This window comes from Streptomyces sp. NPDC002537, from assembly GCF_053594975.1.
On record NZ_JBSFWT010000001.1, the window covers coordinates 173,015 to 225,306 of the forward strand.

The window sequence follows — 52,292 nt, forward strand, 5'->3', positions numbered from 1 at the left end:
GTCAAGCTGGGCGCGATGGTGGGCACCACGAGCCTCGACATCGTCGACGACACCATCCGGCCCGACCAGCGGCCCGCCGTCTTCCAGAAGAACGACTACGCCAAGACGGCGCTGAAGAACGGCCAGGTGGACGCGATCGTGGTCGACCTGCCCACGGCCTTCTACATGACCTCGGCGGAGGTCCAGGACGCGAGGATCGTCGGACAGTTCGCGTCCGGAGGCGGCCGGACCGAGCAGTTCGGGCTCGTCCTCGACAAGGGCAGCGGGCTCACGGGCTGCGTGAGCCGGGCGATCGACTCGCTGCGCGAGGACGGCACGCTCGCCCGCCTGGAGAAGACCTGGCTCTCCGAGGCCGCCGACGCACCGGTGCTCACATGACGGCCGACGACACGGCGGTGGCCGCGCCCCGTGGCCCCGTACCGGAAGAGGCGGTCCCGCAGGACGCCTATGTCCCGTCGGCACGGCGTCTGGAACGCGAGCGCGCCAAGCGCGCCCGTACCCGCCGGGCCACCACGGTGGCCGCCGTCAGCACCCTGGTCACCGGCACCGTGCTGTTCCTCGCCGTCGTCAACTCCCCCGGCTGGCCACGCACTCGGGAGACGTTCTTCAGCGTCCACTATGCGCGCGAGGCGCTGCCGAAGGTGCTCGACGGGCTGCTGCTCAACCTCCAGCTGCTGGCCGTCTGCGGAGCCGCGATCCTCGTGTTCGGACTGCTGCTGGCGATCGCCCGTACGCTGCGCGGCCCCGTCTTCTTCCCGCTGCGCGCCCTGGCCACCGCCTACACCGACGTCTTCCGCGGCCTGCCGCTCGTGATCTGCCTCCTGCTGGTCGTCTTCGGCGTGCCCGCGCTGCGGCTGCGGGGCGTGACGACCGACCCGGTGCTGCTGGGCGGTACGGCGCTGGTGCTCACGTACTCGGCCTATGTCGCCGAGGTGTTCCGCGCGGGCATCGAGTCCGTGCATCCCAGCCAGTGGGCCGCCGCCCGCTCGCTGGGGCTCTCCAACCGGCAGACGCTGCGCCACGTCGTCCTGCCGCAGGCCGTACGCCGCGTGGTCCCGCCGCTCCTGAACGACCTGGTCTCGCTCCAGAAGGACACCGGGCTCGTCTCGATCGCGGGGGCGGTCGACGCGGTCTACGCGGCACAGATCCTCGCGGGAAAGAGCTTCAACTACACGCCCTACGTGGTGGCCGGGATCGTCTTCGTGGCCCTCACCATCCCCATGACGCGGTTCACCGACTGGATCACCGCGCGCATGGACCGTCGCCGGGCGCAGGGAGGGATCGTATGAACACCACGGAACCGTCCGCCACCGTGCTGCGGCTGGAGGCCGTGCGCAAGACCTTCGGCCGGTCGGTCGTGCTGCGCGACGTCGACCTGGAAGTCGCCCCGCACACCGTGACCGCGCTCATCGGCGCGTCCGGTTCGGGCAAGTCGACGCTGCTGAGATGCGCCAATCTCCTGGAGGAGATCGACGACGGGGCGATCTTCCTGGACGGGGAGGACATCACCGACCCGGGCGTGGACCCGGACGCGGTGCGCCGCCGGATCGGCGTGGTCTTCCAGGCGTACAACCTGTTCCCGCACATGACCGTGCTGGAGAACATCACGCTCGCCCCGCGCCGGGTGCACGGCATGCCGCGCGCCGAGGCCGAGGAGCGGGCCCGGGAGCTGCTCGAGCGGCTCGGCCTGGGCGGCAAGGCGGACGAGTACCCGGACCGGCTGAGCGGCGGCCAGCAGCAGCGTGTGGCGATTGTCCGGGCCCTGGCGGTACGGCCTCGGCTGCTGCTGCTCGACGAGATCACCGCGGCCCTCGACCCGGAGCTGGTGGGCGAGGTGCTGGGAGTCGTCCGCGAGCTCAAGGAGGAGGGCATGACCATGGTCCTCGCCACGCACGAGATGGGGTTCGCCCGGGACGTCGCCGACCAGGTGTGCTTCCTCGACGGCGGGGTGGTGCTGGAGCGCGGCACACCTGCCGAGGTCTTCGGCGAGCCCCGCGAGGAACGCACGCGGCGTTTCCTCCGGCGCCTGGTCGAGGCGGGCCGGCTGTAAGGCGTCCGCGGTGATCCGAGGTAAGGGGTAAGAAGGGGTAAGGGGCGCCGTCCTGGGAGAGCGCCCCTTACCCCTTGTCACCTCTTGGCCTCCGTCACCGTCAGACGAGTTCCTTGACCAGCAGCTCGAACTCCAGGTCGTCGCGCTGCGGGACACCGAAGCGCTCGTCGCCGTACGGGAAAGGCGACATCTGCCCGGTGCGACGGTAACCGCGGCGCTCGTACCAGGCGATCAGGTCGTCGCGCTGCCGGATGACGGTCATGTGCATCTCACGGACACCCCACTCGGCGCGGACGAGCCGCTCGGCCTCGGCTATGACCACCTTGCCGAGCCCCGCGCCCTGCAGTGCCGGACGGACCGCGAACATCCCGAAGTAGGCGTGCGCGCCACGGTGTTCGAGCTGGCAGCAGGCGACGGGTTCACCGTCGCACTCCACGACGAGCAGTCGGCTGTTCTCGTCCGTCACCACGGCCTCGACGCCGTCGGGGTCGGTCCGCTGGCCGTCCAGCAGGTCGGCCTCGGTCGTCCATCCGGCACGGCTGGCGTCACCGCGGTAGGCCGATTCGACGAGGGCGACGAGGGCGGGCACATCGGCGACGGTGGCCTCCCGGAAGGTCGGCTCCGCGGCCCGGCTGCTGGCTGTCTCCATGGTCTCCGTGTGATCCTCTCCGTACGCCTTGGCTGCATACGAACACTAACCCGATCAGCTCTGCGTACAGTCGCGGTCATGGTGCATGTACTGAGCAGCAGAGTGCTACTTCGGCCCACCGACCCGGAACGGTCCCGGGACTTCTACGGCCGCGCCCTGGGCCTGGCGGTCTACCGGGAATTCGGGACCGGACCGGAGCGGGGCACCGTCTACTTCCTGGGCGGTGGCTTCCTGGAGGTCTCGGGCCGTGCCGACGCGCCACCGGGCCCCGGCCTCGAGCTGTGGTTCCAGGTCGCGGACGCGGCCGCGGCCCACGAGGAGTTCCTCCGCCAGGGCGTCGAGGTGCTGGACCCTCCCGAGACCAAGCCGTGGGGACTGGTCGAGATGTGGATCGCCGACCCGGACGGCGTGCGGATCGCGGTGGTGGAAGTGCCCGAGAATCACCCGATCCGATACCGCCCGAGCGTTTAACGGCCCTCTGGGGTGCGCCCCCCATGCCACCGCGCATGCGCGGGCGCACTCCACGCCCCGAAACGCTCCCCTTCTGCGCCCGTGCGCTCCCGTGTGATGCAACTGGAACGGGAATCCTCCGGGGGTAGATCTGCGCGTCCGGGGAGGTGTGCCGTGCACGGACCACCGCTCGTCGACTGGCTGTTGGTGGCACTGTGCGCCGCCACCGGCGCGTACTGCCTCGTGCGGATACGGGCGAGCGGCACGGCGGACACCCCGGCCACGGGCGGCGACGCTCTGATGGGGCTGGGCATGGCGGTGATGGCGCTGCCGACCGCCGTCCTGGACACGCGACCCTGGGGCGCCCCACTGTTCGCGGTCGTCTTCGGGGCGGCGGGGCTGCGCTCGCTGCTGGTGGCGCGCGGACGGGCGGAAGGGCCACATCTGCACCACGCGGTCGGCGCGTTCGCCATGGTCTACATGGCGCTGGCCATGGCGGGCTCCTCTGTGAACAGCCATGCCGGGCACACCGGAACGGGGCACACGGGCGGTGAGCACGTTCCCGCGGGGACGCCCCTGCTGACGGGCTTGCTGCTGCTGTACTTCGCGGTGTACGTCGTGCGGACAGTGGCCGCGCTCGTTCCGGCGGTCGCCGTCACGGCCGGTGAGGCCGCCTGGCCGGGGCGGCCCAACCTCACCAACGCCTGTCGGCTGTCGATGGGCATCGGCATGCTGGCGATGCTGCTCACTCTCTGAGGCCGACTCTCCGAGGCCTGCTCTCCGAGGCCTGCTCTCCGAGGCCGACCGGGATCTTCCCGGCGGCCGTCGAACCGGCTGTGGGCATGACCGTGGGATGCGTCACTTCGCACGCGGGACCGTACCCGCGCACCGTCCCGCGCTCATAGGCTGCGGCCATGATGGTCCCGCTCGCGCTGCTGGTCCTCGGCGGACTGGTCGCTGCAATGGCGCCGCGTGTGCTGACCCGTGCCGACTGGCCCGACCGCGAGCCCGTCGTGGCCCTGTGGGTGTGGCAGTGCGCGGTGGGAGCCGTGTTGCTGTGCTGTGTCCTCGCCATGTCCCTCAGCGCGGCGGCGGCCTGGGAGGCCGTGCGCGGCCATGTCTTCGCGCCGGCGCCGAGCGGGGTGATGGAGGCCTACGCCCTCGCCTCGTACCGGCCGTGGGCCGCTCCGCTGGCCGTGGCGCTGGCCTTCGGCGCGGTGTGGACCGCGGCCATGCTGACGCGCGAGGTCCGTGTCGCACGCGCCCGCCGCCAGCAGCACCGTGCCGATCTCCTCGTCCGCGCCCCGCAGTTGCCCGGCGAGGCCCCGGGCACGGACCGGCTGGTGGTGCTGGAGGGCGAGCGGCCGGACGCCTGGTGGCTGCGCGGTGGCACGGCGGCTCAGCTGGTCATCACCACGGGCGCGCTGCGCCGGCTCTCGGACTCCCAGTTGGACGCGGTGCTCGCCCATGAACAGGGGCACGCCCGGGCGCGGCACGACTGGCTGCTGCACTGCTCGTCCGCGCTGGCGACCGGTTTCCCCCAAGTGCCGGTGTTCGCGGCGTTCCGCGATCAGGTGCACCATCTGGTCGAGCTGGCGGCGGACGACGCGGCCTCCCGGCGGTTCGGCCGGCTGACGACCGCGCTGGCCCTGGTCGAACTGAACGAGGACCGAGGCGTCTTCGGCCCCTGTCCGGCGCAGCTTTCCCAGGTTCCGGGCCGAGTGCACCGGCTGCTGGCGCCCGCGCCCCGTCTGACGGCGGCGCGACGGCTACGGCTGACGGCCGTCGCCGCTCTGGTTCCGGCGGTGCCGCTGCTGGTGGCGTTCGTCCCCGGGCTGAGCGCGCTGGGATAGCGCGGTATCGGCCCTTGCCATGCGGGAGGCCGGGAGGCCGGTGTCACGGGGCATACGGGGTGGCGCTGCGGGGAGGTCGTCCGCAAGGATCCGGCCATGCACGTTCCGACGCGCCCCGACGCGCCCGCCGTTCCGCCCCGCCTCGAGCGCTCCGTCCGGATGGGTGCGGGGGTCGCTCTCGGCGTCCTGTTCATCGCGCTCCTGATCCTGGTCGCCTGTTCGTGGGGGCCGCTGATATCGCTCGACCATCGTGTCGCCGACGGGCTGCATCCGACGGCGGTCGGGCACCGGGGCTGGACGCGGTTCGTCCGCTGGCTGTCCGGCCGGTTGTGGGATCCGTGGACCATGCGCGCGGCCCTCGCCGTGGCCGCCGTCTGGCTCCTGCGCCGCCGGGAGTGGGTGCTCGTGGCCTGGATCGCGGGGGTGTCCGTGCTGGGCACGGCCCTGCAGCAGGGCATCAAGGCGGCTGTCGGGCGGGACCGCCCGACCTGGCCCGACCCGGTGGCCACCGCGTCCTACCAGGCGTTCCCCTCGGGCCACGCCCTGACCGCCACCGTCACGTGCGGGCTGCTGGTGTGGCTGCTGTGGCTGCACCGCGTACGGGCAGGCGTGGTCCGTGCCGCGCTGGCGGTGAGCGCGGTGTCCGTGGTCGGGGTGGGCTTCACCCGGCTGTACCTCGGTGTGCACTGGCTGTCCGACGTGGTGGCCGGCTGGCTGCTGGGCGGGGCGCTGGTGGCCGGATCGGCGTGGGTGTACGACAAGGTGGTGCGGGAGCGCGCCCGCTGAAGACGTGCTGGACTCATGCTCGACGCTTGCGTCCAGGCGGCCCAGTCGGTTATCCACAGGCCTGCCGCGTGACGGCGGCGGGTGGCACAGTGCTCTCATGAGCAATCTCGATCTCCGGCCCGCACCCGCCGTATGCGGTGGCCGTACCGATGTCATGGCACAGCCGGTGCGGGAGCTGCTGCCCTCGAAGACGGTCCCCCTCGGCGAGAGCACCGTCGTTCGACGCCTGCTGCCCAGCCTCGGGAGACGCATGGTGGGCGCTTGGTGCTTTGTCGACCACTACGGGCCGGACGACATCGCCGACGAGCCGGGGATGCAGGTGCCCCCGCACCCGCACATGGGCCTGCAGACCGTCAGCTGGCTCCATGACGGCGAGGTGCTGCACCGGGACAGCCTCGGCAGCCTCCAGACGCTGCGGCCGGGGCAGTTGGGGCTGATGACGTCGGGGCGCGCCATCGCGCACTCGGAGGAGTCACCCCTTGAGCACGCGCCCCTGCTGCACGGTGCCCAGCTGTGGGTGGCGCTGCCGGACGCCCACCGGCACACCGCCCCGGCGTGGGAGCATCACGCCGAGCTGCCGCTGGTGACGGGCGGCGGCCTGCGTGCCACCGTCATCATGGGCGAGCTGGACGGCGCGTCCTCCCCCGCCACCGCGTTCAGCCCGCTCATGGGCGCGGACATCTCCCTGGCCGCAGGGGCCTCCGCGCGCCTCCCCGTCCGGCCCGATTTCGAGTACGCGGCACTGACCATGTCCGGCGAAGCGGAGGTGGACGGGGTGCGCCTCGCACCGGGTTCCCTGCTCTACCTGGGCTGCGGCCGCTCCGAACTCCCGCTTCGCGCCGACGTGGACAGCGCCTTCATGCTGCTCGGCGGCGAGCCGTTCGAGGAGCGCATTGTCATGTGGTGGAATTTCGTGGGTCGTTCGGGCGAGGAGATCGCCGAGGCACGTGAGGAGTGGATGACCGGCTCCCGCTTCGGCGAGGTCCACGGCTACGACGGCCCCCGGCTGTCCGCTCCCGAATTGCCGCCGGTACCGCTGAAACCCCGGGGAAGGGCGCGCTGACCTGGGCGAACACTCTGCCGACTTTACTGATGGTGCATCAGCACTTGTCCCACACCGGACCCGACGATCGAATCCGGCAACAGGGCAGGGGCCCGGCCGCCGGGGGGAGGCGGCCGGGCCGGTATGGGGGGCGGCGGGTCAGCTGACGGCAGAGGCGCAGGTGGTGGGGGTCGCGTGCGCCGGGTCGAGCGTGTTGGCCACCTCGTGGAAGGCGATCGTGTCGATCGTGCCGATCGCGGCGTGCTCGGAGATGTCCCACTTGCACAGGTCCTGGAGGACGACGTTACGGACGTCCGGGCCGGACAGGAACTGGGTCTTGTACGGGGTGACCACCTCGTCGTACTTGGTCGCGAGGACCGTGTACTTCACTCCGGGCACGGTGTCGCCGCCGGCGTTGAGCTTCTTCATGAACTCCGACCCCACCAACTGGTCCTCCACGCCCGGCATCGCGAGGGAGACGACCTTGCGGGCGCCCGGGACGATGTCGATGAGGCGGGACAGTCCCGAGGCGGTGGTGCCGTGGTTGGACGGGGCGATGCCCACGAGCTTGTCGACCTTGGCGGCGCCGCCAAGGAACTTGAGGTAGTAGCGCGGCAGGGCGCCGCCGCCCTGGGAGTGGCCGACCAGGTCCACCTTCTCCGCGCCGGTCGACTGCCGGACCTTGTCCACGAACGCCGACAGTTGTCCGGCCGACTCGGTGATCGGTCCGAGGCCGTTGACGAGCGGCACCCCGGCCTTCTGCCCGTAGTCGAGCGAGTAGACGCAGTAGCCGCGCTTGACCAGGTACGGGGCCAGCACGAGCCAGTTGTCCCAGGAGTTGGCGAAGGTGCCGTGTGCCAGGACGACGGGGTTGGGGTGGGCGGCGGACGGCTTGCAGGACCAGTTGTTCCAGCCGCTGGTGACGGTCTTCTCCGCCGTCGTGCCGGCCGTGGCCGCCGATGCGGAGGGCGATCCGAAGGACAGGGCCAGAGCCAGCGCCGAGACGGCACCGGCGAGGACGCGGAGCGTTCTTCTGGGTACGGACATGGAGCTACCTCGCAAGTGGGGAGTGACAGAACCTACTTCGTGCCGGCCGACGGGTCAGCTGACGGCGGACTTGCAGGTGGTGGGGGTCGCGTGCGCCGGGTCGAGCGCGTTCTTCACCTCGTGGAAGGCGATGCGGTCGACCAGGCCCAGCGCGATGTGCTCGGAGAAGTCGAGCTTGCACAGGTCCTGGACCACGACGTTGCGCACGTTCGGGCCCGAGAGCTGCTGCGACTTGTAGGGCGTGGCTATCTCGTCGTACTTGGTCGAGATGACCGTGTATTTCACCCCCGGCACGGTGTCGGGCCTGGAGTTCAGCTTCTTCATGAACTCGGAGCCGACGATCTGGTCCTCCAGGCCGGGGAGGGAGAGGGACAGCACCTTGCTCACGCCGGGAACCTTGCGCGCGAGGGTGCCCAGCCCGGAGGCGGTCGCGCCGTGGTTGTCCGGGGCCAGGCCGATGAGCTTGTCGACCTTGGAGGCGCCGTTCATGAACTCCATGTAGTAGCGGGGCAGGGGGCCGCCGCCCTGGGAGTGGCCGACGATGTCCACCTTCTTCGTGCCCGTGGACTTGAGGACCTTGTCCACGAAGGCGGACACCTCTCCGGCCGACTTGACCAGCGGCCCCTGGCCGTTGAGCCCCGGCATGTAGGGCAGCTTGCCGTAGTCGAGGGAGTAGACGCAATAGCCCTTGGCGGCCAGTTCCGGAGCCAGGACGAACCAGGTGTCCAACTGGTTGGCCCAGGTGCCGTGGAGGAGGACGACGGGGTTGGGGTGGGCGGCGGACGGCTTGCAGGACCAGTTGTTCCAGCCGCTGGTGACGGTCTTGCCGGCCGGTCCGGTCTTCGCGACGGCCGGGGCGGCGGACGCAGAGGCGGCGACTGCCGTGATGGCCAGGGCCAGCGCCGAGGCGGCGCAGGCGAGGGCGGGGACGGATCTCTTGTGCGGGGACATGGGAGTGCCTCACAGGGTGGGGGTGGGCAGGGGTGGGGAGTTACTTGACCAGGGACTTCCAGTCCGGGGACTGCGCCGGGTCCAATTGGCGCATCTTCGCCAGGACGCGGGGATCCTGGACGTCCAGCCAGTCGGCGAGCTGTTTGAAGGTCACGCAGCGCACGCCGTCACGTGTGCACACCGACTTCACCACGTCCTCGACGGCCTTCATGTAGATGCCGCCGTTCCAGTCCTCGAAGTGGTTGCCGATGAACAGCGGCGCGCGACTGCCGTTGTAGGCGCGCTCGAAGCCGTTGAGATAGCTGTCCCTGGTCAGCTTGCGCCACTGCTCGTACTTGGCCGGGTCGCCCCGGGTACTGTCACCGGACTGGTTGTAGAGGAAGTTGAAGTCCATGGAGAGGACCTGCTGTTCGGTCCCGGGGTAAGGGACGAGCTGCAGTGGGAAGTTCCAGATGCCGTCGTGTTTTGACGGCCAGATCTGGAAGTCGCCCGGTGAACTGGCGTCGTAGCGCCAGCCGAGTGACTTGGCGGCCTTCAGCAGGTTCTTCTGGCCCTCCAGGCAGGGAGCCCGGCCGCCGGCCAGCTCCTTGCGGTAGTCGAAGGGCAGCGGGGGCAGGTCCGTGTATCCGGTGTTGGTCTTCCAGTTCTCGACGAAGGAGTAGGACTGCTCGATCTCGCTCTTCCACTCGGCGACGCTCCAGTCGCCGCCGCCTTTGGCACCGCAGAAGTGCCCGTTGAAGTGCGTGCCTATCTCATTGCCCTCCAGCCAGGCGCCGCGCAGTTGTTCCAGGGTGTCCCTGATGTGCTGGTCGGTCGCGTACGAGATCGCCATGTCGCCGCGTTTGTGCTGCGGCGGCCGGTACATCGACGCCTTCGACTTGGGCAGCAGATAGGTCCCGGTGAGGAAGAACGTCATCTGCGCGTTGTTCTCCCTGGCGACCTCGCGGAAGTGCGAGAACTGCTCGTCGTCGCCCTGGAGGGCGCCGTCCCAGGAGAACACCACGAACTGCGGTGGTTTCTCGCCCGGTTTGAGCTTCACCGGCTTGGGCCGGAGCGGCTGCGGGCCGGTGTAGGAGGTCGAACCGTCTCCCAGAATCCGTACCTTTCCGTCCCACTTCTCCTCCGGTTTCGTCGTCTCCGACGCGGACGGGGTGGGGGGCGGCGGGGCGGACGAGGAACGGGCGGAGGGAGAGGGCACTGCCTTCTCCCCGGCTTCGTGCCCACCGGAGCCGCAGCCCGACAGCAGCCCGAGCATGAGGGCGGTCCCGGTCACCAGGACCACCGCACCGCGCGCCGTACGCATCAGGTCCGGTAGGCGTACCACTTGGTGAGCGGCAGCATCACCGAGAGGCTCAGCATCGACCGCCGGTAGGTGTCGAAGGAGTGGTACGTCAGATAGGGAGTGCCAAGGCGGTCGCGGTAAGTCACCAGCATGGTGTGGTCCTTGGACCCGTCGCGGTCGAAGTCCGCCTGGAGGACGTCCCCGACCTCCATCTGGTAGGCATACTTCAGCGGCTTCACCCGCTTCGAGTTCTGCGCGAACCAGGACCACTCGTTGACGCCGGTCCAGGAATCCGACTGGGTGTCGGACCCGTACCACCACTTCGTGTAGTCACCGGCCTTGCCAGGAGCGTGCTTCCAGCCGCCCGCCTTCAGCGCCTGGCTGACGAAGTTCGTACAGTCGCCGCCGGTCCCCAGCGGATACGCCCGGTAGGCCGGGTTGTAGTTCTTCCAGTACTTCTCGGCGTATTCAGCCATCGCCTTGTAGTCGAGGCCGGTCGTCGTGTCCTTCGGCAGCCGCTTGGGGAAGGGCCAGACACTCGCCTCGGGCGCGTTCGGTGTGTCACCCGCACCCGCTGCGGCGGCCTTCGCCTTGGGCGCCACCGGTGCGGGTGCGTTGATCTGCGGCATCTCGTCCAGAGCCCTGATGCCGGTCAACTCCCATGCCCCGTTCCCGGCGACGGCGAAGCTCAGCTCGTGGTGGGCCTGGAAGCCGGTGTCGTCCGGCTCGTCACCGCGGATCTTCCGGTAGGTCAGCCGCGTGGTCTCGGTCACCCGCATCGTGGCCTTCTTGCCGTCGACGCCGGTCCGGTCCACCGCGACCCGGGTGTCGCCGGCGGAGTACGCCTCGCCCAGGGCCTTGAGCTTCTTCTTGCGTTCATGCAGCGAGGCCACGACGGACTTCTCCGAACGCGCCATCGCGGAGGAAAGGTGCACCTTCTTCGTGGGCGGCGGGGTGGTGTGCCCCTGCGCCTTCCCGTCGACGATCGCCGCCGTACGGTCGGTGAGCACGACACCCGCGATACGGCCGAAGGATTCGGCCGTCGCCCTGTCCATGCCCCCGGGCCGGGCCGCGGCCCCCGCGGGGGATGTCGGCACCAACGCGGCCGACACCGCCATGGAGGCGACCACCCCGGCGGCGGTTCTCAGCGTCAATGATTTCACAGGACTCCATTCTCCATCCGGCCCTTTCGAGCCGGGTAGCAGGAATCCTCGCACACGGATTCAGAATGACAACCCCGTGGCGAGGGAAATTTTCCGCACGGAATTCAGCTCCGGTCCCGCGAGTCGCCAACAGCCAATGTTTCCAATGGAGTTGAACCCGCCGCCGCAATTGGTACGGACTATTTCTGCGGTAATTCCGCACCCGCTGCGGGCTTCCCGCAATTCCCTTGCGGGAAGCCCGCAACCGGTATCGGTCCGACCATTGATGTGATGCACACCATTCACGGGACAATACTGAACGGGGTATTCCCTTCGCGCCCCGCCGTGCAATGATCCAGCCAGGCCCACCGGGGAAGTCGGGCCGCGTTTCCGACGGCCTTCGAGGTCGCGCGCCTCTTGTCCCGTCCCACCTCACCGACACCGATCGCGGTATTCCTCCGGCCTCGGATGCCCGAGGCCCCCGCGCATTCCCGGTGCTTCCGAACGACCCTCTTGCCTCCCGGAGTTCCCGTGTCCACAGAAACAATCCTGGGCGTCAGCCCGTTCGGCGAACCCGATCCGCGCCTGGTGGCGGCGGTCTGCCGCGCCGGCGGTCTGGGCGTGCTCGACCTCGGAAGGGGCCGGCGCCGCGCGGCCCGCGAGGCCCTCCAGCTGGTGCGGCAATGGGTGCCGGGCCCCTTCGGGGTGCGCGTCGGGGCGGGGTGCCCGCTCGGGCCGGACGACCTGGTGGCCGGCGGGGGCGTGCACACCGTACTGCTCGGCGCGGACGCCGGGTTGACCCCGGGCGACCTCGCCGCCGGCCGGCACCGCGTCCTGGTCGAGGTCACCGGCCATGAGGAGGCCCTGGCGGCCGCGCGCGCCGGGGCGCACGGTCTCGTCGCCCGGGGGAACGAGGCCGGCGGACGGGTCGGCGAGCTGAGCACCTTCGTCCTCCTCCAGCAGCTGGTGGCGGACCCGGAACTCGGCCTGCCGGTCTGGGCCTGCGGGGGCATCGGGCCGCGCACCGCCGCGGCCGCCGTCGTCGGCGGTGCGGCAGGGGTCGTCCTGGACACCCAGCTGGCGCTGCTCGACGAGTCCGGCGTCCCGGAGGAGGTGGCGGCTGCCGTCCGGGCCATGGACGGCTCGGAGACCGTGGTGGCCGCCGGCCACCGGGTGCTGCGCCGCCGTGGACCGGACGCACCGCCCCTGCCGGACGAGCCCGGCGAAGTCGCCCGGCTGCTGGGCGCGGACGATCCCCGGGCCCGGCTGCTCCCCGTGGGCCAGGACGGCTTCCTGGCCTCCTCGTTCGCGCGGCGCTGGGGCGATGTGGGCACGGCCGTCCGCGGTGTCACCGCCGCCGTCCGGGAGGCCGTGCGCGACGACGACGCCGCGGACGCGCTGCTCCGCGGCTCCCCGATGAGCCGCGCGCTGGGCACTGCGCTGCCCGTCGCCCAAGGGCCCATGACCAGGGTCAGCGACCGGGCCGGGTTCGCCGCCGCCGTCGCCGGCCACGGCGGGCTGCCGTTCCTCGCGCTGGCTCTCGCCGGGCCGGTGGAGACCCGGACCCTGCTGGAGCAGACCCGCGACGAACTGGGCGGACGCCCCTGGGGCGTGGGCATCCTCGGCTTCGCACCGGTGCAGATCAAGACGGCGCAGCTGGAGCTCGTCCGGGAGATCCGGCCCTCCTGCGCCGTCATCGCGGGCGGCCGGCCCGCGCAGGCGGCCGAGCTGGAGGCGGCAGGCATAGACGCCTTCCTTCACGTGCCCTCGCCCGGACTGCTCCGGCAGTTCCTGGACGCGGGCGCGCGCAAGTTCGTCTTCGAGGGCTCGGAGTGCGGCGGCCACGTCGGACCGCGGAGCAGCTTCGCGCTGTGGGAGGCGCAGGCCGATGTACTGGAGGAGTTCCTGGACACCGCCGAGGGCGCGGACCCCGCGGAGCTGCGGGTGTTCTTCGCCGGCGGCGTGCACGACAAGCGGTCGGCCGCGATGGTGGCCGCGCTCGCCGCGCCGCTGACCGCCCGCGGGGTGGCCGTCGGACTGCTCATGGGCACCGCGTATCTGTTCACCGAGGAGGCGGTGGACCGGGGTGCCGTACGGCCGTCGTTCCAGCGGCAGGTCCTGGAGGCGCGGCGGACCGAGCTGCTGGAGACCGCACCCGGACACGCCACGCGCTGCGTGAGCAGCCCGTTCACGGATGAATTCCGCGGCACCAAGGAGGAGTTGCGGGAGCGGGGCGTCCCGGAGCGGCGGGCTTGGGAGCGGCTGGAACAGCTCAACGTCGGGCGGCTGAGGATCGCCAGCAAGGGTGTGGAGCGGACCGGCGAGTCGCTCACGGAGGTGGACGAGCCCCGGCAGCTGACCGAGGGCATGTTCATGGCCGGTCAGGTGGCCGTGCTGCGGTCCGCGGTCACCACCGTCCCCGAACTGCACGCCGCTGTCAGTGCGGAGGCCGCCGGCTTCTTCGCCGCGCGTGCCCGGCGGCTGCGCGAGGGGTTCCGGCAGGACGCCCCGGAGCGCGTCCCGGCCCCGCTCGACATCGCCGTGGTCGGCATGGCCTGCATGTTCCCCGGCGCGCCGGACCTGGCCGCCTACTGGGCGAACGTGGTCGCGGGCACCGACGCGGTCGGCGAAGTGCCACCGGAACGCTGGGACCCGGAGCTGCACTACGCGCCCGATGCGGACGGCGCCCGCACGGAGTCGAAGTGGGGCGGCTTCCTGCCGGACATCCCCTTCGACCCGCTGCGCTACGGCATCCCGCCGTCCTCGCTCGGCAGCATCGAGCCGGTGCAACTGCTCGCGCTGGAGGCCGCGCGGCGGGCGCTGCGCGACGCCGGCTACGAGGAGCGCCCCTTCGACCGCTCCAGGGCCTCGGTCGTGTTCGGGGCCGAGGCGGGCAGCGACCTGTCGAACGCCACCACCGTGCGCACGGTGCTCCCCGCCTACATGGGGGAACTGCCGCCCGGACTGGACGAGCAACTCCCGCGGCTGACCGAGGACTCGTTCCCGGGCATGCTGGCCAACGTCATCGCCGGGCGGATCGCCAACCGGCTCGACCTCGGCGGCGCGAACTTCACCGTGGACGCGGCCTGCGCCTCCTCGCTGGCCGCGGTGGACGTGGCGTGCAAGGAACTGTCCGCCGGCACCAGCGACCTCGTCCTGTGCGGGGGCGCGGACCTGCACAACGGGATCAACGATTATCTGCTGTTCTCCTCGGTGCACGCGCTGTCCCCGACCGGCCGCTCCCGCACCTTCGACAGCGCGGCGGACGGTATCGCGCTCGGCGAGGGCGTCGCCTGCGTCGTCCTCAAGCGGCTGGCGGACGCGGAGCGGGACGGCGACCGCGTCTACGCGGTCGTCAAGGGCGTCGGCAGTTCGAGCGACGGCAGGTCCCTGGGACTGACGGCACCCCGCCCGGAGGGTCAGCGGGCGGCGCTGGAACGGGCCTACCGCCACGCCGGGATCTCGCCGGCCGAGGTGGGCCTGATGGAGGCGCACGGCACCGGGACGGTGGTCGGCGACCGCACCGAACTCACCACGCTCACCGAGGTGTTCACCGAGGCCGGGGCGGCGCCGGGCGGATGCGCGCTCGGCTCGGTGAAGTCCCAGATCGGGCACACCAAATGCGCGGCCGGACTGGCCGGCCTGATCAAGACGGCCCTGGCCCTGCACACCGGGGTCAGGCCGCCCACGGCACAGCTGACCCGGCCCAATGAGGCCTGGGAGGCCGAGAGCAGCCCGTTCGCCTTCCACACCGTCGCCCGCCCGTGGGCGGCCGCGCCCGGTGAACGGGTCGCCGGGGTCAGCGCGTTCGGCTTCGGCGGCACCAATTTCCACGTGGTGCTGCGCGGGCACGAGGCGGGGCCTCCGCCCCGGCACGGGCTCGACGCCTGGCCGGCGGAGCTGTTCGTCTTCCACGGCACCGACCGGGCGGAGGCCGCCCGGGAGATCGGCCGGCTGCTGGAGCTGGTCGCGGAGAACGACCGGCAGGGCCGTTCCTGGCGGCTGCGCGACCTGGCGCTGAGCGCCGCCCGGCGCGCGGACGCGTCCGGGAAACCGGCCTGGACGGCGGTCGTGGCCCGTGACCTGGACGAGCTGCCCGGACTGCTGGGACGGGCCCGGGAGGGCGAGCATGACCCCCGGGCGGGGATCTTCGGCGCGACGGCGGAGGGGCCGGACGGATCGGACGGGCCGGGCGGCGAGGTGGCGTTCCTCTTCCCCGGCCAGGGCAGTCAACGGCCGGACATGCTCGCCGAGTTGTTCATCGCCTTCCCGGAGGTCCAGCGGTATCTGCGGACCGGCCACGAGTGGGTGGACGTCATCTTCCCGCCGACCGCCTTCGACCCCGCCGCCGAGGAGGCACGGCGCGCCCGGGTCACCGACACCAGGACCGCCCAGCCCGCGCTGGGCATCATGGGGCTGGCCGTGTCCGAGCTGCTGGGCCGGGCCGGCGTCCGGCCCGCGACGGTGGCCGGGCACAGCTACGGCGAACTGGTCGCGCTGTGCGCGGCCGGGGCGTTCGACCCGGAGACGCTGCTGGAGCTGAGCGCGGCGCGCGCGGAGGCGATCCTGGCCGCCGCCGGCGCGGAACCGGGGACCATGGCCGCCGTGGCGGCCGGGCACCAGGACGTCGCCGAGGAACTGCGGGCGGCCGGGCTGGCCGACCGGGTGGTGGTCGCGAACCACAACGCGCCGCGGCAGACCGTGATTTCCGGTCCCGTCGAGGAGGTCGGGGCGGCGGTGCGCCGACTGCGCGAGCGGGGCCTGGGCGCCAAGACCGTGCCGGTGGCGTGCGCCTTCCACAGCCCCCTGGTGGCCCCGGCCGGCGAGCGGTTCGCCGAGGTTCTCGCCGCCCGGCACGTGGCCGCACCGGAGATACCGGTGTGGGCGAACCGGACGGCCGCCGTCCATCCCGGCCAACCGGACGGGATACGAGCCGAGTTGGCGGCCCAGATCGGTTCCCCCGTGCGCTTCGTGCAGCAGATCGAGCGGATGTACGAGGCCGGCGTCCGGGTCTTCGTGGAGGCCGGGCCGGGTTCGGTGCTGACGGGCCTGGTGGGCCGGATCCTCGGCGACCGTCCGCACACCGCGGCGGGGTGCGAGGGGCCCGAAGGCCCCGGACTGCGCGGCTTCCTGAGCCTGCTCGCCCGGCTCGCCGTCGCCGGCGTCCCCGTCCGTACCGGCTGGACGCACCACGGGCGCGACAGCGTCGAAGCCGTCCCCGGGACCTGCCCCGCGGCACCCGGCTGGACCGTCAACGGGCAGCTGACACGCACCCGGGACGGCGGCCTGCTGCCCGGCTCGCTCGTACCCGCCCGACGCATACCGATGGAGGAGATGACAGTGATCCGGGCCCAGGACGGCGACACGGCGGACGACCGTGACCGGATGGTCCATGAATTCCTGCGCACCAGCCGGGAATTGGTCGCGGCACAGCGCGACGTGCTGCTGACGTATCTCGGCGGGACGGCGGGAGCGGGTGTGCCGCCGGTCGCGCCGGTGCCTGCGCCGGTGCTGGCTGCGCTCCCACCAGGCGCGCTCCGGCCGGGCGTGCTCCCGCCGGCCGTGCCGGAGCCCGCTCCCGCTGCCGTTCCCGTGCTGTCCCCGGCGGCGGCACCCACGGCACCGGCGGACGTGCTGGCGACTGTCCTGGACATCATCAGCGAACGCACCGGCTATCCCCTTGACATGATCGAGCCCGGTCTCGACCTGGAGGCCGACCTGAGCATCGACTCGATCAAGCGGGTCGAGATCGTCGGCGAGCTGGCCGCACGGCTGGGCTTCGGCACCGGCGGGACCGAGCTGCCCCGGCTCGACGACACGGAGCTGGAAGCGGTCTCGAAGGCCCGTACAGCGTCCGGTATCGCCGAACTGCTGGAGGAGCGGCTGCCCGGTGGGGGAACGGTTCCCGCGCAGCAGACCCCCGCCCCTGCGGAGGACCCCGGTCCGGCCGTCACCGGCGAGGCGCCCGACAGGCTGGTGCTGCGCAGCGTCCGCCTCCCTTCCCCCGACGGGGACTTCGCGGTACTGGAGGGGACACGGTTCGCCCTGCTGGGCGGTGCCGGGCCGGTGCCGGACGCGCTGGCCGCCCTGCTGGGCGCCCGCGGCGCGGAGGCGGTCACCCTGCCGTCGGACCACGTGCTCACGGACGCGGACGGCCCGCTGGACGGGGTGTTCCACCTGGAGGCGCTGTCGCAGGACGGCGGCGGGCCGCTGCTGCCCGAGTCCTTCCCGGTGTTCCAGGCCGCACTGCGGTGCGGGCCGCGCTGGCTGCTCGCGGCCGCGCCCGCCGCCGGCGCGGACATCCACGCCGGGACGGGCGGACGGGCGGACGGGCTGCGGGGCATGTTCCGGACCGTCGCACGGGAGTACCCGGACACCCTCGCCCGGTTCGTCGAGCTGGCCTCACAGCTGACAGCCGCCGAGATGGCGGCCGCGCTGGTGGGCGAGTTGACGGCCGAGGAGCCGGCCCCAGTGGTGCTGCGGTCGCCGGACGGCGTCCGGTACGGCCTCGAAACCGCGGCCGCCGGCCTCGGCGCCCTGGGCGACCGCGGCGCGGGCCCGGCCGGGGACGGTACGGCCGAGGCGGCCGCCATCGGCCTGCACCGGGACTCGGTGGTGCTGCTGATCGGCGGGGCCCGGGGCATCTCCGCCCAGGTCGCCGCGACGCTGGCGGCGGCCTCCCGCTGCCGGATCGAACTGGCCGGCCGGACCGAACTGCCGGACAACGCCCCCGAGGACCTCGAAGACGCGCCGGACCGGGCCGCACTGCGGGCCGCCTTGGCCGACCGGGGAGAACGCTCCCCGGCCGACATCGAACGGGCCGTCTCGAAGATCCTCGCCCGGCGGGAGGTCCGCAACACCCTCAACTCGCTGCGGGATCTGGGCAGTCCGGTGCGCTACCACACGGTGGACGTCCGGGACCCCGAGGCGGTGCGACGCCTGGTGGCGGACGTCCACGCCGAACACGGCCGGCTGGACGGCGTGGTGTACGCGGCCGGGATCATCGAGGACCGGGTCCTGGCCGACAAGGACCCGGAGTCCTTCCGCCGGGTCTACGACACCAAGGTCGACGGCGCGCGCACCCTGCTGGCGGCGCTGGACGAGCTGCCGCGAACTTCCCGGTTCGTCGTGTTCTTCGGCAGCGTCGCGGCCGTTCTCGGCAACCGCGGCCAGGCGGACTACGCGGCCGCCAACGACGCCCTGCAGTCCATCGGCAGCCGGTGGGCGGAGAAGTCCACGTCCCGCACGCTGACGGTGCATTGGGGGCCCTGGGCGCCGGACGGGGAGCACGCGGGCATGGTGACCCCCGAGCTCGCCCGGGAGTACGCGCGGCGCGGCGTCGGACTCATCGACCCCGAGGAGGGGGCGCTGTGCCTGCTGCGCGAGCTCGCCTGGGGCGGGGAGTCGGCCGACGCCGTGGTCTACACCGCAACGGGCCGGTGAGCATGAGCACGCATCACACGCCGTCCGGCCGGCCCGCCGTCGCCATCGTCGGCATGGCGGTCCTCTTTCCCGGCGCGCCGGACCTCGCGGCGTACTGGCGCAATCTGACGGCCGGGACCGACGCGATCACCGAGGTCCCGTCCGGGCGCTGGGACCCCTCCTTCTACGACCCGGCGGCCGCCCGCGACCGCTCGGACCGGGTGTACTGCCGCCGCGGCGGATTCGTCGACGAGCTGGCCGAGGTGGAGGCGACCCGATTCGGGATCATGCCCAACTCGGTGCCCGGCACCGAGCCGGAACAGCTCATCGCGCTGCACGTGGCCGCCGGGGCGATCGCCGACGCGGGCGGCGAGGCGCGACTGCCGGACCGGGACCGGATCGGGGTGATCCTGGGCCGGGGCGGCTATCTGTCCCCAGGGATGGCGCGGGGCACCCAGTCCGTCCAGACGTCCAACCAACTGGTCCGCACGCTGGCGGAGTTGCTGCCCGAGCTGGACGCCGGCCTGCTGGAGTCGGTCCGGCGGGCGTACACGCGGCAGCTGGGACCGGACGAGCCCGAGCAGGCGATCAACCTGGTGCCCAACCTGACCGCCTCCCGGGTGGCCAACCGGCTCGATCTGCGCGGCCCGGCGTACACGGTGGACGCCGCCTGCGCGTCCTCGCTGGTCGCGGTCGACCAGGCGGTCGGCGAACTGGCCTCGGGCCGCTGCGATCTGGTGCTGGCGGGCGGGGTCCATCACTGTCACGACATCACGCTGTGGTCCCTGTTCTCCCGGCTGCGCGCGATGTCGCCGAGCCAGCGGATCCGCCCGTTCCACCGGGACGCGGACGGCCTGCTGATCGGCGAGGGCACCGGCGTGGTAGCGCTCAAGCGCCTCTCCGATGCGCTGCGCGACGACGACCGTGTCTACGCCGTCGTCCGCGGCACCGGGGTGGCCAGCGACGGCCGCAGCGGCAGCCTCGTCAATCCCGACCCCTCGGGCCAGGTGAAGGCGGTACGGGCGGCCTGGCGCGAGGCGGGGCTGGATCCCGCCGCACCGGGGTCGGTCGGACTCCTGGAGGCGCACGGGACCGCCACCCCCTCGGGTGACGCGGCCGAACTGGCCACCCTGGCCGAGGTGTTCGGCCCGGCCGACGGCAAGGACCGGCCGGTGCTCGGGTCGGTGAAGTCGATGATCGGGCACACCATGCCGGCCGCCGGCGTGGCCGGTCTCGTCAAGGCCGCGCTCGCGGTGCACCACGGCGTACTGCCGCCGACCCTCCACTGCGAGGAGCCGCACCCGGCTCTGGCCCGTACCCGCTTCCGGACGATCGCCGCGGCGCGGGGCTGGGAGACCGGCGACGGGCGGACCCGGCGGGCGGGCGTCAACGCCTTCGGCTTCGGCGGCATCAACGCCCATGTGGTGCTCGAGGCCGCCCCCGGCCCGGACCGCCCGGCGGTGGAGGTCCGCGAACCGGAACAGGTGCTGCGGCTGGCCGCCGGCACCCCGGAGGAGCTCGCCGCGCTGCTGGACGCCGACGACGCCGCCGTCCGCGCACGACGGTCCCCGCACGACGGACGCACCCGGCTGGGCGTCGTCGCCCCGAACGCCGAGCGCCTCGCCCTGGCCCGGAAAGCGGTGGCCAAGGGCGCCCCCTGGCGCGGGCGCGGCGACATGTGGTTCTCCCCGGAACCGCTGCTCGGCGGCTCCACGGGCGGGCGGCTGGCCTTCGTCTTCCCCGGCCTGGAGGCCGAGTTCAGACCCCGGATCGACGACGTCGTCGAGCGGTTCGGACTCTCGGCGCTGCTGCCCGCGGGGTTCGGCGGGTCCGGGGCCGATGTGGCGGACGTCGGACGGCACGGGGCCGGAGTCATCGCCGTGGGGCGGGTGCTGGACGCCGCGCTGCGCCGGATGGGCATCGTGCCCGACGCCGTCGCGGGCCACAGCATCGGCGAGTGGACGGCCATGGCCACCGCCGGGCTGTACGCCGGGGACGCGGTCGACGAGTTCACCCGCTCCTTCGACCCGGACCAGGTGCGGGTGGCAGGGCTGTCCTTCGCCGCGCTGGGTGCACCGGCCGAGCAGGTCACCGCCGTGCTCGCCGACCGTCCCGATGTGGTGCTGTCGCACGACAACGCTCCGGAGCAGTCGATGGTCTGCGGCCCGCCCGGCCAAGTGAAGGATCTGGTGAAGCACTTCCGGAAACGCGGCGTCATCGGACAGGTCCTGCCGTTCCGCTCGGGCTTCCACACCCCGATGCTGGCCCCCTACCTCGACCGGATCCGGCACTACGCGGGCCTGTTCGAGCTGCGTCGGCCGACCCTGCCCGTCTGGTCGGCGACCACCGCCGCGGAGTACCCCGGCACCGAGGACGAGGTACGGGAGCTCTTCGTACGCCACCTGCTGGAGCCCGTCCGCTTCCGCCCGCTGATCGAGGCCATGTACGCGGCCGGCTTCCGGGTCTTCGTCCAGGCCGGTACGGGCCAGGTGGGCTCGCTCGTCGAGAACACCCTGCGCGGCCTCCCCCACCTGGTGGTGCCGGCCAACTCCCCGCACCGGGACGGGACCGCGCAGTTGCTCCGGGTCGCCACGGCGCTGTGGACGGCCGGCGGCGACCCGTCCACCGGGGTCCTGGTGGACGGTGGCGGCCACGCCCGCCGGATGCCGCCCTCGCGGCTGGACCTGGGCGGGAAGCTGGTGTCCCTGGACCGGGAGACGGTGGCCGCGGTGCGCTCGGCGCTCGCCGTCCGGAACGTGCCGGATGTCGTGGATGCCCCGGACGGCTCCCCGCTGGCCGCCGAGCTTCGGGCCCTGCTGAAGGACACCGCCGACACGGCCGTCGCGGTGTCCCGCGCCGCGGCGGCGTCCACGGTCCGCACCGTGCTGCGGGTGTCCACGGGCACCATGCCGTACCTGCGCGACCACTGCTTCTTCGCACAGCGCCCCAACTGGCCGGACGAAGCAGACCGGTGGCCGGTCGTCCCGGCCACGACCGTGGTGCACCACATGATGGAGCACGCCGAACGGGCCCGGCCCGGGACGACCGCGGTGGCGGTGCACGAGGTGCGGCTGAACCGCTGGGTGGCCGCGGCCCCCGCCGTCGACGTGCCCGTGACCGTCGAGGCGCGCGGGACCGGCCGGGCCGGTGTGACGTTCGGCGCGTACGCGCAGGGCGAGGTGGAACTCGCGGACCGGTACCCCGGTGGCGCGCCCCGGCCCTGGCGGTGGGCACCCGAGGAGGAACGGGCCCCCGGGATCACGGCCGGGCAACTGTACGAGGACCGCTGGATGTTCCACGGCCCGGCGTTCCAGGGCGTCACCGAGCTGACGGCGGTCGGCGACGCGCATGTGCGCGGCGTGCTCACCGCCCCGTCCGCGCCGGGTGCCCTGCTCGACAACGTGGGGCAGCTGCTCGGCTACTGGATCCTCACCACCCTGGCCGAGCGGACCCTGGTGTTCCCCGTCCGCGTGCGGCACATCCGGTTCTTCGGCCCGCACCCGTCGCCCGGCACCCGGGTCGAGTGCCTCATCAGGATCGTCTCGGTCACCGACGCCACGGTGGAGGCGGACGTACAGCTGCTCCTGGACGGTCGCGTCTGGGCGGAAATCCACGGCTGGCAGGACCACCGGTTCGACAGCCGCACGGACACCAAGGCGCAGGAACGGTTCCCCGGGCAGCACACCCTCTCCGCGGTGCAACCGGGCGGCTGGGTGATCCTGTTCGACGGGTGCCACGATCTCGCGTCCCGCGACCTCGTGATGCGGCGGCACCTCGGCACCGCCGAGCGCGAGGACCATGAGCGGCGCCCGCCGTCCGGCCGCCGCCAGTGGCTGCTCGGCCGCATCGCGGCCAAGGACGCGGTCCGCCGGTGGCTGTGGCAGCACGGCGAAGGGCCGGTCTTCCCCGCCGAGATCCGGGTGGACAACGACGCGTCCGGCCGGCCGCGGGTGACCGGTGCGCACGGCCGGGTTCTCCCCGCCCTCGACGTCTCGCTGGCGCACCGGGCCGAGGCCGCGGTCGCCCTGGTCCGGCCGCGCGGCACGGACGGGCGCCCGGCGCCGGTCGGCATCGACGTCGAGGAGGTCGCCCAACGGCCACCGGGGACCCTGGCCGCCGCCCTCGGCCCCGCCGAGCGCGAGCTCCTCGTCGCGCTGTGCTTCCGGACCGGTGAACCGCAGCCGCTGTGGTTCACCCGGTTCTGGGCGGCGAAGGAGGCGGTGGCCAAGGCCGAGGGCACCGGGCTGCGGGGACGGCCGAAGGACTTCGCCGTGACCGAGGCACGGGCGGACGCCCTGGTGGTGGTCGTGGGCGGCCGCCGGTACCCGGTGCGCTGCCGCACCGTCACCAACCCGCAAGGCCTGCCGGAGAGGCAGTACGTGGTCGCGTGGACCACGGGTCCGGCCCCCGGGGACGCCCGGCCGGAAGACGAACGACAGGAGAGCCGGCAGTGCTGCGTTTCCCCGGGGGCCACCCCCCGGACCCCCGGCCGGAACCACAGGTCCACGGAGTGCGCTGGACCGGCAACGCGAGGAGAGTCCGAGTGAACAGCAGCCAGACGGCGCCCACCGCCGCGGCCCGGCAGGCCGTGTTCGAGGAGATCACCGGCATGCTCCACACCGTCCTCGGCGAGTACGGGGGCGTGGTGGACGCCGGGATCACCATGGACACCCGGTTCCACGACGACCTGGACCTGGAGAGCATCGACCTGGTCACCCTCGGCGGCCACCTCCAGGCGCGGTACGGGGAGCTGGTGAACTTCGCCGAGTACCTGGCCGGGCTCGGGCTGGAGGAGATCATCGGCCTGACGGTCGGACAGCTCGTCGAGCACATCACCGGCTGCCTGCGGGCCCCCGGGGAGCGGTGACCCATGGCCATGATCGACGTCAACGGCCTTGCCCTGCACGTGGAACGGATACCCGCGCGGACGACGACCGGCACCGTCCCGCCGCCCACCGTGGTGCTCGTCCACGGGATGCTCATCGACAGCCTCATCAGCTACTACTTCACCCTGGCGCCCCGGTTCGCCGCCGCCGGACTCGACGTGATCATGTACGACCTGCGGGGGCAGGGCCTCAGTGAACGGCCGTCGGCCGGCTACCGGCTGGAGGACCACCTCGACGACCTGGAGGCCCTGCTCGACCGGCTGGACCCGGTGGGCCCCGTGCACCTGGTGGGCAACTCCTACGGCGGCACCATCGCGTTCGGCCACGCGGCGCGGCACCCCGGCCGGGTGGCCAGCGTCTCGATGATCGAGTCGGAGCCGGCCACCGCCGCCTGGTCCCGCAAGATGGCGGCCAACCTCGCGCGCGGGGCGGAGGAGCTCGCCCGCGACGGCCTCTTCGAGGAACTCACCGAGAAGCACGGCAAGCACGTGACCAAACGCGTCCGGTCGGCCGCCCGGCTGCTGCACTCCACCACCACGGTGCGGGACGTCCCCGCCAGCCAGGTGCTCGACGAGGACGGGATCCGGTCGATGGGCATCCCCGTGCTCGCCCTCTACGGCGCCGAGTCCGAACTCGCCGCCCAGGAGGGCTGGTTGCGGTCCCTCCTCCCCGTCTGCCGCACCGTCGTGCTGCCGGACCAGGAACACTGGGTCCTCGTCGGCGCCACGGAACCGGCCGGCGACCTGATCCTCGAGTGGATACGGGCGCACACGCCCGTACCGGCGGCCGGGGACGTGGTCCGGTGAGCCGCTTCCTGTTCGTGGTGCCACCCCTGGCCGGGCACGTCAACCCCACGGTCGGCGTCGCCGCCGAACTGGTCCGGCGCGGGCATCAGGTGGCCTGGGCCGGTCTGCCGGAGGTCGTGGGACCGCTGGTGGGCGGCGGCGCGACCGTGTTCCGGTGTTCCTCCCCGGACCTGGCCGACCCCGCCCTGCTGCGGCCGCCCTCGCTCCGCGGCCCGGCGGCGCTGAAGTTCCTGTGGGAGCGGTTCCTCGGGCCGCTCGCCGAGCACATGGCGCCCGGAGTGCGGGCGGCCGTCGGCGAGTTCCTGCCGGACGTCCTGGTGGCCGACCAACAGGCCGTCGCCGGCGGCCTTGTGGCCGAGCGGCTGGGGCTGGTCTGGGCCACCTCGGCGACCACCACGGCGGGCTTCACCTCGCTGTCAGGCCTGCCGAAGGTCGACTCCTGGATCGCCGGGCTGATCGGGGAGCTGCGGCAGCGGATCGGCGACCCCCGGAGCACCGCGGACCCCCGGCTGTCCGACCGGCTGGTGCTGGCCTTCAGCACCGAGGCCCTGGCCGGGCCGGTCCCGTCCGCGGGCGAACAGGTCCGGTTCGTCGGACCGTCGCTCGCCGCCCGCCCGCCCGCGGACGACTTCCCCTGGCACCGGCTCGACCCCGGGACGCCCACCGTGCTGATCACCCTCGGCACGGCCAATGCCGAGGCGGCACCCCGCTTCCTCGCCGCATGCGCCGAGGCGGTGCACGGACGGCCGGACCGGGCGCAGGCGGTGATCGTCGACCCGACGGGCACGGTGCCGGAGTTCACCGACCGGGTGCTGGTCATGCCGCACGTTCCCCAACTTGCCCTGCTGGAACGGTGCGACGCGGTGATCTGCCACGGCGGGCACAACACCGTGTGCGAGGCGCTGTGGTACGGCCTCCCTCTGATCGTCGCACCCATCCGGGACGACCAGCCCGCCGTCGCCGCCCAGGTGACGGACGCCGGGGCGGGCGTACGGGTCCGGTTCAACCGGGCGACCGCCGAAGTGCTGGGCGCGGCGCTGGACACCGTCCTCCGCGAGCCCGACTTCCGCGAGGCGGCCGGGAGGGTGCGCGCGTCGTTCCGCGCCGCGGGGGGTGCCACGGCCGCGGCCGTGCACCTCGAAGCCCTCGCGGCGAGGGCGAAGTGACCCGCCGGCCTGCAGGTCCTGCCGAATGAGAGGGGTGCCACCCATGCCCTGACACGGCATGTTCCCGCCATCCCTCTTGCGGGGAATACAGCCCCCTCGCACCGATCCCCCTCACACCAATCCACAAGGATCCACTATGCGCAACCCTCACAGAAGAGCGGCACTGGCACCAGTGCTGCTCACCTCCCTCGCCCTTGCCCTCGCCGCCTGCTCGCCGTTTGACAGCGGCCCCACCTTGGGTGAGGCGGAGAGCAGCAGCGCGGCCGGCGCCCCTCAGGGCGACGTCAGCCTCCGCGTGCCCTCCCCCCGGGGAACCGACCCCAGCGCGGTGACCATTCCGGCGGGCGGCGGCGTCAAGGCGCAGAAGTCGCCGGTGAAGGTCGACTCCATCGACCGGGACACCGGGCGCGCCGTCATCTCCCAGACCGTCGCGCAGGCCACCCCGAGCCCGTCCGGTACACCGAGCCCGTCCGGTACACCGAGCCCGTCCGGTACACCGGGGCCGTCGGCGACGCCTGCGGCAAAGCCCGTCGCCGTGGGCGACATCGTCGCCAGCAAGCCCGTGCCCGGCGCGCCCCAGGGCGTCCTGGCCAAGGTCACGAAGGTGGGGAAGAAGACCTCGAAGGGCACCGAGGTCCGTACCGCCCCGGTCGATCTCTCCACGGTGCTGGGCGACGCCAAGGTCAAGAACAAGCTGCCCGTCGACCCGTCCGGCTTCAAGGCCGATTCGCTCGTCCCGGGGGTGAAGTTCTCCTGGGCCAAGCGCGGCGACGTCCACGCCGGACCCGAGGGTCTCAAGCTGCCCTTCGGCAGCCTGCGCGTCGATGTCGACACCACGGTCGACACGGAGAAGGACGCGAAGGGGGAAGGGGTGGAAAGCCCCACCAAGGCGTCGTTCAAGGGCTTCGTCCAGCTCGCGCCCGAGGTCGACTTCAACTACTACGGCCGCGGTTCCGGCGACGGTCCGTCGGGGGCCGGCCTGCGGCTGAGCGGTGACTGGTCCTCGGGATTCCACTTCAAGGGGCGGACGGCCCCCACGGCCAACGGCAAGCCGGTGCGGATACCGTTCGTCGTCCTGCACGCCAACCCGACCTTCTACATCGGTGAACTTCCGGTCACCGTCAACATCGACCTCACCTGCTACGTCCTGATCGACGCCGACGGCAAGGCGAGCCTGGACGTCCAGCAGGATCCGGTGAAGGGCGACTTCACCCTCGGCTCCGCGTTCGGTCTGAAGGAGGGCTGGCAGCCGGAGGCCAAGGCGAACTTCACGCCCGCGACACTGAAGGCGAGTGCCTCGGCCGCGGTCAACGCGAAGGTCCGGTTCGGCACCGAGGCGAACCTCGGTCTCTACGGCAGCGTGGGCGTGAAGGGCGACGTCGCCGCGCCGTACGTGCGCACCGAGGTCAAGGGCGGCGTCAGCGGGTCGACCGAGGGCAAGGCCGCGGCCGGCGCCGACTGGAAGCTGTTCGCGGGAGTCGACCTGGAGGGCTGGGTCATGCCGTATCTGAATATCGGCGGAGTGCAGGCGTTCGCGATACGCCTGCCGATGCCCAAGGTGCAGCACGAGGTGCAACTCGCACACGGCAAGGGAGCCATACAGATCCCCCAGCCGCGCACTCCGCAGGACGACACGAAACCGGGTGACAAGGACCAGTCCGGCGGCAGCAAGCCCCGGCACAACTGACACACCGACGCTCAGCCCACCGGCAACGCAGAGGAGGTGAAACCCCGTCGCCGTGTGGGTAGCCGGTGCGAGCGTGGGGCCCGCTTTTCAGTCCTGGCGGGCCACCATCGGGCCGACGCATTCCGATTGCGCGCGCCCCAATGCCCTTCATTCATTGCGGGTTTACCGCAACATCGCAGGTGACACCGCATCTATTCGCCTTCCACGCCGCGCAGTTGCATGCCGAATGTGACATGCGCAATCCATATGACGTAAAGTCTCGGCAAGTTGTCGCTCAAGGTACTGCCGTTTACCAGTGATTGACGATCGCGGCAGTGTCCACCCCCCACGGTTCGAATCGGCGTGCACCGGAGCCGTCGTGCACGCCACAGAAAGGCATGCCCATGTTCCGCATACGAATACCGAGACCCGCGGCGCTGGTCGCAGCGGGCGGCATAGGTGTCTGCATCGCCACCGTCGCCGTACCGTCCGCCTACGCGGTCACCGCCACCCCGGCGGACAGCTGCACCGTCCGCCCCGCGGACAAGAACTCCGAGGCGCCGCCGAGCTGTCTCGGCGTCACCGCCTCCCTCGAGCACCTTCCCGCCATCGGCGAGCGGACCACCCTCACCGTGGCCGTCACGGCGCAGACCGACGTCAAGCGCGCCGGCCTCTCCCTCCAACTGCCGCCCGCCCTCCGGATCGTCGACCGGAACCCGGCCCTCGCCGCGCCCACGACGGACCCCTTCGGCCAACGCACGAGCCGGACGCTGGCCCTCACCCCGGGCACCCGCACCATCAGGCTCAAGGTCGAGGCCGTCGCCGCGGGCCCCGCCCAGATCCAGGCGGACATCAGTGACATCGACCGCCCCGACCCGCGCCGCGCCGGTCACGCCTCGGTGGAACTGACCATCGGCAAGGCCAAGGGCTCCACCGCCAAGGGCATGTCCGTCACCAAGGCCGACGCGACTCCGGCCGACGGGCCCACGGCACACGACCGCCCGGCACGCCCGGGTGCCGCCGCCCCGGCCGCACCGAGCACTCCCCCACAGGCCGCCGCCCCCGGCAAGCCCTTCGCCCCGGTCTGCGTCAGCGGCACTCTGCGCAACCGCTTCCAGTCCTCCGAGGGCGGTAGCTGGAACCGCAAGGCCGACCGGGACCTGCCGGTCAGCAACGCCAATGTCACCCTCTGGGGCAAGGCGACCGCAGGCGGCGGTACACAGAAGCTCGCCACGGGTCTGACCGGCAACGGGGACGGCACGTTCAAGCTCTGCTACACGCCGACCACGTCCGTCACCTCCCAGGTCTGGGCGGAGTTCCAGACCCAGGCCGGCGGCATGTGGTCGGTCGTCGACGGATCCAACCGCCGCTACTCGACCACCTCGAACGCCCTCGGCAACGTCTCGGGCAACAAGAGCCTGGGCACCGTCTACGCCAACAGCGGCCAGAGCCGCGCCTGGCACGCCTTCGACACCCTCAACAAGCTCTGGTGGGACCGGGGTTCGACCAGCACCTGCTGGACGAGCAACCAGAGGGACGGCCGCTGCACCCCGATCACCGTCCAGTGGTACCCGGGCTCCCAGGACGGTACGTACTGGACGAACCGCGACGACAAGGTCCACCTCGCGGACAGCGACCCCGACTCCGGCCACACCACCGTCCACGAGGCCGGGCACTCCCTCATGGGCAAGCTCTACAACGGATGGTGGCCGAACGTCACCAACTGCTCACCCCACTACGTCAACCGCACCTCCTCCACCACCTGTGGCTGGACCGAGGGCTTCGCCGACGCCGTGGCGTTCCGCGCCTTCAAGGACACCGTCATGACGTGGGGCAACGGCAGCTCCACGAACCTCGCCAACGACCGCACCACACGCGGCATCGACTGGGGCGACGCCTGCGAGGCCCGGGTCGCCACCGCGCTGGTCGACCTGTGGTCCCAGGTCGACGGCGGCTGGACGAAGAGCAACACCATGATGTCCCGCGAGCGCCAGTCCACCTTCCGTGAGTACTTCCTCACCGACCGGCCCGCGTACGGCCTGGACAGCGGAGCGAAGGCCCGCAACATCCTCTACAACCACACCATCCAGTACTGATCCGCCCGATCGGTACCCGAAGAGCGTTCTTCACCGGATACGGCCTCACCGCCTTCTGGCTGCGGCGAGGCCGTATCCGCCCTCACCGATCAGCAAGAGAAGAATCCCCCATGCACAGATTCCGTAGATCAACCCGCATATCGACGCACGCACACACTGCCCCTACGTCAAGGCGCAAAAAGGTACTTCTGGCCACGACGGGCGCCACCGTCCTGTCCGGCGCACTCCTGCTGGGCATCTCCCCCCAGGCCCAGGCCAGCGTCACCGGCACGGTCACCGGCGGGCGAGGCAACTTCAGCACCGTCAACCAGCGGTCCCAGCCGTCGCTTTCGGCCGACATCACCGGAAAGTCGCGGGTCGGCGACCAGATCCCGATGACCTGCCGTACCACCGGCGACGTCGTCGAGGACAACTCCCGCTGGATCCGGTCCGGCAACTACTACATCGCCGACGCGTTCATCCGGGAGAACACCGGGAAGCTGCCGGTCTGCACCTCCACTCGGCCCACCGACAAGCCCACCGGCGATCCCACCGGCCGGAAGGCCCTCGACATCAGCATGCAGAAGCAGGTCAAGGACCAGTGGTGCTGGGACGCCACCGGCCTGACCATAGCCAACTTCTGGGGCTACACCCGCTACAACCAGTACGACTTCTGCCGCCTGGCCGCCCAGAACAACCGGCTGGACTGCAACAACCGCCCCGCCACCCTCGGCGACATGGCCAACGCCCTCCGCAACATGGGCTTCCGCAGCAGCGGCAACGACCTCTACCGCAACGCTTCCTTCGGCGAGACCCGGACCGAGATCGCGAACGGGCGTCCGTTCGCCGTCCGTATCGGCTGGAACTCCGGCGGCGGCCACATGAACGTCGTCTACGGCTACGACAGCACCAGCAACATGATCGCGGTCGGCGACCCCTGGCCCACCACGAAGACCTACACCTGGTGGAACTACTCCGCCTACTCCGGAAACAACTCCTTCCGGTGGACCCACACGCGTACCGGCATCCAGGGCTGAGGAGACCACCGACCATGCACCGTACGACCAGACGCGCCGCCACCCTGTGCGCGGCCACTGCCGTCGCCGCCCTCTGCGGAATAGGTTCCGCGCAGGCCGCCGACGGACCCACCGCCCCTGCGGAGACCGACTTCACCGCCGCTCAGAAGGTGCTGCGCTCCGGCCAACTCCACGACACCGTCGCCCGCTTCCTGACGGCCGCGGCCGAGCGCAGCGCACCGGACGGCGCACAGGACGGCGGCACGGCCGGCGCCCCCCGCAGCCTCGCGCAGTCGCCCGCCGCCGCACCCGGCTTCGACCTCAAGAAGCCGGTCCCCTTCTACGAGCTGTCGCCCGAGTTCGTCGCCGGCAAGACCGAGGCCACCGCCGGCGCGGCTCTGCGGCTGTCCTACCTCGCCTCCCGCGTCTCGGCCGCCAACGGCCGTCAGGCCGCCGTCCTGCTCGCCCCGGAGCAAGGCGGCCGTGCCTGGCAACTGGCCGGCATCCGCGACGGCGACGCGGACATCAGCGCCGCCGAACGTGGCACGGACCAGGCGCAGACCTTCATGGAGCCGCAGATCCACGGTTGGTACCGGCTGACCGGCAACGGCTCCGTCGAGCCACTCAACAAGGAAGCCCGGACAGCCCTGCAAGGCAAGTCCCGCGTCCCGCTCGCGGCGTACCAGCAACTCGTGGCCAAGCGCTACGGCGACAAGCTCCCCGGCTCGGCCTACGACCGCAAGGGCCTCGCGGGCGGCTACGCCCTCGCCGAGGAGCAGGCCGCCACCGCCCCTTCCCGCTCCTGGCTCCCGGCCGCCTCCGGCGCGGCAGTCCTGGCGGTGTCGGGCGCGGCGGTCCTTCATCTGCGCCGCCGACGCCGCTCGGCCTGATCCCGCCCGCAGCCGGGCGCCTGACCCACGAGGCCAGGGGGCTCGTTCCCGCCCGTCCAGGAGCCCGGCGATCCTGCCCCTGGCCGGCCTGTGCCGGCCAGGGGCAGTCTGGTGCCGACGCGGTCGGCCGGCTAGGACGCCCGGGTTTTCCGGCAGTTGCGCAGGGGGAACACGGCCCGGACGACCGTGCCGGTGGCGTCGGCGGTTCTGGCGCTGAATGTGCCGCCGTATGCTTCGCAGCGCCAGCGCATGCCCTGCATGCCGTACCCCTCGGTGGCTCTCGGCGGGTTCGGGCCGAGGCCGCGTCCGTCGTCGGTGACGGTGAGGCTGATGCCCTCGTCGCGACATGTGAGGGCAAGGGTGATGCGCCGGGCGTCGGCGTGCTTGACCACGTTGGTGAGCGCTTCCTGGGCGACCCGGTAGACGGCAAGATTCACGCCGTTCTCCCCTGTACACGCATGAGGCCGGTCGCCCTGGACGTCCACGTCCACCACGAGCCCGTTCTCGGCGGCGACCTGTCCGGCGAGGGAGGTGACCGACTCGGCGAGCCCCAGCCCTTGGACGGCTGCCGGGCTCACGGTGGCGATGATGCGGCGCAGCGTACCGGCCTGTTCGTCGAGGGTGCGGGACGCGTCCTCCATCGCCGCGCGCAGCGCACCGGGGTCGTCCAGTGCGCGGGCCGCGTCGAGCCGCCGCCGGGTCAGTGCCAGCAGTTGGAGGACTTCGTCGTGCAACTCGCCCGCGAGCAGGCCCGCATGGTGCTCCTGCCGCTCCACCATGGCGCTGGCGCGCCCCCGGCTGAGGACCACTTTCATCTCGGGCCAGGCCGGGACGGCGTACACGGATGCCGCCAGCAGGAACGCGATGGCCGCGTGGTCCGTCGCTGTGGAGTGCGCCAGCCGGTCCACGCTCAGGACCGTGAATCCGCAGCAGATCATGATCAGCAGCCGCCGGGCCCGCCGCAGCCCGCAGGTCAGCAGCGCGAGGACGCCGGTGGCCAGGGCGATGCTCGGGGTCGAGACCGACCTGGGCGGCAAGTTGTCGTCGGTGAGGAGGTTGGCCGTGTAGGCCACGGCGCTGACCAGGCTCACCGCGATGCACAAGCCGCCGAGTGTGCCCAGGGCGAGCGGCTGTTGCACGGTGGCCGGCCGAGCGGTTCCGCTACACATCGGCGGAGCGGTTCTGCCGGGCGTACGCGACGAGGTCGGCCCTCGTGACCAGGCCCAGCCGGGCGCGCAGAGCGGCCCTGACGCTCTCCACCGTGCGGACACTGACCGTCAGCCGCGCGGCCACCTCACGGTTGGTGTACCCCTCGGCGAGCAGGCCCAGGACCTGCCGCTCCCGCAGGGGCAGTTCCGGCTCCCGGCCCTGGTCACGGGCCAGCCCGGCACCGAGCGAGGGCTGTACGTACCGTCCTCCGGACGCCACTGTCCGTACCGCCAGGACCAGCTCGGACACGGGGCTGCTCTTCAGCAGATAGCCCGCGGCACCCGCGGCCAGAGCCCCGCAGATGATGGCACGGTCCTCGTAGCAGCTCTGCACGAGAATTCCCATCTCCGGTGCGGCGGCGTGGAATTGGGGAATGGCCTTGAGCGCCAGCCCCGACTCCAGCCTCATGTCCAGCATCAGCACATCGGGCTGCCGCTCGGAAACGATCTCCAACGCCTCGCGTTCGCAGGCGGCCTCCCCGACCACGATGAAGCCCTCAGGCTCCAGGAGCGCCCGAGTTCCAGCTCGCACGGTCGGATGATCCTCGGCCAGGACCACTCGCACGGGACCCCCCACCTTCTGCATAGCCTTTCGGGCACGGGGAAACATGGCTGCTATGTCGCCCCATTGGATGCATTCACCTTCCGATGTAGTGACCATTCTTGTCAACCGACGGAATTCCTGGAACGGACAGTCAAAAGTTCAATTTCCTGCGGCCGACCCGCAGAAATCTTGCGGACTTCTACGGATTTCCCGCAGCGGGCGGGTGGGGGACGGTCGTTTCGCCCGAATCGCCCACAGGACACCCGGCGGTCACGGGAAAGAAAGAGTTCCGAGATGCCCTCCAGCGGTTTCGGCGCCAGGACACCATGGCCTTTCGGGGCGATTGCACCGTCTGCACCCAAGAGTCCGAATATCCCGTCTTGACGGGAAAAATATGCCACCGATGAAGAAAGAAGGTCGACGCGGATGACTCCGTTCGACTTCACAGTGAACGCCTTCACTTAAGTGATCAAGCGGACCTTCGGTCGAGATCTAACTATTCCGGACGCGAACGTCTTTCGCTGGAAGAGAGCACACCGACCCTCGCTCTCTCCCGCCCCCTCAGGCCCACGTAACGCACAGCATATGACTCCCCATCAAAAGTGCATCCCGGTAACGCGGTCCGGAGGAATTCCGGGCTATTCCTCATCGGTGTCCGGACGTCACAGGGCCTGGCAACCGGCCACGAGCACAAGGACACGACCCACCACCGCATGCCCCGCCGGAGCAAGCCGACGGTGGGTGCTCACCTCTCACGCCCCTGCTGGGTCCCCAATGTCCAGTCCGGGTACTGCACCACCTTCAACCTGACCGGCAACGGTGGCGAGCGCGCGGCGATCTGGGTCACCGGCCTTACACCTACACCCAGCAGTAGCCCCGATCCGCCAAACGCCGGTGGGCGGCCCTGCGCCGTTCCCGCTCACCGCCGCGCGGTGCCCGTCATGATCGAACGCGGCGCCGGCGCGGTGATCGACATCGGTCCGGTCAGCGGCGTCCCCGGTAAGGAGGGCACCGCGCGATCCGCACCCAGGGGCACCGTCGCAGCCGGGGCCGGGCGCCATCTGCCACCGCTCGCTCCCGCGCACGGCCGGCACGCGGCGGCACTCTCTGCCAAGACCTTACGGGGCCCTATCGGGGACGGCATGGGCCGCCCCGCCCGGCGACCGCCACGGCAGCCGGAGCCCGGTACGGCTCAACCAACGCGGCTGCCGTGAAGTCTCTTCTGTACGAAGGGCGTTGACGCTACGCCCCGTAAGGGCAAGGACCCGTAAGGAGCGAAGCATGGCAGCTCGTCGGATGGCGCGCGGCGCAGGGGTGGCGCTGGCTGCCGGAGCCCTCGTCGTCGGCGCGTTCACCGCCCCTGCCGGGGCGGCGTCGTCGGGTGGCACGGCGCGGAGTGAGGGGCATCAGGCCACCCAGCGGGTCATGGACGCGGTGGTGCGGGCCGGGGTTCCCGGGATCACGGCGCAGGCGAAGGACCGTAGGGGGGTCTGGCGGAGTACGTCGGGGGTCGGCGACCGCGCGACGGGGCGGCCGCGCAGCGTCGACGACCGCTTCCGTGTCGCCAGTATCACCAAGACGTTTGTGGCGACCGTGCTGTTGCAGCAGGAGGCGGAGGGGAGGGTCGGTCTCGACGACGCGGTGGAGCGGTGGCTGCCGGGTGTGGTGCGGGGCAACGGCAACGACGGGCGGAGGATCTCCGTACGGCAGTTGCTCAACCACACCAGCGGGATCTATGACTACACCGATGACCCCGGCTATCTGAAGAAGTACATCGAGGCCCCGGGCTTTCTCAGGCACCGCTATGACACGGTGACACCTGATCTGGCCGTACGGACCGCCCTGTCGCACCGGCCGGGCTTCGCGCCCGGCGCCCGGTACGGCTACTCCAACACCAACTACGTCCTGGCCGCCCTGATCATGGAGAAGGTCGGCGGCCGCAGTTACGAGGACGAGGTCCGCACGCGCATCATCGAGCCGCTCGGGCTGCACGGCACCGTCCTGCCCGGCCACTCCGTGGACGTGCCCAGGCCGAGCAGCCGGGCCTACTCCACCCTGAGCGCCGACCCCGGCGCGACGAAGATCTACGACGTCACCCGGCAGAACGCCTCCCAATCCTGGGGCGACGGCGACATCATCTCCACCGCCGCGGACCTGAACCGCTTCTTCAGCGCCCTGATCCGCGGTGAACTGCTGCCCGCCGAGCAGCTCGCCGAGATGAAGACGACCGTCCCGCACCCGAAGAACCCCGCGTACCGCTACGGTCTGGGCATCGCCACGTTCAAGGCCGCCTGCGGGGTGTGGCTCTGGGGCAACGACGGCGGCTGGCTCGGCTCGTTCTCCCAGGCCGTCACCACCGAGGACGGCCGGCACACCCTCGCCCTCAATCTCAACGGCGACTGGGGCGTCCCCGACAGCGCCGGCGCCGACATCTTGAAGGCGGAATTCTGTTGACCGGCCCGTGCCTCCGGGAGCGGACCCACTGCCCGGCAGGCTCGATCAGTGGCCCCGGCGGCGCGCGGCGGGCAGCGTCCCGACCCCGACGACCTCGCTGACGGTACCGACCGGCTGGTGCTGGCCCGCGCACAGCGCCACCCCGTCCGCCCACCGCCGCGGCGACCGACGTCAGCCCCGCCCCCATCCGCGCCATCACGAGGTCCACCGTCCCGTCGCCCGCCTGGGCATGCACGGCCTCGGGCAGTTCGGCGACTCCCACCGAGCCGACACCGGTTCCGGGCTCCGTGAAAGCGAGGCGCGCCGCGGCCAGAGCACTCGGCAGCACCAGGGCGCGGCACCGCGTCGTAGTAGTGCTCAAGTCGGCGGACTTGAGACGGGTGTGGCTCACGGTCCCGCGCGGGATGATCTCGCATCACTCAAGGCCGACAAGCTGCCGTTCCACGCCTTTGGGGTCACGGCGCCATGCTTCCCCGATCTGCTCGGCGAAGGGGTCGGGGAAGATGTCCTCCGCGCCCGCCTCGATGCCGTCGACGACGGCGCGGGCCACGTCGGCCGGTGTTGCCCGGGGCATGTCGCCCAGGGCGGGGAGGGCGGGCGTGCTCAGCCGCAGCATGTCGGTGTCGACCGGGCCCGGGTAGACCGCGTGCACGGTGATGCCGCGTGGGGCGAGGTCCGGCCGGACGGCCTGGGTCAGTGAGTTGAGTGCCGCCTTCGAGGCGGGGTAGCCGCCCATGGAGGGGGTCCCGCCGAAGGCGCCGACGCTGACGACGTTGACGACGGCTCCGCCGCCGTTGCGCTCGATGACCGGCACGAAGGCGCGCAGGGCGCGCAGTGTGCCCAGCCAGTTGGTGTTCATCACCGTCTCGACGGCGCCGAGATCCATCTCCAGCAGGTGCCCCATCAGGGCCACGCCCGCGTTGTTGACCAGGAGCGTCACGTCGGGCGCGGCGAGGGCGGCGGCTGCGACGGAGTCGGGGTCGGTGACGTCCAGGGCGAGCGGCAGGACCCGCTCGGGGTCCTGCGCGGTCACCGCCGCCAGTGTTTCGGGGTTCCGCGCTGTGGCGTGGACACGCGCCGCACCGCGTTCGAGGAACGCGGTGACGAGGGCGCTGCCGATGCCACGGTTGGCACCGGTGACGAGGACGACGGCGTCATGGATCTGCATGGGGGGCTCCTGGGGTCGGTGGTGCAGTGGTACCCCTCTGCCGGAGCCGGGTCACGTCATTCGCCCGGTTGCCGCCGCGCGGCCCGTCGGACGGGGCGTTCGCGGCTTACCGGGATCCGCTCCCCCATGGTCCACCGGGTGCCACCGCCCGGACCGTCGCCACGAGCGCGAAGCCGAGCGCTTCCCGGCCCTCGCCGAAATCGCCACGGCATCCCGACGTGGCCCGAGCACTTCGCCCTGCGTCGCAGGTCTGGATTCGCCCACGCCATGCTGGAACCTCAGCCGGAAGACCTACGGATTCGGCAGGACGCCGACGCCGCGGGCCATGTTGCCCGTCGTGGCAGCAGCGGTCCGCTCCGGCCCTCTGCCTCATTCGGGGGAATGTCATACGTCGGCTCTTCGGGGCGAAGGTTCTCCGGTAACAACTGTGGTGCGTCCACACCCCGGCCGCCCGAGAAGAGGAGCTTCCGTGCCCGTACCCTCCGCGCTCGACCACAAGGCCCGTGCCTACAGCCTGGCCCACGCGTACTGGCTGGCGCAGGCGTCCGACCTCGCCTACAAGGACCCGGCCACCATCGAGGAACAAGCGCGCGATTGGGGATTCGACCGGGTGCGGCACCACGAGACGCGGTTCACGCCGCCGTTCCCGCTGGAGGACACCCAGGCGTACACCATGGCCAGCGACGACATGATCATCACCGCCTTCCGGGGCACGGAACCGTCGGAGATCCGCGACTGGCTCTCCGACGCCGGCACTCCGCCGTGGCCGGGTCCGGCGCAGACCGGATACGTCCACTACGGCTTCGGCCAGGCCCTCGAATCGATCTACCCCGACGTCAGGAACACCCTCCAGGAGTTCCGCACGAACGGCCAGACGGTGTGGCTCACCGGCCACAGTCTGGGCGGCGCCCTGGCCATGCTCGCCGGTGCGCGGCTCTACCTGGAGGAGCCGAGGCTACTGGCCGACGGCGTCTACACCTACGGCCAGCCCCGCACCTGCGACCGGCTGCTGGCCGCCGCGTACGACAAGGGTTTCAAGCAGCGCATGTTCCGGTTCGTCAACAACAACGACATCGTGCCGCAGCTGCCGCCCGAGCCCGCGTACACGCATGTCGAGGCACTGCGGTACATCGATTCCAACGGCAAGGTCCGTGACACGGTCTCGTTCCTCGACGGCCTCGGCGACAGGGCCAAGGGTCTGACGGCCGACGCGTTCGCTCCGGCGAGCGCGGGGGTACGGGACCACTTCATGCGCAACTACATCGCCGCGTTGGAGAAGAACCTGGTCTGACCCGGTGGGTCCGGATGCCGTCCACCGTCAGGACGCGGCTATGCGTCCGGCGTGGCCGAGTCCATGTCCGGGAGCGTGTAGGCAACTTCGTGGCGGGGTTCGTACAACCGGAGGTCACCGCCGCCCGGCAGGCGCAGCGTGGTCAGCAGCCCCCAGCCCTCCTCGCTGACCGGCTGGGTGAACTCCACTCCCTTAGCCGCCAGTTCGGCGACGGTGGCCCGGACGTCGTCGCACATCAGGAACAGTTCGTGGCCGCCCGGTTCCCCGGAAGGGTGTACGGCGACCTCCGACGGAGGAAGTTTGAAGATCAGCCATCCGCCGCCCGCGTCGACGTGCGGATACCTCAGTACGTCCCGGAAGAAAGCACGGTCCGCCTCGGCGTCCCGGCTGAAGACGACGACGTGAGCACCTTTGATCATGCCCTTGCCCTCCGTGCCGAGGTTCTTCGGGGCCGCTCGCCTGTGAGCCTGCCCTCCAGGCATCATCACACGGCCCGCGGTCCGGCGCCGATCAGCATGCGCGGTGGGGGCGCGGTCCGGACCATGGGGGTGTGGACGGGAACGCGGTGTACGGCGGGGCCGAGCCGGTGGACGTGCTCGAGGTGGCGCCGACGGCCCGGACAGCGGTGGCGTGGCTGCCGCCGCAGGAGCTCTGGCCGACGATTCAGGACATCCGCTGGGAGCACGATCCGCAAGTACGCCGGTGGCCACCGCATGTGAATCTGCTGTTCGGCTTCGTACCGGAAGAGGAATTCGCGCAGGCCGTGCCGCTGCTCTCCGCCGGGGCGGTGGAGAGCGCGGCGTTCACGGCGCGGCTGGCCGGTGTGCGGTACTTCCGGCACCGGCACGACGCGACGGTGTGGCTCGATCCGGCCGCGGCGGACCTGGCTCCGTGGGCCCGGCTCCACCGGGCGCTGGGGCGGCGGTTCCCGCTCTGCCGCGGGCGCGGCGGCCGCTTCACCCCGCATCTGTCTCTCGGCCGCACCCGGGACCCGCGGTGTCTGGCCGCCGAGTGTGCCGTACGGCTGGGCGCGTTGTCGGCCGTGGTCGAGGAGGTGGTCCTCCTCTCCCGGCGCGGCGAGGGGCCCATGCGGCCCCGGGTCGGGATCGCACTGGGCACGGGCGAGGTCCGTCTCCTGCCGGAGCTCTGGTGTCCCGGGCCGGAGACCCGTCGGCAGTGAAGCGGGTGGCGAGGGATCCGGCTCAGGCCGCCGGGGTGTCGCGAGCGGCGGGGCGCGGCCCGGTACGGCTCACGCCAGGCCGCCGAGTGTGTACCGGTCGAAGGCGTCGTACAGATCTTCCTCGTCGGGGAAGGCGGCGTCGATCGAGGGCCCGGCGGCCGTGGCGAGGAGGGAGGTGAGGCGCGCGAGCGCGGGGAAGCGTGCTTCGGCGTCGGGGTGTACGGCCTCGGCGTCGGCGAGGAAGGGGGCCGACGCCGCGTCGCCGACAGGGTGCCCGCCGGTGACGTACACGGTGTGCGGCTGTGCGGCGATCTCGGCGAAGGGGCCGCCGGTGGCGAGGCTGCGCAGGCAGTCGGCCAGGGGGGAGGCGGACCGCGCGGGTGCGCGGTCGTGCTCGGTGTGGTCCACCGCGTGGTGCGGCACCGTGCGCACCCGGGTGACGACCTCCCGCCGTACGGACGGGTCCAGGTCGGGCCACGCCGTGTCGGGTGCGAGGCCGGCGAGCGCGGCTGCCGCGCGCTCCTCGGCTTCCCCGAGGCGTCCGGTTCCCACGGCGAGCGCGGTGAGGGCGAAGGCCGGATCGGGTCGGCCGGTCCGGTCGACGACCGCGAGGAAGATGGTGTACCCGTTCATGCTGTTCGCCTCGGCGCTGGAGGAATGTGGCCGGCAGGCACCATGGCCGGACCGGCCACGGCGCGCGCCTACTTATTGATGCAGATCTTGCCCTGGCTCTGGTTCTCCAGGTTGACGGTGTGCGTCTTCCCCTCGGCCTTGATCATGAAGGTCGCCTTGGCCGAGTAGGAGTGACACTCGCCCTTCGGAGGAGGCCAGTTGGCTACGACACGCGCTTTGAACTTGTTCTTGCCCGAGCCGCTGTCGTGCGCGACCTGGATGCCTTCTTTGTAGAGGGTGACGGAGATCGAGTACTCCGGCATCTTCTGCTTGCAGTTCTTGAGGTCGGCGTGGACATTGATGACGTCCGGATTGGTGTGCGACTCGTGCGGCGAGTCGAGCGCGGCCTCGCACTTGTCCCACACCACGGCCGACGGCTGCAGGGCCGGGGCCGACGGGGACATGGCGTGGGCCTGGAACGGTACGGCCAGGCAGGCGGCGGCGATCGCGCCCGTGAGGATGTGCCTTCTCATGGTGCACCTCCGTAAAATCAGCAATACCGGACGAACCTATGGCCCGGCAGCGGTCATCACCATGACGTATCAGGCCAGTTGGGGTCGTCCGCCCCCTGAAGCGCCGCACCGCTCGCGGTCCCGCACCCGCCGTGAAGCGCCCCGGCCGACCGCCGGCCAGGGCGCTCGTCCCGTCGGATACGCCCTCGGCTGAGCAGGCTCGGCGAAGTCCGGTGCGGTGCGCAGCGTCCCGAAGGGGCGCGGGGAAGCGTCGGTCTGCGGCTCCGCCGCGTGGACGCGATCAGCCACGACGCACCCGCAGACGACGTACCGGACTTCCGGCGGAGCGCTTAGGCGTCGCCGCCCTTGGGTCCGGCCTGCTGCACGACCTCGAAGGTCCACAGGGTCGAGCCGGCGGCCGCGGGCTTCTGCTTGGGGGCGCCGTCGGCACCGCCCTGGTGCGCGGCCTTCATCGGGCCTTCCATCCACGCCTGGAAGTCCTCCTCGCTGCGCCAGCGGGTGTAGACCAGGTACGTGTCGGTTCCCTCGACGGGCCGAAGCAGTTCGAACCACTCGAAGCCGTCGGAGTTCTCCACGGCGCCGGCGCGAGAGGCGAAGCGCTGTTCGAGGACCTCGCGCTGCTCGGCCGGGACGGTCAGGACGTTGATTTTGACAACACTCATGGCCCCATCCTGCCGCACTCGCGCGGGGAGACCGGCGAGGGGTTCGCCGACCGCCCGTCCGGCGCATCCGGGGCGCATCCGGGTGGTGAAGGCGTGACCGTCAGTGACGGCGCCGGGGCCGCGGACTCTTCAACGGCACCCGACACAGCCGCCGCGGTGGATCCCCTGGGCGGGTCGGCGACACGCCGGCACACCAACACCCGATCAACGTCCGATCAATGACCAAAAATCGCTCCATCGGCGACCCGTCCAGCGGTGGCTGTAACGCGAACAACATCCAGCACACCGGAAACACCACCCACACGCTTACGATCCGTGAGATTCGGGGAACCCGGGACGTGCAATTTCAGCCAGAGGACCTCGCACGCGAAGTGAACGCCTCCTGTCGATCGAGACGCCATCTACCAGCGGAATTGAAATTTCCGTCAATCGTCGATCAAGGTGACCGTATTCGTCCGAACTTGGTTGCTATGTTTACGCCCCATGACCCAGATATGGTCGGGCACTGGGGGGAAAATGGATGTGTTGCACAGTCCGCAACTCGCCGAACGTGACGCAGAGTTGGCTGTCCTCGACGCGTTACTCAGTGAAGCCGGGGCAGGTCACGGGAGTGTCGCGCTCATCAGTGGGCCGGCGGGCAGCGGGAAAACACACATGCTGCGAACGTTCTGCAAACGAGCGGAAAACCCCGACGGTTTCCTGCTCACCGCCGTGGCATCGCGGGACGAATCCGAGCTGCCGCTGGGCTTGATGGACCAGCTCTTCAGATGCGCGAAGCTCCCCTTGGAGTTCCGCCGACGGGTGAACGCGCTCCTGGCCGATGAGCTCTCCGCCGGCCGCGGGACGAGCGCCGGCCCCGTCACGATGAACCAGATGAACCAGCCGAGCCTCAAGGTGGCCAACGGGCTGCGGTCGCTCCTGCTGGAGTTGAGCGAGCACGGCCCCGTGGTGGTGAGCATCGACGACCTGCACTACGCCGACGGACCGTCACTCCAGATGCTGCTGTTCCTGCAACGCCGGATGAAGACGTCACGCATACTGCTCCTGCTCGCGGAACAGTCCACGGTGCGCTCGCCCCATCCGGTCTTCCACGCGGAGCTGTTCCGCCAGCCGAACTGCCGCAAGATACGGCTCGGCATGCTGACCCGTTCCGGCGTCCGCAGCATGATCGAGGCCAGACTCGGCCCGGCAAGAGCACGGGAACTCACCGGTCCGTACCACGAGGCCTCGGGCGGAAGCCCGCTCTTCCTGTCCGCGCTGCTGGACGACTACGAGGCGCTCCACCGCCTCGGCCTGCGCCACGACAGCGAACCCGCCCTCTCCCAGGCGGCCTTCCGCAACGCGCTGACCGACTGCCTGTACCTCGCGGAACCGGTGGCCCTCGACGTCGCGCGGGCGGTGGCCGCACTGGGCACGGCCGGTTCGTCCGTGCTGATCGGCCGCATACTCGCCATGAACACCTCCACCGTGGATCACGCGATCGCCTCGCTCACCGCCACGGGCCTGCTCGATTCGGAGGACTTCCGGCATCCCGCGGCGCGGACGGCCGTTCTCGAGGAGATGCCGCCCGACACCCGGCACGAACTGCATCTGCGAGTGGCGAACGCACTCCACTACCAGGGCACGCCGGCGCTTCCCGTGGCCGAGCAACTCGTCGCGGCGGGCCGGGCGCCCGAGGCGTGGATGATCCACGTTCTGAGGGACGCGGCGCGTTGCGCGCTTGCCGCCGGCCGGACCGCGGTGGCCTGTGAGTACCTCGATCTCGCTCTCAAGGATTGTCTCGACAACCGGCAGCTGGCCGAGCTCACGGCGGACCGTATGCGGATCGAGTGGCAGAAGTCCCCTCTCAAGGCCATGCGGCACGTGGAGCCCCTGCAGAACGCGCTGCGCGCCGGGCACCTGGCCGGGCACGACGCCGGGTTGCTGGCCCGCAGCCTGCTCTGGCACGGCCGGTACCGCGAGGCCCGCGAGGCCCTCACGCTCTGGAAGGCGGACGACACCGCGTCCGACCGCGCGGAATCGGAGGAACTGACGGCCCTCACCGCCTGGATGGCACACACCTATCCCTCGCTGGTGGCAGCGCCCGGCGGCCCGGCCACCGTCCCCGAAGCGGAGACCGGCCCGGACGCGGCACGTCCGTTCGGCCGCCATGCTGTCAACGTGCTCACCCGGCTGCTGGCGGACGGAGCCGACGACACGGCGGTGGCCCGCGCCGAAGCCATCCTGCACAGCGTCGTCCTGAGCAGCGCCACCCTTGAGTCGCTGTACGCCGCACTGCTCACCCTGCTCTGCGCCGACCGCCCGGACAAGGCCGCCTCCTGGTGCGAGGAGTTGCTCAAGGAGGCGGAGCAGCAGGAGATGCCGACCTGGCAGGCGGTGTTCGCGGCGGTGCGCGCGGACGCGGCCTTCCGGCAGGGCGACATGGCCACCGCCGTGCAGCAGGGCGAGGCCGCGCTCTCCCGGATTCCGGCGTCCGCCTGGGGTGTCACCATCGGCAGCCCGCTGGCGAGCCTGATCCTCGCCACAGCCATGATGGGACAGCACGACAAGGCGGTGGAGTACGTCAGGCTGCCGGTGCCGGACGCGATGTTCGAGACACGGTACGGCCTCCTCTACCTCAACGCGCGCGGGCACTTCCATCTGTCGACGGACCGGCCCGCGGCGGCGCTCACCGATTTCGAGAGCTGCGGCCGGCTGATGACCGCCTGGGGGCTCGACCTGCCGTCCTTGGTCCCCTGGCGCAGCGGCGCCGCGGAGGCCGCGCTGGCGCTCGGGTACAGGAGCAGGGCCCAGGCCCTCGTCGAGGAGCAACTGACCCGCCCTGGAACGCAGCAGCCCCGCACGCGAGGGGCCTCGCTGCGGCTGCTGGCCGCGACCAGGGACCTCGAAGAGCGCCCGGCGCTCCTGCGGCAGGCCGTGGACCTGTTGCGGCCGGACACCGGCCGGTTCGAACTCGCCCGTGCGCTGACCGATCTCCGGGACGCCTACGAGGCGCTGGGGGATCACCAACGGTCCGGGGAGGCGGCGCACAGAGCCGCGGAAATGATGAAGTCGTGCCACATACCCACGGAGTGGGCACAGCCGACGCCCGTCGTACGGCCCCCGCACTCCTCACCGGCTGTCGCGCCGAGCGGACCGGCGCGGTCGGCCGGGCAGCCTGAACCCGTGGCGCCGCACGGACGGCAGGACGCTCCGAAGCCGGCCGGTGCCGACGCGCTCAGCGACGCCGAACGACGCGTCGCCGAACTCGCCGCGGTGGGAGTGACCAACCGGGCGATCGGCCGGAAGCTCTTCATCACGGTCAGTACCGTCGAGCAGCACCTCACCAGGGTCTACCGCAAGCTGGACGTCAGCAGGCGAAGAGATCTGGCCGCGAAGCTCGACATCGATCTGCCGGACGTCGAGTCCGCCTGAAAGCCCTCCGGGTCCCCCGAACTCGCCGCGGAAGCACGGCAGCTCACAGGCCTTCGCGCCGGACGTGTGTGTTCCTTGGCCGGAGCACCTGTCCGGACGAAGGCCGCTTCCGTGCGGGCCGGTCGCCGGGCCGGATGGTCGCCACCGGGCCGGACGGTCGGGCTAGGGCTCGTAGATCCATTCCAGATAGCGCTCGATCTCGTCCGCCGCGCGTCGCGCGCCGCCCGCACGGCGCGCCTCGCGTTGGAGTTCACGCACCCGGTGCCGGGTGTCCACGTCGCCGAGGAGAGCGAGGGTCGCGCCCGCGAGGGCCTCCGGATCGACGGCCTCGGGCAACAGCCGTACGCCGAGCCCGAGTTCCACCACACGGTCGGCCACTTCCCGTTCATCGCCGGTCGTCGGCACGACGATCATCGGTGTGTCGAAGTAGAGGGATTCCATGGCACTGTTCAGGTCCGGGTGGCAGATGTGCGCCGACGCCCGGCGCAGCACCATGGAACGTGGCACCCGCGCGTGTACTTCCACATTGGGCGGCAACTCGCCCCCGTACGGCCGGCCGTCGGCATCGCCGCCCGTCGTGATCACCAGGTGCAGCGGCAGTCCCGCCAGCGCCTGCGCGCAGTCCCGGAGGAATCCCGGTTCGCGGTCGAGGAGTCCGGGGTCGAGTGCGAGAAACACGATGGGCAGCCCGGTCGTGGGCGGCCCCCAGCGTTCGTCCATCCGGCGTTCGGGAATGCACGGCCCGACGAACGCCACCCGGTTGTCGAAGAGATGCCCGTCGGACTGGAACACCTTGGGCATCAGGGCGATGGACAGGGGCTCGGCCCTTGTGTACAAGTCATGCGGCGGCACACCTGCCTGCTCCGCGAAGGTCAGAAAACGGGCCAGCCGTTTCCGGAGCCTTTCGGGAAGACGCGCCACGCACCCGTCCATATCGGTCTCGTCCGTCGGCGGGACATCGCGGACGAGGAAGTCGCCCCAGGCGAACGAAGGATAGATCTGCACCCCCGGCCGGTTCCAACGGCAGGTGAGTAATCGCGCGATGATCCGGGTCGAGGACTCGTACAGTACGAGATCGGGAACGTTGTCGGCGAAATCGTCATGGATCTCTTCCGCGAAGTCGAGCGTGTCTTCCACGCAGGAGAGACTCAACACCCCTACCCAATCCCGGGGTTCCATGTGCGGGCCGTGGACGGGGCGGGACTCGGGGACCAGGACGTCGACGCCGGCCGTGGCGGCCCGCTCGGCGAACTCCATGGTGGTGATGTAGGTGATCCGGTGATCCCTGCGACGCAGTTCCCGCACTATCGGCAGCATCGACCGGGTGCGCACCTCGTCCGGTGCGCTGAGCACAGCGATTTTGTAGCGCAGCTTGGGAGGCGCTTCGGCCATGAATGCGACGCCCCCTCGCGGCGCAGGTCCGGGGCCCCGCTCGCCGACCCCCGTGGCACCCGGACGAATATTCACGGGGATCACTTGATCCAGTATCGACTCACTGATGAGATCGCACCCTGTGGCCAGGCGCCGGAGCGTAGCACGCGTGCGGCGCAATACGAACACAGGGGAAACACGAACCGGAATTCCCCGGTGCGTGCGTCGAGCGGCTACCGGGGCCGGGAATTCCGTGGTGTCGCGGTGGTCAGCTTCTCTTGAGCGCTGCCACCCATGTATCGACGGCCTCGGCCGTCGTACCGGCCGAGCCCTCCAGCAGGGTGAAGTGGTTTCCGGGGACCTCGCGCAATGTGTGCGGGGCCGGCCAGGAGGAGCGCCAGTCCGCTTCGTTCTCAGGCGTCGCCTCGTCCCCGGCCTGCCCGGGGAACGGTTCCGTCGGCCGTACGAACAGCACCGGGGACTCGACGGGTTGCGGAGCACACCGGGTGATGAACAAGCTGTACCGGCCCATCGCGGACAGCCTGGCGGTGTTGAAGGTGCCGAAGGCGTCCTCACGCTCGAGCATCCCGTCCAGCATCCGCGCCCACAGTCCGTCGGATCCTCCGCCGCCACCGGACTCGTCGGAGCCACTCGAACCGCCCGCGTCGGCCGACCCCTGCTCCCCGTCCGTGGGCAGGTAGGTGTCCAGCAGCACGATCGCGGCGGGCGGCAGCCCTTCCCGCTCCAGCCGACCGGCCGTGGCGTGCGCGAACTGCCCGCCGGACGAGTAGCCGACCAGAACAAAGGGCTTGTCGCCCGCCAGCTCCCGCACGCTCTGGGTGAAGTGGTCGACGACGGCGTCCACGGAGACGGGCAGCGGCTCACCGTCCACGAAGCCGGGCGATGTCACCACGTGCACGTCACGCACATCACGGAAGTGCGCGGCGAGCCGCGCGTACTGCTGAGCCCCGGCGAGGGCCATCGGCGACGGGAAGCAGATCAAGGCCGGTCCCTGGGGCCCGCGGGCCAGCGTCACCGGCTCCCGCACGCCGTGCAGCTCGGCCGCGGTACGGAAGGACGGACGCAGGTCGGCCGCCGCGTTGAGCAACGCCGTGCCCGCCGCCATCTTCCCTTCCCTGACCGCGGCCCGGAACAGCTCGCTGAGCGTCTCCGACGTACGCGGCCCGCCGGCAGCGGACACCGGGGCGGATGTGCCGACGGCCTGCCCGGAGTGCGCGGCGGCCAGTTCCGCACGCAGGTGCGCGGCGAGCCGGGCCGGGCTGCCGAGGTCGAACACCGCTGCGGCGTGGATCTCCAGCCCCGTGACACGGCTCAGGCTCCTCCGCAGCTCGGCCGCGGAGAGCGAATCGACGCCTGTCTCCAGGAAGCCGCGCTCCGGATCGACCTCGCCGACGGAATGATGGCCGAGGACCAGCGCCGCGTGTTCCACCACCACTTCGGTCAGCAGCTTCTCCTGTTCCGCCTCCGGAAGTCCGGCCAGCCGCGCGCGCAGCAGCTCCGAGGCCGCGGGGTCGGACCGCTCGGGGACGGGCATCGTGTCCAGCCCGTCGATGACGGACCCGCCGAACAATGCGGGTGAGTCGATCCAATAACGGCGGTGCCGGAAGGCGTAGGTGGGAAGGTCCACCACGCGCGCGCCGCTGTCGCTGTAGAACGCCTGCCAGTCCACCGGGTATCCGGCGACGTGCAGCCGGCCCAGGCCCGTCAATACCGTCCGTACCTCGTCACGCTTCTTGCGCATCGTGGGCACGACCGTCACACGCTCGCCCTCGGCGGGCTCCAGGGACGCCTCCACCAGCCCTGCCAGCACCGCGTCCGGACCGACCTCCACGACCCTCGTGACACCACGCGCGACGACGGTCCGTACGGCGTCGGCAAAGCGGACTGTGTGACGGACGTGGTTCACCCAGTAGGCGGGTGAGGTGAGTTCGCCCGCGGTGACGGGGTGGCCGGTGACGGTGGAGACGATGGGGGTGTGTGGTTCGGTGAATGTCAGGCCTGAGATCGCTGTGCGGAAGTCGTCGAGTATGGGGTCCATGAGGGGTGAGTGGAAGGCGTGGGAGACCTTGAGCAGGGAGGTCTTGCGTCCCTGGTTTCGTAGGTCTTCGACGACCGTGTCGACGGTGTGGCGGGCGCCGGAGATGACGATGGCGTGGGGGCCGTTGACGGCGGCGATGGCCGCGTCGGTGGCACCGTCGAGGAGAGCGAGGACTTCGTCCTCGGTCGCCTGGACGGCTGCCATCACCCCGCCCGACGGGAGGGCCTGCATGAGGCGGCCGCGTGCGGCGACCAGTGTGCACGCGTCCGCGAGGGAGAACACTCCTGCTGCGTGGGCTGCGGCGATCTCGCCCACCGAGTGGCCGGCCATCACGTCCGGACGTACACCCCAGGATGCGGCCAGGCGGAACAGCGCCGTTTCGACTGCGAACAGGGCGGGCTGCGCGTACTCCGTATGCTCCAGCAGCGCCGCCTTGGCCGAACCCTCCTGCGCGAACAGCACTTCCAGCAGTCTGTCGAAGTGCCCGCACACTTCGTCCAGGGCCTGGGCGAACACCGGGAAGACGTCGTACAGTTCACGGCCCATACCGACGCGCTGCGCGCCTTGTCCGGTGAAGAGGAAGGCGGTTTTGCCGCTGGTGCGGGCCACGCCCTGCACCAACCCCGTAGCTGAGGTCTCCTCGGCCAGCGCTGCCAGCCCGGCCGCCAGCGCAGTACGGCCGGATCCGACGATCACTGCACGGTGCTCCAACTGCGCACGCGTCGTCGCCAGCGCGAGCCCTATGTCCGCCGGGTCCGGAGCATCGTCGTCCCGTACCAGGTCCAGCAGTTGCCGCGCCTGCGCCCGCAAACCCTCCGCGCTCGCCCCGGAGATCGGCCACAGTACCGGGCCCGTGGCCTCCGGCCGCTCTGGAAGGTCCGTGGCGGTGGGTTCCTCGGCCGGGGCCTCTTCGAGGATCACATGCGCGTTGGTACCGCTGATGCCGAAGGACGACACCGCCGCGCGCTTCAGCCCACCGGACCCCCACGGCCGGGACTCCCTGAGCAGTTCCACCCCACCCGCCGACCAGTCCACCTTCGACGACGGCGCATCCACATGCAACGTCCTCGGCAACACGCCATTGCGCATCGCCATGACCATCTTGATGATCCCGGCCACACCAGCCGCAGCCTGCGTATGACCCAGGTTCGACTTCACCGACCCCAGCCACAACGGCTTCCCCGCCGGACGGTCCTTCCCGTACGTCGCCAGCAACGCCTGCGCCTCGATCGGATCACCGAGGACCGTACCCGTACCGTGCGCCTCCACCGCATCGACCTGATCCGACGACAGACGCGCGTTCGCCAGCGCCGCCCGGATCACCCGCTGCTGCGACGGACCATTCGGCGCGGTAAGCCCATTGCTCGCGCCATCCTGATTCACCGCACTGCCACGCACCACCGCCAGCACCCGATGGCCATTACGCCGCGCGTCCGACAACCGCTCCACCACCAACACACCGACGCCCTCGGAGAACCCGGTGCCGTCCGCCGCCTCGGCGAAGGACTTGCACCGGCCGTCCGCCGCCAGACCGCGCTGCCGGCTGAAGTCGACGAAAGTACCCGGAGTCGCCATCACGGTGACGCCCGCTGCCAGAGCGAGTGAGCACTCGCCGTTGCGCAGCGCCTGCCCCGCCAGGTGCAGGGCGACCAGGGACGAGGAGCACGCCGTGTCCACCGTCACCGACGGGCCCTCCAGCCCGAGGGTGTAGGAGACGCGGCCCGAGACGACGCTGCCGCTGCCGTAGCTGTTGATGTAGTCGTGGTACATCGCTCCGGCGAACACCCCGGTCTTGCTGCCGCGGAGCGCGCCGGGGTCCATCTGCGCGTTCTCCAGTGCTTCCCAGGCGGTCTCCAGCAACAACCGCTGCTGCGGATCGATGGCGCGGGCGTCGCGCGGTGCCACTCCGAAGAATGCGGCGTCGAAGTCGGCGGCGTCATGGAGGAACCCGCCGTGACGTGTGTACGAGGTGCCGTCGTGTTCGGGGTCGGGGTCGTACAGGGCGTCGATGTCCCAGCCTCGGTCCTCGGGGAACCCCGATATGGCGTCGGACTCCTCGGAGACCAGTCGCCACAGGTCTTCCGGTGATCTGACTCCGCCTGGGTAGCGGCAGGACATTCCTACGATGGCCAGCGGCTCGCGCAGGGCTCCGGTCAGTTTGCGGTTCTGCTCGCGCAGCCGCTCGGTCTCCTTGAGGGAGGAGCGCAGGGCGTCGACGAGCTTCGCCTCGGGGGCGGCCTGCGGAGGCCGGCCGGTCCGGTCGGGGCGATCGGGACTGCTGGGCTGGGTCATGGCGATGTCACTTCTCCCGCGTCATGTCGGTGACGTCGAGGCTGTCGGTGTCCTGGTGGCCGGGGTCGTCGTCGCCCTCCGGGAAGCTCCCGAAGACGTCGTACTCGTGGTCGTCACGTGATCCGTCGCCGTCTTCCGTCGCTCCCGTGCCGACGAGTGCCATGTTGATCAGGGCGTCGGTGTCCATCGCGTCGATGGAGTACGCGGAGCCGTCCGCTTCCTCCGTCGGCGAGACGTCGGCTTCGATTCCGGCGAGCTCCAGGAGGCTCTCCATCAGTCCGGCCTCCCGCAGCCGGGACAGCGGGATGGCGGCGAACGCGCTGCGGATGCGCTCCTCGGCCGAACCGTTGCCGGTCTCGTCCGGCGCGCCCTCGATCTGGGGGGCGAGCTCCGCCCACAGGTGGTCGGCGACCGCCCGGCTGCTGGGGTAGTCGAAGGTGAGTGCGGCGGGGAGCCGCAGCCCGGTGGCCTCGTTGAGACGGTTGCGGAACTCCACGGCGGTGAGCGAATCGAAGCCCAGGATGCTGAACGACCGGTCGACATCGACGGCTTCGGCGTCGGTGTGGCCGAGCACCGCCACGACCTGCGCCCGGACCACCTCGGTCAGCAGTTCCTTCCGCTCCTGGGCGGGCGTGTCCGCCAGGCGGGCGCACAGGCTCCGGGCACCGGCGGGCGACAGCTGGACGGACTGCGCGCTCCGGCGCGCAGTTGCCCGTACCAGGCCTCGGAAGAGCGGCGGCAGTTCTCCGGCGTCGCCCTGTGCCATGAGGCGTACGTCCAACGCGGCCGGAACCAGGAGTGCCTCGGCCGGCGTGCCGATCCGCTCATGGCCGACGAGGGCCGTGTCGAGCAGCGCCAGCCCCTGCGCGGCGGAGAGCGCACCGGCACCGGAGCGCTCCATGCGCTGCAGATCCGCGTCGCTCAGCCCACCGGCCATACCGCTGTCGTCCGCCCACATGCCCCAGGCCAGTGAGGTCGCCGTCAGACCGGCGGCCCGGCGCTGCTGCGCCAACGCGTCCAAGAAGGCATTGGCGGCCGCGTAGTTGCCCTGCCCCGGTACGCCCAGCGCCCCGGCGATGGAGGAGAAGAGTACGAACGTGGACAGGTCGAGCTCACGGGTCAGCTCGTGCAGGTTCCAGGCCGCGTCGACCTTGGGCCGGAGCACGGCGTCCATACGTTCCGGGCTCAGCGACCCGATGACACCGTCGTCCAGTGTGCCGGCGACGTGTACCACACCGGTCAACGGGTGCTCGGCCGGTACGGACGCCAGCAGAGCCGCCAGTTGGGCCCGATCGGCGACGTCGCAAGCGGCGAGCGTCACGTCGGCTCCGAGTCCGGACAGTTCGGCGCTCAGCTCCGCGGCACCGGGGGCGTCCGGTCCTCGGCGGCTGGCCAGCAGCACGCGACCCACACCGTGCTCGGCCACCAGGTGGCGCGCGACCAGGGCTCCCAGCGCGCCTGTGGCGCCCGTCACCAGGATCGTGCCGTCACTCTCGCGCGCTTCCCGCTCCTCACCGGTGGCGTTCCTGGCGGCTGCTGGCATCCGGGCCAGCCGGGGAGCATACAACTCGCCGCTGCGCAGTGCGAGTTGTGTTTCATCGGCGTCCATCGCGTGGGGCAGTGCGGCGAGGGAGGCCTTCGTGCCGTCCACGTCGACGAGCAGGATCCGATCCGGATTCTCCATCTGCGCCGACCGCACCAGACCGCCCACCGCGGCACCCGCAAGGTCGGTCACTTCAGTACCTCCCGCCGGTACTGCCCCCTGAGTCACCACCACGAGCGTCGAGTCGGCGAACCGCTCATCCGCCAGCCATGCCTGGAGGTCGGCCAGCACTCGGTGCGTACGCTCACGCACCGCGCCTGCCGTACCGCCGTCGGCGATGTCGACGGCGGTGACGGTGTCGGTGACGACCGGCAGCACCACGACACCCGCGTCACCGGCGTCGAGCAGCTCCGGCACCTCCGCGCTGCTTCCCACCACGGTGGCCAATGTCTCCGACCATTCGGACGCGCCGGGACCCACCACCACCCACTTCTTGCCGCTGCTCGCAGGAGAGGCAGCCGATGGCAGTCGGGTCCAGTCCACCCGATACAGCGAGTCGTGGAACTCGGCGCGTGCCTGAGCCAGTTGTTCTTCGGAGATCGGTCGTACGTCCAGCCGGTCCACCGACGCCACCGCGCGGCCCGCGGCATCCGCCACCTCAAGCGACACCGCACCCGAACCCTCACTCAACGGAGACACCCGCACCCGCAACGCGGACGCCCCCGTCGCGAACAACTCCACCCCCGACCACGCAAACGGCAGACCAGCCCGCTCCCCCACAC

36 protein-coding genes (1 of these 36 cut by a window edge) are annotated in these 52,292 nt (G+C 71.3%); 21 read left to right on the forward strand and 15 right to left on the reverse strand.

Annotated features, from left to right (window positions below; translation table 11 throughout):
* The 3 genes in view from ACWD4A_RS00475 to ACWD4A_RS00485 are tightly spaced (each overlapping or abutting the next) and all read left to right on the forward strand, a layout consistent with a single transcriptional unit that may run on beyond the window.
* A protein-coding gene (locus ACWD4A_RS00475; RefSeq protein WP_451187437.1) for an ABC transporter substrate-binding protein crosses the window boundary here: on the forward strand, positions 1-378 show its final stretch. The gene continues 582 nt to the left of window position 1, outside the view; 378 of the gene's 960 nt are visible here — the last part of the coding sequence; its start codon lies beyond the left edge, outside the window; it ends in the stop codon at positions 376-378.
* Positions 375-1,289, forward strand: coding sequence for an amino acid ABC transporter permease (locus tag ACWD4A_RS00480; RefSeq protein ID WP_451187440.1), 915 nt, complete (start codon positions 375-377; stop codon positions 1,287-1,289). The genes ACWD4A_RS00475 and ACWD4A_RS00480 overlap by 4 nt, the downstream gene beginning before the upstream one ends.
* Positions 1,286-2,050: an amino acid ABC transporter ATP-binding protein gene (locus ACWD4A_RS00485; RefSeq protein ID WP_451187442.1), complete on the forward strand. Its 765-nt coding sequence runs from the start codon at positions 1,286-1,288 to the stop codon at positions 2,048-2,050. Before ACWD4A_RS00480 ends, ACWD4A_RS00485 begins: the two co-directional genes overlap by 4 nt.
* Positions 2,051-2,150: 100 nt before the next feature.
* On the opposite strand, the gene ACWD4A_RS00490 is transcribed toward ACWD4A_RS00485, so the two are convergent.
* Positions 2,151-2,699, reverse strand: coding sequence for a GNAT family N-acetyltransferase (locus ACWD4A_RS00490; RefSeq protein WP_451187444.1), 549 nt, complete (start codon positions 2,697-2,699; stop codon positions 2,151-2,153).
* 78 nt (positions 2,700-2,777) lie between these two features.
* Here ACWD4A_RS00490 and ACWD4A_RS00495 point away from each other — a divergent pair, with 78 nt between their 5' ends.
* From ACWD4A_RS00495 to ACWD4A_RS00515, 5 genes are all read left to right on the forward strand, one after another.
* Positions 2,778-3,170, forward strand: a complete 393-nt coding sequence (locus ACWD4A_RS00495) for a VOC family protein (RefSeq protein WP_451187447.1) — start codon at positions 2,778-2,780, stop codon at positions 3,168-3,170.
* Positions 3,171-3,323: 153 nt separating this feature from the next.
* Complete coding sequence (locus ACWD4A_RS00500; RefSeq protein WP_451187450.1) at positions 3,324-3,905, forward strand: DUF5134 domain-containing protein; 582 nt, start codon at positions 3,324-3,326, stop codon at positions 3,903-3,905.
* A gap of 158 nt (positions 3,906-4,063) precedes the next feature.
* Complete coding sequence (locus tag ACWD4A_RS00505; RefSeq protein ID WP_451187453.1) at positions 4,064-5,002, forward strand: M56 family metallopeptidase; 939 nt, start codon at positions 4,064-4,066, stop codon at positions 5,000-5,002.
* A gap of 96 nt (positions 5,003-5,098) precedes the next feature.
* Positions 5,099-5,788, forward strand: coding sequence for a phosphatase PAP2 family protein (locus ACWD4A_RS00510; protein WP_451187456.1), 690 nt, complete (start codon positions 5,099-5,101; stop codon positions 5,786-5,788).
* 97 nt (positions 5,789-5,885) lie between these two features.
* Entirely contained in the window at positions 5,886-6,851 is a 966-nt protein-coding gene (locus ACWD4A_RS00515) for a pirin family protein (protein WP_451187459.1), read from the forward strand.
* A gap of 138 nt (positions 6,852-6,989) precedes the next feature.
* On the opposite strand, the gene ACWD4A_RS00520 is transcribed toward ACWD4A_RS00515, so the two are convergent.
* Genes ACWD4A_RS00520 through ACWD4A_RS00535 form a run of 4 tightly spaced genes read right to left on the reverse strand, consistent with a single transcriptional unit; the run spans position 6,990 to position 11,273 of the window.
* Positions 6,990-7,877, reverse strand: a complete 888-nt coding sequence (locus tag ACWD4A_RS00520; protein ID WP_451187462.1) for an esterase/lipase family protein — start codon at positions 7,875-7,877, stop codon at positions 6,990-6,992.
* 54 nt (positions 7,878-7,931) lie between these two features.
* On the reverse strand, positions 7,932-8,828 hold the full coding sequence (locus ACWD4A_RS00525; protein ID WP_451187465.1) for an esterase/lipase family protein: 897 nt from the start codon (positions 8,826-8,828) through the stop codon (positions 7,932-7,934).
* A 40-nt stretch (positions 8,829-8,868) separates the two neighbouring features.
* Positions 8,869-10,131 carry a hypothetical protein gene (locus ACWD4A_RS00530; RefSeq protein ID WP_451187468.1) on the reverse strand — a complete coding sequence of 421 codons (1,263 nt, stop codon included), beginning with the start codon at positions 10,129-10,131 and terminating at the stop codon, positions 8,869-8,871.
* The gene (locus ACWD4A_RS00535; protein WP_451187471.1) at positions 10,131-11,273 is read right to left on the reverse strand and encodes an amidase domain-containing protein; all 1,143 of its coding nucleotides are present in this window, start codon (positions 11,271-11,273) and stop codon (positions 10,131-10,133) included. The genes ACWD4A_RS00530 and ACWD4A_RS00535 overlap by 1 nt, the downstream gene beginning before the upstream one ends.
* A gap of 447 nt (positions 11,274-11,720) precedes the next feature.
* Here ACWD4A_RS00535 and ACWD4A_RS00540 point away from each other — a divergent pair, with 447 nt between their 5' ends.
* From ACWD4A_RS00540 to ACWD4A_RS00580, 9 genes are all read left to right on the forward strand, one after another.
* Positions 11,721-18,695: an SDR family NAD(P)-dependent oxidoreductase gene (locus ACWD4A_RS00540; RefSeq protein WP_451187474.1), complete on the forward strand. Its 6,975-nt coding sequence runs from the start codon at positions 11,721-11,723 to the stop codon at positions 18,693-18,695.
* Positions 18,696-18,697: 2 nt separating this feature from the next.
* Positions 18,698-23,221, forward strand: coding sequence for a beta-ketoacyl synthase N-terminal-like domain-containing protein (locus ACWD4A_RS00545; protein ID WP_451187477.1), 4,524 nt, complete (start codon positions 18,698-18,700; stop codon positions 23,219-23,221).
* A 62-nt stretch (positions 23,222-23,283) separates the two neighbouring features.
* Entirely contained in the window at positions 23,284-23,541 is a 258-nt protein-coding gene (locus ACWD4A_RS00550; protein ID WP_451187561.1) for an acyl carrier protein, read from the forward strand.
* Between the two features lie 3 nt (positions 23,542-23,544).
* The gene (locus ACWD4A_RS00555; RefSeq protein ID WP_451187480.1) at positions 23,545-24,366 is read left to right on the forward strand and encodes an alpha/beta fold hydrolase; all 822 of its coding nucleotides are present in this window, start codon (positions 23,545-23,547) and stop codon (positions 24,364-24,366) included.
* The gene (locus ACWD4A_RS00560) at positions 24,363-25,532 is read left to right on the forward strand and encodes a glycosyltransferase (protein WP_451187483.1); all 1,170 of its coding nucleotides are present in this window, start codon (positions 24,363-24,365) and stop codon (positions 25,530-25,532) included. Before ACWD4A_RS00555 ends, ACWD4A_RS00560 begins: the two co-directional genes overlap by 4 nt.
* A gap of 136 nt (positions 25,533-25,668) precedes the next feature.
* Positions 25,669-27,219, forward strand: coding sequence for a hypothetical protein (locus ACWD4A_RS00565; protein ID WP_451187486.1), 1,551 nt, complete (start codon positions 25,669-25,671; stop codon positions 27,217-27,219).
* Between the two features lie 383 nt (positions 27,220-27,602).
* Complete coding sequence (locus tag ACWD4A_RS00570; protein ID WP_451187489.1) at positions 27,603-29,294, forward strand: mycolysin; 1,692 nt, start codon at positions 27,603-27,605, stop codon at positions 29,292-29,294.
* Between the two features lie 110 nt (positions 29,295-29,404).
* On the forward strand, positions 29,405-30,310 hold the full coding sequence (locus ACWD4A_RS00575) for a papain-like cysteine protease family protein (RefSeq protein WP_451187492.1): 906 nt from the start codon (positions 29,405-29,407) through the stop codon (positions 30,308-30,310).
* A gap of 14 nt (positions 30,311-30,324) precedes the next feature.
* Positions 30,325-31,179, forward strand: a complete 855-nt coding sequence (locus tag ACWD4A_RS00580) for a hypothetical protein (protein WP_451187495.1) — start codon at positions 30,325-30,327, stop codon at positions 31,177-31,179.
* Positions 31,180-31,310: 131 nt separating this feature from the next.
* Here ACWD4A_RS00580 and ACWD4A_RS00585 read toward each other — a convergent pair whose 3' ends face one another.
* Together ACWD4A_RS00585 and ACWD4A_RS00590 are read right to left on the reverse strand one after the other, a co-directional pair.
* Positions 31,311-32,282 carry a sensor histidine kinase gene (locus ACWD4A_RS00585; RefSeq protein ID WP_451187498.1) on the reverse strand — a complete coding sequence of 324 codons (972 nt, stop codon included), beginning with the start codon at positions 32,280-32,282 and terminating at the stop codon, positions 31,311-31,313.
* Between the two features lie 58 nt (positions 32,283-32,340).
* Entirely contained in the window at positions 32,341-33,048 is a 708-nt protein-coding gene (locus tag ACWD4A_RS00590; protein ID WP_451187501.1) for a response regulator, read from the reverse strand.
* A gap of 1,164 nt (positions 33,049-34,212) precedes the next feature.
* Between ACWD4A_RS00590 and ACWD4A_RS00595 the strand changes: the two genes are divergently transcribed.
* The gene (locus tag ACWD4A_RS00595; RefSeq protein ID WP_451187504.1) at positions 34,213-35,385 is read left to right on the forward strand and encodes a serine hydrolase domain-containing protein; all 1,173 of its coding nucleotides are present in this window, start codon (positions 34,213-34,215) and stop codon (positions 35,383-35,385) included.
* 415 nt (positions 35,386-35,800) lie between these two features.
* Here the strand turns inward: ACWD4A_RS00595 and ACWD4A_RS00600 are convergent, their stop codons facing one another.
* Positions 35,801-36,553, reverse strand: a complete 753-nt coding sequence (locus tag ACWD4A_RS00600) for an SDR family oxidoreductase (protein ID WP_451187507.1) — start codon at positions 36,551-36,553, stop codon at positions 35,801-35,803.
* Positions 36,554-37,022: 469 nt separating this feature from the next.
* Here ACWD4A_RS00600 and ACWD4A_RS00605 point away from each other — a divergent pair, with 469 nt between their 5' ends.
* A complete protein-coding gene (locus ACWD4A_RS00605; RefSeq protein WP_451187510.1) occupies positions 37,023-37,844 on the forward strand; it encodes a lipase family protein in 822 nt (273 codons plus the stop codon).
* A gap of 38 nt (positions 37,845-37,882) precedes the next feature.
* Here the strand turns inward: ACWD4A_RS00605 and ACWD4A_RS00610 are convergent, their stop codons facing one another.
* Positions 37,883-38,263: a VOC family protein gene (locus ACWD4A_RS00610; RefSeq protein ID WP_451187513.1), complete on the reverse strand. Its 381-nt coding sequence runs from the start codon at positions 38,261-38,263 to the stop codon at positions 37,883-37,885.
* Between the two features lie 131 nt (positions 38,264-38,394).
* Here ACWD4A_RS00610 and ACWD4A_RS00615 point away from each other — a divergent pair, with 131 nt between their 5' ends.
* Positions 38,395-39,024, forward strand: coding sequence for a 2'-5' RNA ligase family protein (locus ACWD4A_RS00615; protein WP_451187516.1), 630 nt, complete (start codon positions 38,395-38,397; stop codon positions 39,022-39,024).
* A 69-nt stretch (positions 39,025-39,093) separates the two neighbouring features.
* Here the strand turns inward: ACWD4A_RS00615 and ACWD4A_RS00620 are convergent, their stop codons facing one another.
* From ACWD4A_RS00620 to ACWD4A_RS00630, 3 genes are all read right to left on the reverse strand, one after another.
* Complete coding sequence (locus tag ACWD4A_RS00620; protein WP_451187519.1) at positions 39,094-39,657, reverse strand: hypothetical protein; 564 nt, start codon at positions 39,655-39,657, stop codon at positions 39,094-39,096.
* 68 nt (positions 39,658-39,725) lie between these two features.
* Positions 39,726-40,169 (reverse strand): hypothetical protein, encoded by a 444-nt coding sequence (locus ACWD4A_RS00625; RefSeq protein ID WP_451187522.1) that lies wholly within the window; start codon positions 40,167-40,169, stop codon positions 39,726-39,728.
* A gap of 329 nt (positions 40,170-40,498) precedes the next feature.
* The gene (locus tag ACWD4A_RS00630) at positions 40,499-40,831 is read right to left on the reverse strand and encodes an antibiotic biosynthesis monooxygenase family protein (RefSeq protein WP_451187525.1); all 333 of its coding nucleotides are present in this window, start codon (positions 40,829-40,831) and stop codon (positions 40,499-40,501) included.
* Between the two features lie 516 nt (positions 40,832-41,347).
* Here ACWD4A_RS00630 and ACWD4A_RS00635 point away from each other — a divergent pair.
* Positions 41,348-44,245, forward strand: coding sequence for an AAA family ATPase (locus tag ACWD4A_RS00635; protein ID WP_451187528.1), 2,898 nt, complete (start codon positions 41,348-41,350; stop codon positions 44,243-44,245).
* A 162-nt stretch (positions 44,246-44,407) separates the two neighbouring features.
* On the opposite strand, the gene ACWD4A_RS00640 is transcribed toward ACWD4A_RS00635, so the two are convergent.
* The 3 genes from ACWD4A_RS00640 to ACWD4A_RS00650 all read right to left on the reverse strand — a co-directional run bounded on the left by ACWD4A_RS00640 (position 44,408) and on the right by ACWD4A_RS00650 (position 52,179).
* Positions 44,408-45,637 (reverse strand): nucleotide disphospho-sugar-binding domain-containing protein, encoded by a 1,230-nt coding sequence (locus ACWD4A_RS00640; RefSeq protein WP_451187531.1) that lies wholly within the window; start codon positions 45,635-45,637, stop codon positions 44,408-44,410.
* 247 nt (positions 45,638-45,884) lie between these two features.
* A complete protein-coding gene (locus ACWD4A_RS00645) occupies positions 45,885-49,967 on the reverse strand; it encodes a type I polyketide synthase (protein WP_451187534.1) in 4,083 nt (1,360 codons plus the stop codon).
* A gap of 7 nt (positions 49,968-49,974) precedes the next feature.
* Entirely contained in the window at positions 49,975-52,179 is a 2,205-nt protein-coding gene (locus ACWD4A_RS00650; RefSeq protein ID WP_451187537.1) for a type I polyketide synthase, read from the reverse strand.
* Between the last annotated feature and the right edge of the window lie 113 nt (positions 52,180-52,292).

Bases quoted from the DNA above. Each gene is read 5' to 3' on its own strand.
- ACWD4A_RS00480 (WP_451187440.1), top strand. From the start codon at position 375: ATGACGGCCGACGACACGGCGGTGGCCGCGCCCCGTGGCCCCGTACCG.
- ACWD4A_RS00485 (WP_451187442.1), top strand. From the start codon at position 1,286: ATGAACACCACGGAACCGTCCGCCACCGTGCTGCGGCTGGAGGCCGTG.
- ACWD4A_RS00490 (WP_451187444.1), bottom strand. From the start codon at position 2,699: ATGGAGACAGCCAGCAGCCGGGCCGCGGAGCCGACCTTCCGGGAGGCC.
- ACWD4A_RS00495 (WP_451187447.1), top strand. From the start codon at position 2,778: ATGGTGCATGTACTGAGCAGCAGAGTGCTACTTCGGCCCACCGACCCG.
- ACWD4A_RS00505 (WP_451187453.1), top strand. From the start codon at position 4,064: ATGATGGTCCCGCTCGCGCTGCTGGTCCTCGGCGGACTGGTCGCTGCA.
- ACWD4A_RS00510 (WP_451187456.1), top strand. From the start codon at position 5,099: ATGCACGTTCCGACGCGCCCCGACGCGCCCGCCGTTCCGCCCCGCCTC.
- ACWD4A_RS00515 (WP_451187459.1), top strand. From the start codon at position 5,886: ATGAGCAATCTCGATCTCCGGCCCGCACCCGCCGTATGCGGTGGCCGT.
- ACWD4A_RS00520 (WP_451187462.1), bottom strand. From the start codon at position 7,877: ATGTCCGTACCCAGAAGAACGCTCCGCGTCCTCGCCGGTGCCGTCTCG.
- ACWD4A_RS00525 (WP_451187465.1), bottom strand. From the start codon at position 8,828: ATGTCCCCGCACAAGAGATCCGTCCCCGCCCTCGCCTGCGCCGCCTCG.
- ACWD4A_RS00530 (WP_451187468.1), bottom strand. From the start codon at position 10,131: ATGCGTACGGCGCGCGGTGCGGTGGTCCTGGTGACCGGGACCGCCCTC.
- ACWD4A_RS00540 (WP_451187474.1), top strand. From the start codon at position 11,721: ATGCCCGAGGCCCCCGCGCATTCCCGGTGCTTCCGAACGACCCTCTTG.
- ACWD4A_RS00545 (WP_451187477.1), top strand. From the start codon at position 18,698: ATGAGCACGCATCACACGCCGTCCGGCCGGCCCGCCGTCGCCATCGTC.
- ACWD4A_RS00550 (WP_451187561.1), top strand. From the start codon at position 23,284: ATGCTCCACACCGTCCTCGGCGAGTACGGGGGCGTGGTGGACGCCGGG.
- ACWD4A_RS00555 (WP_451187480.1), top strand. From the start codon at position 23,545: ATGGCCATGATCGACGTCAACGGCCTTGCCCTGCACGTGGAACGGATA.
- ACWD4A_RS00565 (WP_451187486.1), top strand. From the start codon at position 25,669: ATGCGCAACCCTCACAGAAGAGCGGCACTGGCACCAGTGCTGCTCACC.
- ACWD4A_RS00570 (WP_451187489.1), top strand. From the start codon at position 27,603: ATGTTCCGCATACGAATACCGAGACCCGCGGCGCTGGTCGCAGCGGGC.
- ACWD4A_RS00575 (WP_451187492.1), top strand. From the start codon at position 29,405: ATGCACAGATTCCGTAGATCAACCCGCATATCGACGCACGCACACACT.
- ACWD4A_RS00580 (WP_451187495.1), top strand. From the start codon at position 30,325: ATGCACCGTACGACCAGACGCGCCGCCACCCTGTGCGCGGCCACTGCC.
- ACWD4A_RS00590 (WP_451187501.1), bottom strand. From the start codon at position 33,048: ATGGTCACTACATCGGAAGGTGAATGCATCCAATGGGGCGACATAGCA.
- ACWD4A_RS00595 (WP_451187504.1), top strand. From the start codon at position 34,213: ATGGCAGCTCGTCGGATGGCGCGCGGCGCAGGGGTGGCGCTGGCTGCC.
- ACWD4A_RS00600 (WP_451187507.1), bottom strand. From the start codon at position 36,553: ATGCAGATCCATGACGCCGTCGTCCTCGTCACCGGTGCCAACCGTGGC.
- ACWD4A_RS00610 (WP_451187513.1), bottom strand. From the start codon at position 38,263: ATGATCAAAGGTGCTCACGTCGTCGTCTTCAGCCGGGACGCCGAGGCG.
- ACWD4A_RS00620 (WP_451187519.1), bottom strand. From the start codon at position 39,657: ATGAACGGGTACACCATCTTCCTCGCGGTCGTCGACCGGACCGGCCGA.
- ACWD4A_RS00625 (WP_451187522.1), bottom strand. From the start codon at position 40,169: ATGAGAAGGCACATCCTCACGGGCGCGATCGCCGCCGCCTGCCTGGCC.
- ACWD4A_RS00630 (WP_451187525.1), bottom strand. From the start codon at position 40,831: ATGAGTGTTGTCAAAATCAACGTCCTGACCGTCCCGGCCGAGCAGCGC.
- ACWD4A_RS00635 (WP_451187528.1), top strand. From the start codon at position 41,348: ATGGATGTGTTGCACAGTCCGCAACTCGCCGAACGTGACGCAGAGTTG.
- ACWD4A_RS00640 (WP_451187531.1), bottom strand. From the start codon at position 45,637: ATGGCCGAAGCGCCTCCCAAGCTGCGCTACAAAATCGCTGTGCTCAGC.
- ACWD4A_RS00645 (WP_451187534.1), bottom strand. From the start codon at position 49,967: ATGACCCAGCCCAGCAGTCCCGATCGCCCCGACCGGACCGGCCGGCCT.